The following is a 56,379-nucleotide window of genomic DNA, read 5'->3' as shown; positions in this document are numbered from 1 at the left end:
GCGAGTGCGGGAACCGGGGGTGCGTCGAGGCGCTGTGTCTCGACGCGGTCACGCGCGGGGACGTGGCGGAGGCGGCGCGGGTGCTGGGGGTCGGGGCGGGCAACCTGGTCGCGCTGCTCGACGTCGACCACGTGCTGCTCGGCGGGCGGACCGTCGCGGACGAGCCGGAGCGGTTCCTGCGAGGGGTCGCCGGGGTTCTCGAGGAACGCGCCCGGCGCACGGGGGAGGACGCGGTGCCGGTGCGGATCGCGGGCGGCGGACGACGCGCGGTCGCCGAGGGCGCCGCACAACTGCTGCTGGCACCCCTGTTCGGACGGGCCGTGGCGTGAGGGCGGGGCGGGTCCGCCGGTCGCGGTGGGTCGTCGTCTCCGGAGTGCTGGGCGTGCCGTCCGCGTGTGCGGGCGGGCCGTCGGGTGATGTGGGGCGTGTTTCGCGGGTTCTGTGAGTCCGCGTGTCCGGTGGGCCGGGGCTCGGTCGGGGGCTCGGTGGGGCGGGCTGAGGGGTGGGGGCGGGGCGTGTTTCGCCGGTCCGGCGGGTCGGCTGTGCCTCTGCCGGAGCGGGCGGGCCGTGGGGTGGGGGTGGGCCGCCTTCGCCCGTTCCCGGTGACCGCTGTCTCCGGTGGGCCGGAGCCGAGTCATCTGCCCGATCGGGCGGACCTGTTGGGCCGTACGGAGCGGCGTCCTGGCGCGGTGGGCCTCGCCCGGCGCGGAATGGGTCCATGCGACTGTGCACGCCCGTCACCCTCAGCCTCGCCGCGGCCGCCCTCCTCGGCGGAGCCGCATCTCCGGTGCACGCGGCCCCCGGGTCCGACTGCACCGCCTCCGACAACCGGCAGTTCCCGATCACCACCCGCATCCCCGGCGGCCCCGGCTCCTACGACGCCGGCGGCGGGTACGGGACCTGGACCATCGAGCTCACCAACACCACCCAGAGCCTGTGCACCGACATCCACCCGGTCGTGGTGCTCGTCGACGGCAAGCGGGCGCTGAAGCCGTCACAGCCCCGGATGGAGTTCTACGAGGGGGCACGGCCACGGCCGGTGCGGTTCGAGCGGACCGACCAGGACGAGTTGGTCGGTGCCTTCGGCGACGGGTTCGCGGGCTTCACCGTGCCGCCCGGGCAGACGCTGACCGTGCGGGTGCGGCTGGCGATGACCTCCGACGCCGTACCGAACGACGTCACCGCCAACGCGGCCGTCGTGCAGCGGCGGGACGACGACGGCGACTGGGTCGGGCAGTCGAACGACTACCGCTTCCGGGTGCGCGCCGAGCCCAAGGGCGCCGCCGAGCCGGACGGCGACCCCTCCGCCACCTCCACCGCCGCCGCCCCCGACGGCCACCTCTCCTTCGCCGACGAACTCGCCCGCACCGGCCTCACCACCCCGCGCGGCGCCCTCGCCGCCGCCTCCTTCCTGCTCGTCGTCGCCGGCGGAGTCCTGCTGCTGGCCCGCAGACGCCGTTAGGCCCTGGCCGACCCGCCCCGACCGCCCCGCGACGCCATGTGCGCGTCGCTCGGTTGCCCGCACGTGCGAACTGCACCGCCGACGCCCCGTCGCACACCTGAACCGCCCCCAGGTCCCCGCTGCTGCCACCACGGTCCGTGTCCGTTTCCGTCGCACGGCGGGCGACAACCGGTACTGGGTGATCGACGGGGTCAGGATCAGCCAGTCCTGACTACGCTGGGGGCGTCGGTACGCCGTGGTTCCGGCGCCCCCAGCTCATCTCGCACGTACGCCTGGAGTGATCGACGCACATGGCAGACCGCAGGCCCATCGACTCATGGCTCACCGACATGGACGGAGTGCTGATCCACGAGGGCGTACCGATCCCCGGTGCCGACGCCTTCATCAAGAAGCTGCGCGAGTCCGGCAAGCCCTTCCTCGTCCTCACCAACAACTCCATCTACACCCCGCGCGACCTGCACGCCCGGCTCCGCCGGATGGGCCTGGACGTGCCGATCGACAACATCTGGACGTCCGCGCTGGCCACGGCGAAGTTCCTGGACGACCAGCGGCCGGGCGGCTCGGCCTATGTGATCGGCGAGGCCGGCCTGACCACCGCGCTGCACGACATCGGGTACATCCTCACCGACCACGAGCCGGACTACGTCGTCCTCGGCGAGACGCGGACGTACTCCTTCGAAGCCATGACCAAGGCCGTACGGCTCATCCTCGGCGGCGCCCGCTTCATCTGCACCAACCCGGACGAGACCGGCCCCTCCACCGAGGGCCCGCTGCCCGCGACCGGCGCCGTGGCGGCGCTGATCACCCAGGCGACCGGCCGCAAGCCGTACTTCGCGGGCAAGCCGAACCCGCTGATGATGCGGACCGGTCTGAACGCCATCGGAGCCCACTCCGAGACCAGCGCCATGATCGGCGACCGGATGGACACCGACGTGCTGGCGGGCATGGAGGCCGGCATGCAGACCTTCCTGGTCCTGACCGGGCTGACCCGTCCCGAGCAGGTCGAGGACTTTCCGTACCGCCCGTCGAAGATCGTCGACTCGATCGCGGACCTGGTGGACCGCGTCTAACCGGACCGGGGCCGGCGGACGTAAACCGCTTTGCGGTCGTACTGGGGCGAAACCCACCCGTACGGAGCAGTCCCGCCCGCGCTGCGGATGCGGGGGCGGGACGTGCGGGGGAGTCTCCAGGTGTCTGGAGGTTCACGATGGGTTCACTGCGACTGACTCTTTGTACCGGCGTGCTGGCCACCACCGCCGCCGTCGCGCCGGTGGCACACGCGGCGGACGACGGGGCCTCGGCCGGCCCGGGCGAGGACGCGTCCGAGTCGATCACGGCACCCAGCACCCTCGCCGACGCCTCGCCGTCCCCGGCCGAGCCGGCCTCGGCGGCACCGTCGGCGCTGGTACTCCCGTCCGAGGTCGTAGCGGCGGCACCGTCGCTGCAGGTTCTCCCGTCCCAGGACGTCCCGGCGGCCCCCTCGGTCCAGGTCCTCCCGTCCGAGGACGACGCGGGGGCCGCGACGGCCCAGGTCCTCCCGTCCGAGCTCGCCGCGGGGGCCGCGACGGTCCAGGCTCTCCCGTCCGAGCTTGCCTCGGCGGCCCCCTCGGCCCCCGCGCTCCCGTCCGAGTACGCCTCGGCCACCCTCCATCCGCCCGCCTACGCCTCCCCGGTCGCCCCCGTCAAGGCGGGCGGCGGGGGCACCGCGAACCTCGCCGTGGACGCCCGCGGCACCGGCCCCAACACGGCCCACGCGGTCACCGGCCTGGTCCTCGCCGGCGCCGCCTGCGTCGCGGTCCTGGTCCTCGGCTATCGCCGTAACCGTGGGACGTGTTGACCATGATCCTGTCCGACCCGGAACGCTCCACCGGCACCGGACGGCTCGTCACGGGCGTGGTCTGGGCGCTGCTGCTGCTCGGGCTGTGGCTGTGGGGCCGTGAGGTGACCGACGTACGGCACGGCGTGTCCGCGCCCACCACCGGCGACATGGCGGCGGCGGGCCGCCCGCCCATCGCCGCGCTGCCGCCGGCCGCCGAACCGCTGACCGGCGCGCTGCCCCAGCGCCTCGACGTCCCCGGCCTCGGCATCCAGGCGCCCGTCGTGGCCCGCGGGCTCGATGCGCAGGGCGCGGTCGATCCACCGCCGTACGACCAGCCCGGCGTCGTCGGCTGGTACGCGGCCGGCGCGAAGCCGGGCACCGCCGGCACCGCGCTGATGGTGGGCCATGTCGACACCGCGACCCGCCCCGCCGTCTTCTACAAGCTCAGCACCCTGCGCCCCGGCCAGACCGTCCGCGTCATCCGGGACGACGGCAAGGTGGCCGAGTTCACCGTGGAGGACGTCACGGTCCTCAGCCGTGACCGCTTCGACGCCCAACAGGCCTACGGGGCGCGCAAGCCGGGGCGGGCCGAACTGCGACTGATCACCTGCGGCGGCACCTTCGACCGCGCCGGCCACACCTACACGGCGAACGTGGTCGTCTCCGCGTACCTCACCGGCACCGGTCTGTAACAGGTCCCGGCCAAGCTCGCCGGCGACCTCGTGAACGCAACGCGACGTATGTCAGGATTGGGGCTTGTGGACCGGTGCACCCAAGGGGGAGTTGGATGTACGGCAGCAGGGGGGCGGTCGCGGTCGTGCTGGGGGCGGCACTGCTGATCGCGGGTTGTTCGTCCGGTGACGGCGGCGACGGTAACGGGGACGGGGACGGCGGCGAGAGCGACACCGGCGCCCGCATCACCCAACAGCCCAAGGACGCCGCCCCGTTCTGGGTCAACCCGGACGGTAACGCGGCCCAGCAGGTCGCCGACTACGTGAGGGACGGCAGGAGGAGCGAGGCCGAGCAGATCCGCAAGATCGCCCAGCAGCCGACCGGTGAGTGGATCGGCGCGGAGAACCCGGAGCAGCAGGCGCGCGGCTTCACCGAGGCCGCCGCGAAGGCCGACCGTACGGCCCTGCTCGTCCTCTACAACATTCCGCACCGCGACTGCGGCCAGTACTCGGGAGGCGGCGCCGCCGACGGCAACGCCTACCGCGCCTGGATCGACGGCGTCACCAGAGGCATCGGCGACCGCTCCGCGACGGTGATCCTGGAACCGGACGCGGTGCTGCACCTGGTGGACGGGTGCACGCCGGGCGAGTTCCACGAGGAGCGGTACGACCTGCTGAAGTACGCCGTCGGCAGGCTGAAGTCCCAGCCGGACACCAAGGTGTACCTGGACGCGGGCAACGCGGGCTGGGGCCACCCCGACCAGATCTTCGCGTCCCTGCGGCGGGCGGGCATCGACCAGGCCGACGGCTTCTCGGTCAACGTCTCCAATTTCTACTCCACCGAGGAGTCCATCGCCTACGGCAAGGAGCTGTCCGCGAAGGTCGGCGGCAAGCACTTCGTCGTCGACACCAGCCGCAACGGCAACGGCCCCTACACCGAGGGGAATCCGGACGAACGCTGGTGCAACCCGCCGGGCCGGGCCCTGGGGGAGACCCCGACGACCAGGACGGCCGATCCGCTGGTGGACGCCTACCTCTGGATCAAACGCCCGGGAGAGTCGGACGGCGAATGCAAGGGCGGTCCCAAGGCAGGCGCATGGTGGCCCGACTACGCCTTGGACCTGGCGCGGGCCTCGACGGCCTAGGGGCGCGGGGCGCTGCGCGACAAGGCGCCCGGCGCCCCGCACCCGCGAACGGCACTAGGGAACCCTCACCCACCGCGCGTCACCGGGTACCCCCCGGTCGTCGACGACGAAGAGCATGTACCACCCGGCCTGCACCAGGTTCCGGTTCTGCGGCACTGTCACGGTCACCTTGTCCCCGGAGGTGACGAAGTCCAAGGCGATGGACCGCTGATCCACGTCCGTCACATGCGTCGAGGCACTTGGCCGGATCAGCCGCACCTTCGTGATGGAGGCCGCGTGCCGCGAGGTGAACGTCCCCGACGCGCCGCGCGCGATCGTCCGCGGCCCGCCCGACAGCGACGGCCCGGACCCCCGGTGGAGATACGGCGGCGTGTAGATCTCGATCCGCTGCTCGAACTTCCCCGGCTTCGTGTTGGCCTTGTCGCCGAACAGCGAGTCGGACCCGAAGAACATCACCCGCCCGTCGGGCAGCAGGATCGACCCCGCGTGGTAGTTGCGCCCCACCAATGGGTCGGCGACCCGGTCGAGTTCGCCGGTCTCGGGGTCGTAGAGCCGCGCCTCGAGGATGTCGGAGTCGCCGCGCCCGCGGTAGTCCTCGGAGCCGCCGGAGATCAGCACCCTGTCGTCCGGCAGCACGGAAGCCTGCGGGTAGCGGGTGCCCTTCCCCAGGGACGGCCCGTCGACGAAACGCGGATCGGCGGCCTTGAGGTCGACGATCCTGGTCTTCGCGCTCGACAGCCTGGACTCGCCGACCCCGCCCCCGCCGATCACCATGTACGTCTCGTCCTGGGCCGGCGGCAGCAGCACCGTGTTCGCGGTCTCCAGCATGTTCGCGTCGCTCATCCCGGGCACCTCGGTGAACCTGTTGCTCGTCACGTCCCAGATCCCCGGATCCCGCCCCACGTCGTCCGGCCCGTACCCCGCGTTCGCCCCGGAGTAGAAGATCTTCCCGTTCTGCATCAGGAACAGCGCCGGATACGTCGGGAACTGCCGCTCCTTCTCGGTGTAGGTCCACTGCTTGGTCTCCGGGTCGAACACCTCGTTCTTGCCCGGGACCAACTGCCCGATGTCGTCCAGCCCGGACACACTGAGCACCTTCCCGTCGCTCAACGTGGTGAGCGTCGGATACCAGCGGGCCTCCTTCATCGGGTCGACCTTGACGTACTTCTCGGCGACCGGGTCGAACTCGTAGGCGTCCCGGATTCCCTGGAAGTCCTTCTTGTCCAGCGCCAGCTTCTGCGCGATGCCGTACGTGTTGCGCGCGTCCGCCCCGGTCAGCCCCTGGACGCTGTAGTTGTCCTGGGTGCCGGTCTCGTACTTCGCGCCCTCCTTGGCGGCCTCGACGTAGATCCGTCCGAACCCGGGGTCGTTGCGCAGGAACCGTCCGGTCTTCTTGTCGAAGACCTTCTTCGCGCGCGGCACCAGCACCGGGTCCTTGGAGACGAACGTCCTGCCGTTCTCCTTGCCGGTGAACTTCGTGCCCGCGGGCAGGGTGATCGGCTTGTCCGGGTTCTCGTTGTAGACGATCATCAGGCCGCCGGCCTTCTTCACGTCACCCGCGAGTTTCTCGTACCGCTTGGTGCCGCCCGCGATCAGCAGACGGCCGTTCGCCAATTGCGTGTGGCCCGTGCAGAACAGGTCGTTGGGCGTCGGCACCTTCTCGATGGTGCCCTCGGCCGGGTCCCAGAGCCGGGTGTCGAACCGCTTCGCGTCGAAGTTGTCCTGGTTGTTGCCCGACCCGGCCACCAGCAGGATCTTGCCGGTGTGCAGCAGCGCCGCGTGAATGGTGTTCTGGCGGTACTCCGGCGGGAACTCCACGATCTCCCAGCGGCCGTTCTCCGCCATGTACTCGGGTCTGCTGATGCGGTACTGGTGGTACTTCTCGCTCCCGACCCGGTAGAGCCACGGCCCGTTCATCCCGGCCACCGCCAGCACCACCACCGTGCCGATCGCGAGACGGCGGGCGCGGCGGCGGCCGGCGCGGTCGTTCATCGGGCCACCCCGTGCGCCGGGGTGGGCGTGGGCACACCGTGCGCCGGTGTCGGCGCGGGCACCGCGTCCTGCGGCTCCGGCGCGCTCGGCGCCGTGGGCCGCTTCCTCGCCTGCCGCAGCTCCCAGCGCCAGGCGAGGACCGGCGTGGCGGTAATCAGCGTCGCGAACGACGCCCAGATGATCATCGCGGGGTGGGAGTGACCGAGACAGAAGCCCGCGGCGATCGAGGCGCCGAAGATCAGGACGAAGTACCAGTGGTACCGGAAGGTCCCGAACCACCGGTCCGGGCTCGCCGAGTCGCCCTTGGGCGTGACCACGAACTTGCTCTTGCGCCGCAGCACCGAGTCGATCAGCGCCTTCGCGTACAGCGGCGCCGACAGCGCGGACATCACCATCCCGGCCACACCGCCGGAGCCCTCCGGCTCGTGCGGGGAGACGTTGTGGCGGCGGTTCCAGACGTACAGGCCGATCTGGAGGGCGGAGGCGTTGCCGTAGAGCATCAGCCAGACCGCCGGGTCGATGTTCACGCCCGAGGCGCCCAGCCCCAGGAACAGCGCGCAGCTCAGCGCCGCGAGGATCCAGTTCAGGGCCGACATCGGATAGAAGATGATCATCATCGTGTAGTTGAACAGCTTGGTCGGCGGCAGCGAGTACCAGCCCTTCCAGTACTGCTTGAGGATCGTCTCGTACGTCCCGCGCGACCAGCGCATCTGCTGGGTGAAGAAGTCCGTCCAGGCGCTCGGTCCCTCACCGACCGCGAGCACGTCCGGGGTGTAGACCGAGCGCCACTTCCTGCCGGTGGCCGGGTTGCGGTGGCGGTGGATCTCGAAGCCGGTCGCCATGTCCTCGGTGATCGAGTCGTACAGCCCGCCGATCTGCTTCAGCGCCCTGATCCGTACGGCGTTGGAGGTGCCGACGAACATCGGGGCGCCGTAACGGTTGCTGGCCCGCTGGATCAGCGCGTGGAAGAGGAACTGCTGCGACTCGGCGGCCTTGGTGACGAACGTGTCGTAGTTGCCGTACACCTGCGGGCCGATCACGAAGCCGACGTCGGGGTCGCGGAAGAAGCCGAGCATCCGCTCCAGGTAGTTGGGCAGCGGTACGTGGTCGGTGTCGACGGACGCGAAGAAGTCGTAGTCGTCGCCGTACGCGTCGAGCCAGGCGTTGTAGTTGCCGTGCTTGGTCCTGGCGCGGTGCGGGCCCCTGGCCTGGTTCCACTTCGCGACGCCCTTGCGCGAGAAGTGGTGCACGCCGAGGCGGGCGCAGACCTCCTTGACCTCCGGGTCGTCGCCCTCGTCGAGCAGCCAGACGTGCAGCAGGCCCCGGTGGCGGATCCGCACCGCCGCCTGCAGGGTCCTGGTCACCATCTCCAGCGGCTCCTTGCCGGGCACGAAGGAGGTGAGGAAGGCGACTCGCGTGCCGGTCTCCGGCACCACCGGGACCGGGTCACGGGCGACCAGCGTGGCGTGCGCGTTGGACAGCACGTTCATGCAGCGGAAGAACTCGATCAGACCGATCGAGACCAGCATCACGACGTCGAGCGCGGGCAGGAAGGCGTACGCCGGGTGGTCGCGTTCGGTCCAGTGCGCGGGCTGCAGCAGCCAGACCAGCAGGACCAGCGAGAGCAGCGGCGCGGCCGCCAGCATCAGGGCCACCCGGACGCGGTGCGGCTCCTGGGAGATCAACGAGCGGTACTGCACCCTGTACGGCCTGGTGGGGTCGGGCTCGGTGAGGGGGCCGGCCAGCCGGCTGTAATGCTCGTAGTCGTACCGCGGCAGCGTCCTTCTGATCCGGCGGTACGTCCCCGTGTGGCCGGTCCGGTGCGAGGACACTCCGAGCTGAGTGGTCGGTGACAGGTCGAAGTTCTGCCGGGCGCCCGTCGGCGTCGACGTCATGAGTCATCCCCCCACACGCGGATCGGCTCCGCGTGTCCGTCGGTCCCTTCGCCCGTGCCGGTCCCCCTCGACGTGCACAGGCGTGTGTCCGGTCGCCCGACGCCCCCCTCGGCGCACTCATGAACGGGGCCCCCTTCCCCGCACCACCGGCAACCGGTTCTTTCCCCCCAATTGGCGCGTAACCGCAGCCTCGTGAGACCAGGGTTCTACGCCGTTCCGCATGATCGCAAGATGGGATGCACGGTATTTACCCGTTATACGGGCTCATTCGGACGCAAGGTGGTGTCTGTTGGTGCGCTTGACAGCAGGCGGGTACGAATGTGGCTGAAGTGGTCGCCAATGGCCTGCTCGGCGCGGAGTGAGTCGCCGGACCGCACGGCGTCCAGGATCTCGCGGTGCTGCCGGCAGGTGATCCGGGGATCCTGCGGCACCTCGACAAGGTCCCTGCTCACCCGGTGGAAGGCGTCCCAGAAGGCCTCCAGCACCTCGCTCAGCAGCGCGTTGTCCAGCCCTCGGTAGAGGGTGGCGTGAAAGGTCCGGTCGGTCCCGGCGAGGGAGACCCCCTGCGCGGCCCGCCGGTCCATGGCGTCCACGAGTGCCTCCAGCTCGGCGAGGTGCCCTTCCGTGAGCCGCCCCGCGAGCCGCGACACCAGCCCCGTCTCCATCGCCTCACGCAGCCGCAGCAGCTGCAGCAGGCTGTCCTCGCCCCGGTGGTGCCCGGCGACGGTGCGGAAGGCGAGGCCCTCGATCATCGGGGCGAAGGACATACGGCCGACATAGGTGCCGAAGCCGTGCCGTATCTCGACGATGCCCATCGCCTGGAGGGCCTTCAGTGCCTCCCGGACCGAGTTACGGCTCGCCCCGAGGAACGCCATCAGTTCGGGCTCGGTCGGCAGCGGCGCCCCAAAGGCCAGCCGGCGGTCGACGATGAGCTTCTTGATCCTCTCCTGGAGGTCACGCGCAGCCATGGCCAGAGGGTAACCGGCCATAACCGCGGAGGACCCTGCTCCGACCGCGCGGGAAGAAGCCCCGCGGAGGGCATGCGAAAGGCCCCCCACCGAAGTGAGGGGCCTCGCCGTCTGTGCGCCGCCAGGGACTCGAACCCCGGACCCGCTGATTAAGAGTCAGCTGCTCTAACCAACTGAGCTAGCGGCGCCTGCTGACGTCGTTAACTCTACATGACCTCCGGGGGTGCTCCCGACCACCGGCGAGAGGCCCCCACCGGGGCCGGAACGGGTGCCGTACATCATTCGGACCGTCAACATGCGCGCCGTGACGACAGTTGTGAAACGCGGTCGGTCCTCCTGCCGGACACGGCTCTGCACACGGCCGCCCACATCCCGGCCCTGGAGAAGGAGCTCGGCAAGCCGGTCCTCACCGCCAACCAGGTCACCGTCTGGGAGGCGCTGCGCCTGGCGGACCGTCGGGTGAACGCACCGGAGCTGGGCGCACTGTTCACCAGGGAGCCGATCGTGCAGGTATGACCCTCGGGATCGGCGAGGACCAGGAACGATGGGGGCCTTGTGAGGATGCGGGACCGACGGGGCGTTGGTGAGCGTCCGGGACCCATCAGGGCTGGTGAGGGACGCGGGACCTATGGGGGGCCTGGTGAGCAGCCGGGATTTTCGACGGCCTTCGTGAGGCCGCGGGCCCTATGGGGGGCCTGGTGAGGAGCCGGGACTTTCGGCGGTCTTCGTGAGGACGCGGGACCCATGGGGGCCGAGGCCGCAGGACCTACGAGGGCCTTCGTGAGAACGCGCGACCCCAGGAAGCTCGGCGACGGCGCGGGGGGAATAAGCGGGGACCGTCTCCTGTTAGCGGCTGGAGGACACCGCACGGCCCGATACCAGGAGGCATCCCTTGCCGGACGACGAGATCCGCGGCACCGCACACGGCAGCGCCCCCGTCCCCCTCTCCGTACTGGACCTGGTGACCGTCGGCGCGGGCCGCACCGCCACCGACGCCCTGCGCACCAGCGTCTCGCTGTCCCGGCTCGCGGAGGCCCGCGGTTTCCACCGGTACTGGGTCGCCGAGCACCACTCCATGCCCGGCGTCGCCTCCTCCTCCCCGGCCGTGATCCTCGCCCATCTCGCCGCTCACACCGACCGCCTCCGGCTCGGCTCGGGCGGCGTGATGCTGCCCAACCACGCCCCGCTGGTGATCGCCGAGCAGTTCGGCACGCTGGAGGCGATGGCCCCCGGCCGCATCGACCTGGGCCTCGGCCGCGCCCCCGGAACCGACGGCGCCACCGCGGCCGCCCTGCGCCGCACCGACCGGCTGAACGAGGGCGCCGACGACTTCCCCGAGCAGCTCGTCGAGCTGACCCGGTTCCTGGACGACGACTTCCCCGACGGCCACCCCTACCGCCGTATCCACGCGGTCCCCGGCCCCGTCCAGGCCACCTCGCCCGGCGGCGTCCAGTCCCCGCACCGCCCGCCGATCTGGCTGCTCGGCTCCTCCGGGTTCAGCGCCCGCCTGGCCGGCCTGCTCGGCCTGCCCTTCGCGTTCGCCCACCACTTCTCCGCGCAGAACACCATTCCCGCGCTCGACCTCTACCGGGAGTCCTTCAAGCCGTCCGCCGTTCTCGACGCGCCGTACGCCCTCATCGGCGTCTCCGCGCTCGCGGCCGACGACGAGAAGGAGGCCCGGCGCCAGGTCCGCGCCGCCGCGCTCAGCATGCTCCGGCTGCGCACCGGACGGCCGGGACTCGTGCCCACGCCGGAGGAGGCCGAGGCGTACGAGTTCAGCCCGCTGGAGCGGGAGTTCGTCACCTCCTGGAACGCCAACGTCATCCATGGCACCCCGGACGAGGTCCGCGCGGGCCTGGACGACCTTCACAAGCGCACCGGCGCCGACGAGTTGATGATCACGGCGAACGCGCACACCGGCGAGATCCGCCTGCGTTCCTACGAACTGATCGCGGACGCCTACGGGTTGCCAACCGCCTGACCGAACGGGCAGCGGAGCAACTGGGAGATGCGATCCGGCGGCACCGGCCGGGAGTACAGCCACCCCTGCCCGGTGTCGCACCCGATCCGGCGCAGCCGGCCGGCCTGTGCCGAGGTCTCGACGCACTCCGCGGTCACGGTCAGTCCCAGCCGGTGCGCCAGCTGGATCATCGCCTCCACGATGACCTCGTCGGCCGGGCTGGGATGGGCGCCCGAGTCCTCGTACTGGAAGCCCCGGACGAAGGACCCGTCCAGCTTCAGCACCGACACCGGCAGCCGGCTGAGGTAGGCGAGGTTGGAGTAACCGGTGCCGAAGTCGTCGATGGCGATGCGCACGCCCATCTCGCTGAGCGCCTGCAGGGCCTGCAACGGGCGGCCCGCGGAGCCCATCACCGCGGACTCGGTCAACTCCAGCTGGAGCAGCTGCGGGGCGAGGCCCGTCTCGGCCAGGGTCTCGGCGACGTCCGCGACCAGGTCGGAGTCCCAGACCTGGCGCACGGCCACGTTGACGGAGACGAACAGGGGCGGGTCGTCGGGGCGTTCGAGCTGCCAGCGGCGGGCCTGACGGCAGGCGGTGGCGAGCACCCAGCGCCCCAGGGGAACGATCGCGCCGTCCTCCTCCGCCAGTCCGATGAACCGATTCGGCGTCAGCATGCCGAACTGCGGGTGGTTCCAACGGACCAACGCCTCGACCCCGCTCAGCCGCCCGTCCGCCATCCCGACCAGCGGCTGGTACTCCAGGACGAACTCGCCCCGGTCGATGGCCGGACGGAGCGTGGAGGCGAGCGCCTGCCGGGTCATGCGGTGGGCGTTGCGCTCCGGGTCGAACAGCGTCCAGCGGGACTTGCCGTCCGCCTTCGCCCAGTACAGCGTGGTGTCCGCCGCCTGCATCAGCCCGGTCGCGGTGGTGCCGGCGGCCTGCCGCTCGACGACCCCGATCGACGCCGAAAGGGACAGCCGCTGACCGGCGAGGTCGAAGGGCTCCTGCAGGGCCGTGAGCACGGACTCGGCCAGGTCGGCGAGTTGCTCGGTGCCCGTGGAGTCCTCGACCAGCAGCGCGAACTCGTCGCCGCCCAGCCTGGCCACCAGCGGCGCGCTCGCCCTGCCGTGACCCGCCTGGTCCGCGCAGCGGCCCAGCCGCTCGGCCACGGCCGCGAGCAGCCGGTCCCCGACCCGGTGGCCGAGGGTGTCGTTGACCGCCTTGAAGCCGTCGAGGTCGAGGTAGCACAGGCCGATCCGGCCGGTGCCGCCGCGCTCGTACGACTCCACGTCGAGGGCGGCCGACAGGCGCTCGAAGAACAGGGTCCGGTTGGGCAGCCGGGTCACCGGGTCGTGCATCTGCAAGTGCCGCAGCCTGCCCTGGAGTTCACGGCGGGCGCTGATGTCGGCGGCGGTCAGCAGCACGCCGTTCGCGCGGTCGGGCAGCGGGGCGACGGTGACCTGCACCCAGACGCTGTGCCCGTCGGGGTGCTTCAGCCGCCGGCTGCACCGCAGTCGGGCCTCCCGGCCGCGCAGCACCTCGCGGTACGCGTGCCAGGTGCGCGCGTCGGAGGCCAGGTCGACCAGGTCGGCGGCGACCCGTCCGGCCAGTTCGCCGGGGCTCGTGCCGAGCAGGTCGGCGAGGGCCGCGTTGGCGCTGACGACGAGGCCCTCGCGGTCGACGACCGCCATCGCCAGCGGGGCCGCGGCGAAGGCCGATCGGTAGGAGTCGGAGGCGTCGGTCCTGTCGGCCCCGTCGGTCCCGGTACTTCGCGACGCCTGGCTATTACTGTCTGTGACGGCCGGCCCGATGAGGTCTGCCGCGGGCGTCGGCCCTTCGGACGTTCCGCTCACCGCTCGCTCCCGCAGTGCACTCGATCTGCTCGATCTCTGCTCGACCTCTGTCCGGGCAGGCAAGGTCAGGAAAGTGTGCCGATCATAGAGGGCTGCCGACGACGCTCGCAGCCCACTGTCCAGTGTCGCGGAACTCGCGCGGAACGGCCCGCCCTCCTGACAGATCGTTTCTGCCCGTCTGAGGCCCGGTTCTCCCATGGCTCGACCGATTGTGACGGTCTGTGAGCGGTTCGGGGGTGTCGGCCGGTTCAGTGACCCCGCCGGGACCCCGGACTCCTCACTCGTCCGGTGCAGGCAAACAGGGCATACAACAATAAATTCACACAGGCTGGATGCGGTGTCCCGTGAACGCATCCGGAGGTCCATGTGCCGCGCCAGCAGCCCTTGGGGGAACGCACCCGTGAGGCATTCAGGGGGCTCGGCCGCCAAGCCGCCCGCCCCCGACTGCGCAGCACCGCGGCCGTGTTCACCACCCTGTCGGCGCTCGCGGCCACCTCCCTCATCACCTGCCCCTCGGTCGCGGAGCCCTTCGCCGCGGCGCCCTGTGCCCTCACCCGCACCAAGGCCCACCACTCCGAGGGCCTGGACACCTGGAACACCGCCTATCCCCGGCCGGCCGGCGCGCTGGACGCGGTGATGGTCTTCCTGTCCTTCCCGGACTCCCGCCCGCTGACCACCCCGGCCGAACTGGCCGCCGACCACTTCCCGGCCACCAGCCGCTACTTCGCGAGCGCCTCGTACGGCAAGTTCCGCCTGCGCGAGCACCCGCTGAAGCGCTGGATCCGCATGCCGCGCCCTTCGACGGCGTACGCCATACAGCGCGACTGGACCGCCTCGCACCGGGCCGCCTATTTGCGCGACGCCCTGGCCGCCGCCGACGGCCAGGTCGACTTCTCCCACTACGACGTCGTCTACTTCGTCGCCGACCCGCATGCGCCCGGCGTCGACTCCGATGCCACGAAAGTGGTCAACCTGGACACTCCTCTGCGCGCCGACGGCACCGACATCCGCCGGGTCGTCACGGTGTTCGAAAACCATCCGCCGGACCGGCTCGTCCTCGCGCATGAGACGGGTCACGTCTTCGACCTGCCGGACCTCTACCACCGCCCGGTCGACGGAAAGGGCGACTGGGACACCCATGTGGGTGACTGGGACCTGATGGGCAGCCAGTTCGGACTGGCTCCCGACCTGTTCGGCTGGCACAAGTGGAAGCTGGGCTGGCTGGAGCCCCGGCAGGTGGTCTGCGTGCAGGGCGACCGGCCCGTGCGGCTGACACTGGAGTCGCTCGGCGCCGGGCCCGGACAGCCGGGCGTCGCCGCGGCCGGCGCCCCGGCCTTCGGGCTGGGCCGCGGCACCAAGCTGGCGGTGGTGCGCACCGGGGCCGACAGCGTCCTGGCCATCGAGGCGCGGGGCTCCGTCGGCAACGATCAGGAGAGCTGCCGGCAGGGCGTCCTCGTCTACCGCGTCCACGCCGGCGCCGAGTCCGGCGGGGGCCCGGTCCAGGTGATCGACGCCCACCCGCACACGGAGGCGTGCTGGGAGGGCTCGGTGTACCCACCGCTCGCGGACGCGCCGGTCGAGCTCGGGGAGAGCTTCACCGTGCCGGGAACCGGCGTACGGGTGGAGGTGGAGGGGCGCACGGCTTCGGGGGCGTGGACGGTGAAGATCGCGAACGGGTGATCCCCCGGCCGAAACGACGATGGCGAGGACGTTCGCGCTTCGCGAACAGCCTCGCCATCGACAACGTGCGCCGCCAGGGACTCGAACCCCGGACCCGCTGATTAAGAGTCAGCTGCTCTAACCAACTGAGCTAGCGGCGCCTGCTGACGTCGTAGACATTAGCATCCAGGTCGGGGGGAGGAAAAATCGATATCCGCACCGCCGAACGGGCGGCCCGGAGGGCCGCCCAGAGCAGGATTTCGGGGCCCGGGAGCCAGGGCTGACGGGTGTCGGGGGCGACGAGCCAGCGGGCGTCGGAGGCCGGCGCACCGGTGGGTGCGGGAACGGTGACCGCGTCGCCGGTGCCATGGCACAGCAGGGGCGGGATGGCGGCCGTACGGCTGGGGGATCCCGGCCCGGTGGCACCCCACTCCTCCCACTCCAGCAGCGAGGGCAGCCGTTGGGCCGTGCCCGGCGCGGCGAACAGCAGCATCCGGCCGCGGAACACCGCGACCGGTCCCGACCCCGGGCCCTCGTCCCACAGCCGGTCCAGCATCCGGCGCCCGAAGATCGCGGGCACGCTCACGATGTCGAAGGCGGAACCGCAGGGCAGCACCACGGGGGCGTCCGGGCGCTCCTCCCAGAAGGCGAGGGTGCTGCGCGGATACGTTCCTGCCGAGGCGAGCCAGGCTGCGCCGTCCGAGGTCAGTGTGCTGCTGCTCATGGCGTCCACAGGTACCGGGGGTGAACGTCGCGTCGCCGAGAGTTGCCGGAAACCGGGACAGCGGGGGGTGGATCGGGGTACCTTACGCGGCCGGCATATGCCCACCGGGTGGGCGCGGGGCGCCGTCGTCGGCCCCTGAGGAGCCCGCGTCGGCGCGCCCAGTGGCCGCAGGCCGGCCGTCAGTGCCGGTTGTCCGGGGGCTTCAGCGGTGGCCGCTCAGACGGGGTCCGGGCCCCGCGCGTCGACTCCCCGCAGCAGGTCCCGGCCGAACTCCACCATCTTCTTGGCGTAGTCCTCGGTCCACTCGGCCTGCTCGGCGATGTCCGCGGCCGTCAGCCGGTCGAACCGGCGGGGGTCGGCGAGCTGCGCCGCCGCCATGGCCTGGTACTCCACCGCCCGGTCCGCCGCCGCCCGGAAGGCCTGCGTCAGCTCCGTGGCCCGTGCCAGCAGCGTCCGGGGGTCGTCGATCGACTCGAGATCGAAGAAGTGCTCGGGGTCGGAGGCCGCTTCCGCGGGCTCGAAGAGCAGGGGCGCGGGGCGTAGCCGCGGTTCGTTCCGACGCGGCGTGGGCTCCGCCATGTCCTCATCTCCTCCTCGTACGGTTCGATGGCGCCGCCTGTTCCAGGTGGGCCACCCTCCATTCTCTCGCGTCCGCGCAAGGGGGCCCCGGGACCAGGACACCCGGTGCCCGGCGAGACGGGCCGGCACCGGGTGATTCGCTTCCCAGTCGGGCGGGGCCGTATGCATGGGCCGCCCCGGGCGGCGTGCGCGGCTCCGTCCGGCGGGCGCCGCTCACGGCCGCCACGTCACCCGGTGCTCGGCGAGGTGGGCCAGCACCGCGTGGTTGGCCTCCCAGCCGTCCGGGAACTTCACCACCGTCCCCAGCTGGACCGGCTCCGTCGACGGGTAGTCGTCGAGCAGCTCGCCCACCCCCGCCCGGCAGACCACGATGCACGCGTGCCGGTGGCGCGAGGCCAGCACGCACAGACGGCCGGTCTCCAGGTGGAAGGCGGTGGCGTCGGGGCGACCGGACAGGGGATGCAGGACGACCGTGACGTCGTACTCCCGGCCCTGGAGACGGTTCGCCGTGTCCACCGTGACCTCGCCCGCGCCCAGCTCGGCGAGGGCCGCCCGGACGGCCGCCGCCTGGTCGCGGTGGGCCGTGCCGACGGCGATCCGGTCGGCGGTCAGCGGCGTCGGGTCGGGCGAGCGCTCCGATGTGGCCGCACCACCCCGGTCCAGCAGCCGTCGTACCACCGTCGCCACCGCCCGCACCGCCTCCGGATCGGTACGCGGCGTGTGCCGGGCGGGCAGCTCCAGCAGGCCCCAGCCCGACTCCGCCGCCTCGTCGATCACCCGGTCGGGCGCGGAGCCGTCCGACGGGACGCCGAAGCCGAGCCGCCGGTCGCCGTGCCCGGTGCCGCTGCGGAACGGCGTGTACGGGTAGAACGCGTCCGAGACCAGCGGCGCCGCCGAGGCGGGCAGCCGCCAGGACACCGGCAGCCGGTGCTGCGGCAGCTCGGGGTTGTGGGCCAGCAGGGTGGTGACCGCGGACGCCGACGGGTCGTACGACAGGCCCGCCCACTGCTCGCTGCCCACGATGGCGAACGGGTCCAGCTGGCCGGGATCGCCCACGAACAGCGCCCGCTCGAACAGACCGGCCACGGCGAGCAGCGAGTCCGACCGCATCTGGTACGCCTCGTCGACGATCGCGTGCCGCCACGGCTCGTCGACCTTCACATGGCCCCACTTCGCGGCTGTGGAGATGACCACGGGCAGGCCGGCGAGGTCCGCCGCCTTCGCCGACTTCCGTACGTGCGGCAGGTCGTCCAGAGCCTTGTCGTACGGGTCGCTGTCGCTGCTGTGCAGCCGGCCCACCGGCAGCTCCGGGCTCTTCTCGGCGAGCCGCAGGACGAGGTCGTCGACCTGCGCGTTGGTCTGCGCGACGACCATCAGCGGGCGGCCCGCGTCGGCCAGTTCCCGTGCCGCGCGGACCACCAGCGTGGACTTCCCGGCGCCGGGTGGGGAGTCGACGACGACACCGCGGTGCGCGCCGTGCAGCGTGTCGTGAAGGATCGCGCCGGTGGCGCGGGCCGCCGCGGCACCGGGGTCGAAGGCGGTCTGCGTGGTCACAGGACGTCCTCCTCGGTCACGGGATCGGCGGGCTCGGCATCGGTCCGCTCACCGGGCGGCCCGCCGTGCGTCCACGGGGTCTGCTCCGGGTCGGGCAGCTTCGCGCCGCCCCGCTGCTCGTGCTCGAACAGCGTGAAGCACACCGCGTCGCCCTTCTCCGGCACGGACCCGGCCTCGGGCTCCTTGCCGCGGCCCATCTTGTCGAGGATCCGCAGGACGATCAGCGTGCCGCCGTCGCCCTGGGCACCGGCGTCCTCATGTCCGACGAACTCGGCGGACTGCGGTTTGCCGCCCAGCGACCGGTACACCTTCGCCCGCTCGCCCAGGTGCGGCCGGTCGTCCGTGCGGACGGTGACCAGCGGGCGCGGGCTGGGGCGCTTGCCCTCGCTGTACGCCATGACCACCTCCGTGACCTCGCCCGCGAACGCCTCCCCGGACAGCCGCCGACCCGCCATCACCAGCGGATCGTCGAGGGCCTCCTGTGCCTCCAGCCGGGCCTGCTCGCGTTCGCGCGCGGCCAGCTTGTTCGCCGCCGTGACCGCGTCGTCGCGGCGCGGCTGCGGGGGCTCACCCGCGAGCACCCGGTCACGGTGGCCGGTGAAAGACCAGCGGTCGCGGGTCCACCGCTCCTCGACCCGCGCGCCCTCCGGCAGCTCCCGCAGCAGGTCCAGGCCGTGCCAGACCGCGTCCCAGGTGGGGCGCGTGACCCGCTCGATCAGCGCCCGGATCTGCTGCTCGGCCGCCGTGACGTCACCGAGCCGGTCGTCCGCCTCCAGACCGTCCTCGGCGGCGGCGAGGGCGGTGCGCGCGCGGTCGTAGCGCGCGATGGCCGGGGCGAGCAGCTTGTTGTCGAACGCCGGGTCGGTGGCCGGGCCCGCCGGCGGGCAGACGAGCCGGCCCTGCGCGTCCCGGTGCAGCTCCGCCCGCAGCGCGGCCTCGGCGCCGGTCGTCCCCTCCGGCGGGTCGATCCAGGCGAGCAGTGCGCCCAGGTGCTGGTCCTCCAGGCTGGACTGGCCGGTCGCCCAGTGCCGGGACAGCACCTCCGTCAGGGCCAGCAGCAGCGAGGAGCCGGGAACCCGGGCCCGCTCCCCGTAGTGCGTCAGCCACCGGCCGAGCAGCGGCACCCTCGGCGGCGCGGGATGGGGCGCCTCCGGGTCCTGTTCCGCCGTACGGCGAAAGCGCATCGAGCGCCCCAGCAGCCGTACGAAGTCGATGCCCGCGCGGCTCGGCACGATCACCTGCGCGGCGTCCGCGCACAGCTCGACCTCGACCTTGACCCGCTTGCCGGTCTCCGGGTCGGTCTCGGTGCGCTCGGCCGCCTCGACGCTCTCGGCGTGGGCGTCGATGTGGGGCAGGACGACGTCCGCCAGTTCGGCCAGGAAGGTGAATCGGAGGTCGCGGTCGCGCGGCTGCGGCACGACCAGCAGGCGCGGGGCGTCCCGGTCGGTGCCGACCATGGCGCCGAGCGGGGCGCCGGCCTCGCCGGCGGTGGTCAGCGGCACGAGGACGAGGGGACGCTCGGACAGGTGCCGGTGCCGGACGGTGGCGGTGGGCTGGGCGCGGCCGGTGTCGACGGCCTCCAGACGGGCGAGGGTGGAGATCAGCGACACCGGGCGGCCTCCGGGGACTCGGCGCGCCGGCGGGGTGCGTCGGGGTGCGGGTGGGGTGCGTCGCGGTGCCGGCGGGGTGCCTGGGGGTGCTGTTCGTCGTCCAGTGCGGGGGCGTCGGGCAGTACGGGTGCGTCGGGTGTGCCGCGGTGCTGCGCGCCCAGGGCCTCCGCGCGCAGGCGTGCCGCGCGGCGCAGGGCCGCCACCGCCGGGTCGTCCGGGTCGCCGGCCTCGCCCCGGGCCGCGGCGAGGACGTCCCCGACGGTCGTCAGACCGCCCAGTTCCGCGCGGACCGAGCGGCCGAGGGAGGTCACCGCGCCCCGGGCGCGGGAGCGCTCACGGCAGTGGAAGGCCAGCTCGCACGCGGACAGGCACTCGGGAGCGTACGTCGCCGGAACCGACTCGACCGCGGCGGTGAGCCGGTCGGCGGGCAGCTCGGGGGAGAAGCACGTGCCCTCGGGGAGCGTGTCGGCGATGTCCTCGATGCGGGTGAGGCGGGTCAGCTGGCGCAGGGTGACGGCGCGCTGCTTGCGCACGTCGACGGCCGAGGCGGTGGACAGGTTCGAGAAGTCCTTCGGGCAGACCAGCAGGACCCGGTGCCGCACCGGCGGGGCGGGCTCCATGCGGGCGGCGACCGCCTCCAGCGCCAGCACGTACACCGCCGCCTGCCGGGCCGCCGCGCCCACCTTCGCGGGGTCCGCCGAGCCGTCCAGCATCGGGAACGACTTGATCTCCACGACCGTCCAGCCGCCGTCCGGGTGCACGACCACGGCGTCGGGCTCCAGGAACGCGGGGGAGCCGGCCACGTCGAGCGCGAGCATCGGATGGTCGAGCAGCGTCCAGCCGCCGGCCTCGACGGCCTCGCGCAGCGCCAGCGCCGTCCGCGCGGCACGCCCCTCGGGGCCGATGGCGGACAGCTCCGGCACGCGCGCGTGCGCGGGTGGCTCGGCGCGCGGATCCAGCTTCTCGTGCGCCAGCCGCAGCAGCTCCGCGCCGCCGTCCGCCTTGACCCGCGCCTCGAACGCGTTGCCCCGCATGAAGGCGAACTGCGACTGCCCGAACGCCGAGGGCGAGCCCAGCGCGTCCGCCAGTGCCGCCTTGTTCACCCCGGCGCCGTCCAGGATCGCGCGGCGCCGGCAGCCCGGGTTGGCGGCGAGGGCCGCCAGGGCGCGCGCGTCCAGCGCCTTGGCCGGAAGGTCGGGACCGCGCAGCTCAGCGAGCCGGTGCCGGAGCGCCGTCCCCCGCGTCCGTGGGGGAGGCACCCGGCTCGGCTCCTGGTCCGAACCGCGACTCGCGCTGCCGTGGAATTCGCTCACCCGCCGAAGTCTGACATCCACCACTGACAATCGAGGCACGAGCGGTAAGAGAGTCCGGTGCGGCCGGTGCGGTACGCGCCGTCAGCCACGTCCGCACGCCGTTCGCGCACCGCGTCACGTACGGCGCCAGCAGCAGACCGGCACCCATCACGGCGGCACCCGCGACCGCGTCGAGGAAGTAGTGGTTGGCGGTGCCCATCACCACGACGGTGGTCACCAGCGGGTACACGACCCCCGCGGCCTTGGCGAGGCGGGTGCCGCCGTACCGCCACAAAATCACCCCGCACCACAGCGCCCAGCCCACGTGCAGGCTCGGCATCGCGGCGTACTGGTTGGTCATGTCGCCCAGCCCGCGCGGCGCGCTCGCCTCGCCGGCCCACCAGCCGTACGAGCTGTACTGGGCCATGGTGTCCACGAACCCGTACCCGGCCGACAGCAGGCGCGGCGGGCAGGTCGGCATCAGCGTGAAGCCGACGAGACCGATGAAGGTGGCCGTCATCAGCCAGGTGCGGGCCGCGCGGTACCGCACGGTCCGGGAGCGGAAGAGCCATATGAGCAGCGCGGGCGTGACCAGGTAGTGCAGCGACGCGTACCAGAAGTCGGCCGGTACGCCGATCCACGCTTCCCGTGTGAACAGGCGGTTGAGCGGGTGCTCGGCGTTGAGGTGCAGGGCCTTCTCGACGCGCAGTATCGCCAGGCCGTGGTCGACGGCGGTGGTGACGTCGCCGCGGGCGAGCAGCCGGCCCGCCGAATAGCAGGCGTACACCAGAAGGATCAGCGGCAGTTCGGCCCACCAGCGCAGCCGGGGAGAATGAGGGACCGCCTCGATGCCCGGTGCCTCGGCGTGCGGCATCCGATCGCCCTCCCCCTTCTCGTCGCGCGGCGCCCCTCGGCCCGGCGGCCGGTCGAACCACTTTACGGTGTATGTGTCAGCCCTCTACGGGTGCCCTTCCGGCCCTGATAGACGCCGAGATCGCCCCCCGGGGTTGCCCCCGAACAGGGTGCGCGATGATGGAGGGGTTCCGCCTCAGTTCTCCAGGAAAGGCCCCGTCCCCTCATGGCACCGCGCATCCTGCTGGCCCGGCACGGGCAGACGGAGTGGTCGCTGGCCGGCAAGCACACCGGCAGGACCGACATCCCCCTCCTCGACGAGGGCCGGCGCGGCGCGAAACTCCTCGGCGAGCGCCTTCACCAGGCGCCTTACGCCGGGCTCCCGGACGTCGAGGTCCGCACCAGCCCGCTCTCCCGCGCGCGGGAGACCTGCGAGCTGGCCGGCTTCGGCTCCCGGGCCGCCACCTGGGACGCGCTCCTGGAATGGGACTACGGCGCGTACGAGGGCCTGACCCCGGCCGAGATCCAGTCCCTGCGTCCCGGCTGGCTGATCTGGCGCGACGGCGTCCCCGAGGGCGAGACCCCGGCCGCGGTGACCGCCCGCGCGGACGAGGTCGTCACGTGGGCCCGCTCACAGGACCGCGACGTCCTGGTCTTCGCCCACGGCCACGTCCTCCGCTCGATCGGCGCCCGCTGGCTGGGCCTGCCGATCGACTTCGCGGCCCGCATCCGCCTCCATCCGACGTCCTTGTCGGTGCTGGGCTGGGCGTACGGGGAGCCCGCGATCGAGAGCTGGAACGACGTGGGGCATCTCGCGGGGTAGCCGCCGCGTGGCTGCCGTGGCTGCCCTGGCTGCGGGTCGCCGACCGGGTGAGTTACGCCGTACGAATGGTTCGGGTGGCCGGTGACGCCGAGGACGCCGTACGTGCGTGCTGCGTGGCGCAGGGGTGAAGGACGCGTACGTGCGTGCTGCGTGGCGCAGGGGTGAAGGACGCGTACGTGCGTGCTGCGTGGCGCAGGGGTCAAGGACGCGTACGTGCGTGCTGCGTGGCGCAGGGGTCAAGGACGCGTACGTGCGTGCTGCGTGGCGCAGGGGTCAAGGACGCGTACGTCCCGTGCTGCGAGGGCGCAGGGACGAGGACGTGTACGTACGTAAGTGCGTGCCAAGGGCTCGCAGGGCCGAGAGAGCCGCACGTCAACCCGCGCGGGGCGGCACCGCCGTGCCTGGCCCGCCGCCAGGCACGAGGACGCCGTACCCCCGCCCGCGTCACACGGACCGCGGCAACGAAGCGTGCCGCTCCAGGAACCCCGACACCCCCGAGGCCCGCCGGTGCGGCAGCAGCACCCGCGCCGTCCCCGCCAACATCGCCTGGATCCGCGACGACTGCACCTCGTCCAGCAGATCAAGCACCCGCATGCCCGCCGCGGCGGCCTCGTCGGGTCGCCCCCCGCGCGCGAGATCGTCCGCGAGCTCCGCCGTGTACAGCGCGATGTTGCGGGTGAAGTGCGGATCCTGGAGGTGCGCCGCCCTCCGGGCGTGCCGGGCGGCCCGCGTCCAGTCGCCCAGCGTCGACCAGCACTGCGCCTCCAGCACCTCCAACTCGGCCTCGCCGTAGAAGGTCATCCACTCCGGGTCGGCGTCCGAGGGGCCTCGCTCGAAGAGGGCATGCGCGCGTGTGAGCGCCTGCGCGCACCCGGTGCGGTCGGCGAGCCCCGCCCAGCCCCCCGCCTCGCGCAACGCCAGCAGGGACATCAGCCGAGCCGACCCCAGGGGCCGTGCGATCCGCTGCGCGGCCTGCGCCGCCCGCACCGCCTCGCGCGGCCGTCCGGCGTCCCGCGCGAGGAACGCCGTGTTGCAGAAGGCGTGCGCCTCCAGCCCCGGATCGCCGGTCATCCGCGCGGTCGCCAGCGCCTCCGCGTAGTGCGAACGCGCGTCGTCGAACCGCCCCGAGTCGTGCGCCAGCCAGCCCACGGAGATGGCCAGTTCACCGGCGCCCGAGTGCAGTCGGTCGGCGGTCGCCTGCCGTGTCGCCCCGGCGTCCAGCAGCGCGTAAGCGGCGCGCAGCGGAGCCGCCGCGCGCCGGTACAACCCGTCCGCGCCGTGCCGGTCGTCGAGCAACCGGATTCTGCGAACGGCCTCTTCGAGTGCGCCCGCCTCGCTCGCCCCGGCGCGCCGCACGGGGCGTTCCGCCGCCGACGCGTCGAGTGCGAGCCCGAAGGGGCCCAGCGAGGCGGCGGCCACGGTGGCGCCCCCGCCGGTCATGAATGCGCGACGCAGCACGTCGCTCTCCTCGTAGTTGATGTGCGTGTCGTACGTGTCCTGCGTGTCATACGGGTCCTGCGTGGCATACGGCTCGCCCGCCCCACGGGCCTCACTGGCGTCCTGCGCCGCGCTCATGGAGTGAACGGGGGGCGTGTCCTCGTCCGTGCGCGCCCCACGGCCCCGTCCGCGCACGGACGAACGGGGAGCGAACCCCAGATCGGTGAGCGTGCGCCCGGGGAACATGTGCAGGAACACCCGTTCGTAGGCGTAGTTGGGGCAACGAATCTCACCTGCCTCCACCCGTCCGATGTAGCGCGCGTCACAGCTGACCCGCTCACCGATCTCGCGCGCGGCCCGTCGTACCGCCGCGGCGAACTCGGCGGGCGAGCGCCTGCCGCGCAGGCGCCGGAAGGCGAGGTTCGGCCGCGGCGGCCGGTTGGGCTGGGACGAGGTCACCGTTGACGACGTCATGGCCGGGTCCTCTCGTGCGAACCGTCGAACCATGCTGGAAAAGGGCCAGTTGAACTATTTGTCCAGTGTTCAAAGTGATGCCCTGATTCCGGCGGGCAAGAACGTACCTGCTGTGCCGGGCACGCCACGCAGTGTTTGGCTACAAACCGGATATCTCATCCAGCATCTGCCATGAACTGCCATCCTTTGCGGCGCACTTCCGCGTAGCCGTTGACGTCGTGCGGCGTTGAATCCTGTGGACCGGGAGCCGCCCGACTCCCGACCTGCACGCCCAAGGAGGGTTCCGTGGTGGAGGCCGGGATGGAGACCAGCCAGAACATCGATTCCCGTGCGCCGTTGCCGGCGTGCGACCTCGTGACGGTTCCTGCCCGGCAGGGGCTGGAGGCGGTGGACATCCTCCGGCGCGGTGAGGTCGAGGCCGTGGGACCGGTCCTGCACGACGACGACTGCGACACCCTCTGCTTCGTGGTGCCGCCCGGGACGGCGGCGGCGTGGGACATGCCGGGCAGCACGTGCACGGAGACCGACGGACGCGGACTGTCCCTGGCTCCGCAGCCGCCGGCCGCCGGCCCCGAGGCGCTCCCCGGCTCGGCGTGGCTGCTGCCGCCGGACGAGGCGGAACGGGCGACCGACCCGGCGGTGCTGCGCCGGGCGCTGGGCGAGGCGGCACGGACGATCGAGGCGGCGGACAACTGCCGCTGACGGGCACGGCGGCCCCGGGCCGCCGTCACCCGCCTTCCCGCAGCGCCCCGGCGCCCACCTGCGCCGACGCCGGCTGAGCCGAAGCCGCCCGACCCGCCGATAATGGCTGGATGGGAAAGTCCAGGAAGCCACGGCGGTCGCAGGCCGCCGTCGAAGCCGTCGTCGAGACCGTCGACGGCGGGCTCGCCCAGCTCATCCCCGACCGGGACCGGGCGCGGGCCTGGACGCTGTTGATCGACGGAGCCCCGCAGTCGCACGTCGACCTGGACGACCCCGCGTACCTCTCCTTCGAGTACCAGCGGCGCCTCGGTCATGTCATCGACCTCGCCGCCCCGCCCGGCAAGCCTCTGCAGGCCGTGCACCTCGGCGGCGGCGCCCTCACCCTCGCCCGTTACGTCGCCGCCACCCGTCCCCGCTCCACCCAGCAGGTCGTCGAACGCGACGCGCCCCTGGTGGAACTCGTGCGCCGGGAACTGCCGTTGGCGCCGGGCGCGCGCATCCGGGTGCGGTCGACGGATGCCCGCGAAGGGCTCGGGAAGGTGCCGGACGGCTGGGCCGACCTGGTCGTCGCCGACGTGTTCAGCGGGACCCGGACGCCCGCCCACCTCACCTCGACCGAGTTCCTCGACGAGGTCCGCAGGGCGCTGCGCCCCGGTGGGCTCTACGCCGCCAACCTCGCCGACGGACCGCCACTGGCCCACCTGCGCGGCCAGATTGCCACCGCCGCCGCGCGCTTCACGGAGCTCGCCCTCGTCGCCGACCCGGCGGTGCTCCGCGGGAAGCGCTTCGGCAACGCCGTCCTCGTCGCCTCCGACGACCCGCTCCCGCTCGCCGAACTGACCCGCCGCGCCGCCTCCGACCCCCATCCCGGCCGCGTCGAACACGGCAGGCAGCTCACCGACTTCACCGGAGGCGCCGCCCCGGTCACGGACGCGGCGGCGGTCGCCTCCCCGGCACCCCCACCGTCGGTCTTCCGCTGACACGCGCGCGCGGCCACGGCGGAGCAGCCCGTCCGGCACGCCCGCCACGCACCCGACAACCGGCCCGCGCAGACGCCGGCCCGCCCCAACGCTGCTCAGTACGTGCCGATCTCCACCCGCGGCGGCCCGTCGTGCCACGTGCAGAACACCGACACCCGCTCGGCGCCCGCGGCGAACTCCACCCGGATCCACGACTCCGTCTTCCACACCTGCATCGACCAGCCCGCGTCCGGGGTCGCCGACACCAGCGTCGCGGAGTTCTCCCCGAGGTCGAAGACGGCCCGGCCACCGTCGGTGGCGTAGCTCCTGACCTGTCCGGACGCGGAAGCGGCGGCGGTCGGGACCGCGCTCGGGCCGGTGCTCGCGGTGGCGGAAGGGGTGGGGGGCGCCTTCCGCGTCGGCGAGGCGGCAGGGCTCCGCGACGGTTCCGGTCGTGGCGTGCTCACCGGGGTGGAGCTCGGCCGGGGTTCACGCGTGGCCGGGTCGGCCGCGGTGACCGGGAGGGCGCGCGGTGGGTCGTACGCCGTGCCCGTCATGACCGTGTGGACACCCCACCACGACAGCGTGGTCGCCGCACCGGTGGCGAGCGACCAGGCAAGTACGTGTACGACTCCTCTGAGCATCGCGGGCCATCCTGCCTTACCCACACCACCGCTGTCCCACCGGCCACGGCAGACAACGAGTTGTCCACAACAGCCGGGTTGTCCACAGGCGCCGGACCCGGCTCCCTCGCATGGCGTACGGTGCGGCGCATGGCAAGTGTGCTCGTGGTCGAGGACGACCAGTTCGTGCGCTCGGCGCTCATCCGGCACCTGACCGACGCGTCGCACACCGTGCGCAGCGTCGGTACGGCACTGGAGGCGCTGCGCGAGGTCGCCCATTTCCGTTTCGACGTGGTCATCCTGGACCTCGGTCTGCCCGACCTCGACGGGTCCGAGGCCCTGAAGATGCTGCGCGGCATCACGGACGTGCCGGTGATCATCGCCACCGCACGGGACGACGAGACGGAGATAGTCCGGCTGCTGAACGACGGCGCGGACGACTATCTGACCAAGCCCTTCTCCGTCGAGCACCTGTCCGCCCGGATCGCCGCGGTCCTGCGCCGCTCCCGCGCCGCGGCCGGTGACGTGCCGCCGTCGCCGGTGCTGCGGGTCGGCGGACTGACGGTGGACCCGCTGCGGCGCCAGGCCGAGCTGGACGGCGTACGACTGGACCTCACCCGGCGCGAGTTCGACCTGCTGGCCTTCCTGGCCGGACGCCCCGGTGTCGTCGTGTCCCGCAGGGAACTGCTCGCCGAGGTGTGGCAGCAGTCCTACGGCGACGACCAGACCATCGACGTCCATCTGTCCTGGCTGCGAAGGAAACTGGGCGAGACGGCCGCCCGCCCGCGCTACCTGCACACCCTGCGCGGTGTCGGCGTGAAGCTGGAACCGCCGGGAGCGGAGGCACGGCCATGAGGTGGGCACTGGTCAAGGTCTCGCTGGCGGTCACGGCCATGGTCGTGGTCGCCTTCGCGGTGCCGCTCGGGCTGGTCATCAAGGAGATGGCCCGCGACCGCGCCTTCTCCGACGCCGAGCGCGACGCGGCGGAGATCGCCCCGGCGCTGTCCATCACCACCGATCGGGCCCAACTGGAACGCGCCGTCGCCGCCGCGGGTTCCGGTGACGGGATGGCCCTGCACATACCGGGCGACGAAGGCGCGCAGGCCGTCGCCATCGGGCGGCAGCGCGCCGCCGACGCGGACATCGAGACCACCCGGGAGACGGGCCGCGCCTCCACGGCCCGGGCGCCCGGCGGTTCGGCCCTGCTCCAGCCGGTCGCGCTGAACTCCGGCCGGCTCGCCGTCGTCGAGGTGTTCATCCCCGACTCGGCGGTCGCCAAGGGTGTGGGTACGGCGTGGGCGGTGCTGGCCGGGGTCGGGCTCGCGCTGGTCGTCGGGTCGGTCGCGGTCGCGGACCGGCTGGGCGCACGGATGGTGCGGCCGGCGCAACGGCTGGTCGAGGGCGCGCGGGAGCTGGGCGACGGACGGCTGGGCGCCCGGGTGCCCGAGGAGGGGCCGCGCGAACTGCGCCTGGCGGCCGTGGCGTTCAACTCGATGGCCGACCAGGTCGTCCAGCTCCTCGCCAACGAGCGGGAATTGGCGGCGGACCTGTCCCACCGGCTGCGGACACCGCTGACCGTGCTGCGGCTGAACGCGGCCTCGCTCGGGGACGGGCCGGCCGCAGACCAGACCCGGGCCGCGGTCGCCCAGCTGGAACGGGAGGTCGACACGATCATCCGCACCGCCCGGGAGGCCAAGCCGCAGACCGCCGCGGCCGGTCCCGGCGCCGGATGCGACGCGGCGGAGGTGGTGCGGGAGCGGATGGAGTTCTGGTCGGCGCTGGCGGAGGACGAGGGCCGCAAGGTGCGGATGGCCGGCGTGGACCGGCCCGTGCGCATACCCGTGGCCCGCGCCGACCTGGCCGCCGCGCTCGACGCGCTGCTCGGCAACGTCTTCCGGCACACCCCCGAGGGCACCGCCTTCGCGGTCGACGTGCACAACGGCGAGGACGCGGTGATCGTGCTCGTTTCCGACGCGGGACCCGGCATACCCGACCCCGAGGCGGCGATGGCGCGCGGCCGGGGCTCCGGCAGCGACGGGTCGACCGGGCTCGGCCTGGACATCGTGCGGCGGCTCGCGGAGTCGACGGGCGGCGACGTGCGCATCGGGTCGTCGGTGCTGGGCGGCGCGGAAGTACGCATCTGGATCCAGGTGGACGGGCGGGAGCGGGCGCCCGGACGGCGCAGTCACCGCGGGTCCGTCAGACGCCGCAGACCGGGCAGACCGAGCGCGACCTTCAACCGCCCCGGATCCCTTCCTTAAGCGCACCACAAGATCCCGCCGGTCCGGATCAGGCGCTTTGCCCGATTCCGGCCGCGCCCCCCGTGAACAGCGAAGGCAGGCACCTGATGAGCACGCACCGGCGCAGGATCAGCGGCAGAAACAAGGCGATCGGCGGGGCCTCCCGCCCCCGGGCTACGCATCGCGACCTCGCCGTGCCCCGCCCGCCTGCACGCCGCGACCTCGGCCTCCGCCCGGCCTCAGCCCTCGGCCCGTTCCTCCCGCCCCGGCTACACCCCCTCGACCGACGGCAGCGTCCCCGAGCGTGCCGCCTCGCCGTACCACCGGGCGCTCGACTTCGGCGTCCGCTCCAGCGTCGCGTAGTCGACGTACACCGCGCCGAAGCGCTTGCCGTAGCCGTATGCCCACTCGAAGTTGTCCATCAGGGACCACAGGTAGTAGCCCCGGACGTCGGCGCCGTCCTCGATGGCCCGGCGGACCGCCGACAGGTGACCGTGGAGGTAGGAGATGCGCTCCGGGTCGTGCACCCGGCCGTCGGGGTCGGGCTTGTCGTCGTAGGCGGCGCCGTTCTCGGTGATGTACAGCGGCAGGCCCGGCACCTCACGCGCGTACCGCATGATCAGCTCGTGCAGGCCCGACGGGTCGATGGTCCAGCCCATCTCCGTGCGCTCGCCCGGCGTCTGGTGGAACGCCACGTCCTCCGCGCCCGGCCAGGGGGAGTGGTCGCTGGCGCCGTGACCGTCGGCGCGCGGGCCCTTCAGGTCGTTCGCCGCCGCCGAGACCAGCGTCGGGGTGTAGTAGTTGAGGCCCAGTGCGTCCAGCGGCTGCCGGATCGTGCCCAGGTCGCCGTCCTTGACGTACGACCAGTCGGTCACCGATTCCGTCGCGGCGAACAGCGTCTGCGGGTAGGCGCCGTGCAGCATCGGCCCGTGGAAGACCCCGTTGGCCAGGTCGTCGATCTTGCGCACCGCCGCCAGGTCGGCCGGGTCCTGCGAAACCGGGCGGACCACCGACGAGTTGAGGGACACGGCGACCGAGTTGCGGGCCGGCATGACCGACCGCAGGGCCGACGTGCCCAACCCGTGCGCCAGGTTCAGGTGATGGGCCGCGCGCAGCGAGGCCTCCGGTTCCGTGCGGCCGGGCGCGTGCACCCCCGAGCCGTACCCGAGGAAGGCGCTGCACCACGGCTCGTTGAGCGTGATCCACTGCTCCACCCGGTCGCCCAGCGCCTCCCCGACGATCTGCGCGTACTCGGCGAACCGGAACGCCGTGTCCCGCTCCGGCCAGCCGCCCGCGTCCTCCAGCTCCTGCGGCAGGTCCCAGTGGTAGAGGGTGACCGCCGGCCTGATACCGACGGCCAGCAGCTCGTCGACCAGCCGCCGGTAGAAGTCCAGGCCGACCTGGACGGCGGGGCCGCGCCCGGTGGGCTGCACCCGGGGCCAGGAAATGGAGAAGCGGTACGCCGTCAGGCCCAGCTCGGCCATCAGCGCCACGTCGTCGCGGAAGCGGTGATAGTGGTCGACAGCGATGTCACCGTGCTCGCCGCCGGCCGTCCTGCCCGGCGTGTGGCTGAAGGTGTCCCAGATGGAGGAGGTGCGGCCGCCCTCCCGCACCGCACCCTCGATCTGGTACGCGGAGGTGGCCGCGCCCCAGAGGAAGGCGGGAGGGAAGGACACCGGCGATGCGGGTTCAGGCATGGAAGCGCTCCCATTGGAGGTCGTGGGACCGCCGGGTCGTGGTGTGCGACCGGCAGGTCGTGGAGACCGGCGAATAAGGACGAACAAGTAGGGGAGAGGAGGCAGGAAGGGGCCGAGGCGGCGGTGACCCGGCCCCTGGGCCGAAAGCGGGCGTCAGCCCTTGACGGCCCCCTGCATGATGCCGCCGACGATCTGCTTGCCGAAGATCGCGAAGACCAGCAGCAGCGGCAGGGTGCCCAGCAGCGCCCCGGCCATGATGAGGGACTGGTCGGGGGTGTAGCCGCGGCCCAGACCCGCGACCGCCACCTGGACGGTCGGGTTGCCCGTCTGGGTCAGTACCAGGAACGGCCACAGGAAGTCGTTCCACGTCTGGACGAACATCAGCATGCCGAGCACCGCCATCGCGGGCCGGGCCGCCGGGAACACGATGTGCCACACCACGCGCCAGCTGCTCGCGCCGTCCACCCGGGCGGCCTCGATCAGCTCGTCGGGAAGGGCCTGGAGCAGGTACTGGCGCATGAAGAACACGCCGAACGCGCTCACGATCGACGGCAGGATCACCGCCTGGAGCTGGTCGGTCCAGTCCAGCTCGGCGACCATCATGTACAGCGGGATCACGCTGAGCTGCGGCGGCACCATCATCGTGCCGATGACGATCAGCATCAGCGCGTTACGGCCCCGGAACCGCAGCTTGGCGAAGGCGAACCCGGCGATCGTCGACAGCACCACGATGGTGACCGCCGAGATCCCGGCCACGATGGTGGTGTTGAGGAAGGCCTCGCCCAGGTTGGCGTCCTGCCAGGCGATCTCCAGGTTGTCCATCAGGTTCGAGCCGAACCAGAACGGCGGCGGCGTCTCGGCCAGCCGCTGGTTGTCCCGGGACGCCGCGATCGCCGTCCACACCAGCGGGAACAGCGAGCCGATGGTGAACAGGGCGAGGATCGCGTACGCGACGGGCCCGGCGTGCAGGGTCCCGCCGGCGCGGGCGGCCTTGGGGCCGCGTACGCGCCCCTTGGGGGCCTCGGCCTCCCGGTCAACCGGAGTCAGTGTCGTCGTCACGGCCGGTCTCCTTAACTACTGGCGCGCAGCCGGCGCGAGATGACGTAGTTGACGATCCCGATCACGATGAGGATCAGGAACATCGTCCAGGCGATGGCGGAGGCGCGGCCCAGGTGCTGGTTGACCCAGCCCTGCTCGTACAGGTACAGGCCGAGCGTCTGGAACTGGTGCTGGGACCCGCCCGACGCGCCCTTGTTCGCGTCGAACAGCAGCGGCTCACCGAACACCTGGGAGGCGCCGATGGTCGACACGACGACGGTGAACAGGATCGTCGGCCGCAGCGACGGCAGCGTCACATGGAGGAACTGCTGCCAGCGGTTGGCCCCGTCCAGCGCCGCCGACTCGTACAGGTCCTGCGGGATCGCCTGCATCGCGGCCAGGTAGATCAGCGCGTTGTACCCGGTCCAGCGCCAGATGACGATGGTCGAGACGGCGATCTGCGAGGGCCACTTGTCGTTCTGCCAGTCGATGTTGTCGATGCCGACGGCCCCGAGCGCCCAGTTGATCATGCCGTAGTCGCGGCCGAACAGCAGCACGAAGACCAGCGAGGCGGCGGCGATCGAGGTGGCGTACGGAGCGAGCATCACGACCCGGTAGAAGGTCGAGGCGCGCAGCTTGTAGTTGAGGATGTGGGCCAGGCCCAGCGCCATCAGCAGCTGCGGCACCGTGGAGATGACGCCGATGGTCAGGGTGTTGCGGGCCGCGTTCCAGAAGAAGTCGTCGTCGAAGATCCGGGTGTAGTTGCGCAGGCCCACCCAGTTCATGTCGGTGGGCGCGGTCAGCTCCACCTGGTGCAGCGAGGCCCAGCCGGTGTAGACCAGCGGGAACAGGCCGAACGCCAGGAACAGCAGGAAGAACGGCGAGACGAAGGCGTACGGGCTCCAGCGCATGTCCCGCTGCCAGCGGCGGGACAGCCGGGCCCGGCGCCGCCGCTCCTGGTCGGAGACCGGCGCGCCGGCCGACGGGCGGGCCGGGGCCGCGCCCCCCTCCTTGGCGGGGGGCGCGGCGGCGGTGTCGTGCCCAGTGGTCATACGGGTCACTGGTCCAGGTTGTTGTCGATGGTCTTGACGGCCGTGTCCCAGGCCTCCTTGGCGGACTTGCCCTGGGCGACGAGGATCACGCCGTTGTCGGTCAGACCCTGCTGGATGATCTGGTCCTTCGGGCCGATCACCTGGACCGGGGCGTCCTTCGCGGCCTCGGCGAAGATCTCGCCGATCGGGGCGTCACCGGTCATGTCGTTCTTGGCGGTCTTGACCTCGGGCATCTCGTACGCGGGCGGCGTGCTCGGGAAGTTGCCCTGCACCTTGAACAGCTTGGCCTGCTGCTCGGGCGCGGTCAGCCAGGCGGCCAGCTTCGCGGCCTCCTCGGCGTTCTTGCCGGACTTGGGCACGGCCAGGAACGAGCCGCCCCAGTTGCCGGACTTGGGCGCCGCGGCCACGTCCCACTTGCCGGCCGCGTCCGGCTTCGACTTGCCCTTGATGTAGCCGAGCATCCACGGCGGGCAGGACATCGCCGCGAACTTGCTGTTGGCGATGGTGGTGTCCCAGGCGGGCTGGAACTGCGTCTGGTTGCCGACCAGTCCGTCCTCGGCGGCCGCCGCGGTCAGGTCGAACGCGGCCTTCACGGCCGGGTTGGTCTTGTAGATGACCTCGCCGGAGGAGTCGTAGAACCGCTCGGTCTCACTGCTGAGGATGGCCTGGAGCAGACCGCCGGGGGAGTCCATGAAGGTGGTGCCGGACGGCGCGTTCTTCTGGTAGTCCCGCCCGGCGTCGACGAACTTCTCCCAGTCGCCCGCCCACAGCGCGCCCACTTCCTCGCGGTCGGTGGGCAGGCCGGCCTTCTCGAACAGGTCCTTGCGGTAGCAGATGGCCATGGGGCCGACGTCCGTGCCGAGGCCGATCGTCTGGCCGTCGGGGGTGGCGGCCTGCTTCCACTTCCACTCCAGGTAGTCGCTCTCCTTGCCGTACTTCGACAGGTCGAGGAGCTTCGCCCCCTGGGTCTGCGCCACCTCGGCTATGTTGCCGACCTCGACGGCCTGGATGTCCATCAGGCCGCTGTTCGTGGTGAGGTGGTTGACGAGCGCCGGGTAGTAGTTCTCGTTGCGCTCGGTGACGTTCTCCTTGATCGTGATGTCCGGGTGGAGCTTCATGTACTCGTCGTACAGACCGGCTTCCTTGAAGCCCATCGTCCCGAACAGCCCCAGGGTGATCGTGGTCTTGCCCTCGCCGCCGGACGAGCCGGAGCCGCCCTCGTCGCCGCCGTCGTCGGCACAGCCGGCCAGCAGCCCGGCGCCCAGCGTCGCGATGGCCGCGAGGACCACCGACTTACGTGCTCGCATTGCGTCCTCCTGTTGCCCTGACGTGCCGACCCCCCGGCCAACTGCATGGTTGGGCCCGTAAGTTGTGCTCGCTGCGGCTCGGGCGGGGAACGTGCGGGTTGTGTATGTGTCAGGTACTGTGGGAGCGCTCCCACCAGTGATGTGTTGAAGAGTCGTCGGTTCCCGCGGGGGTGTCAAGGGAGCGGACAGCGGGAGATGTGTTCAGTTATCGGGCTGTTAACTGGAACCCACGGGTCCGCTGTGGTCGGCGCACGGACGCGGTTTCGGCCTCCCTCGGGGTCGCGGCCGGTGAGGGTCACCCCAGCACACGGGACTGTTAGATTCCAGCCCAGCGTGATGAACGGCGGCGGAAGGCGGAGCCCATGGCAAGCCACGGAGCGCGGGGCCGGAGCGGTGGCCGGCCCACCCTGGAGGAGGTCGCCGCGCGCGCCGGCGTGGGCCGGGGCACGGTCTCCCGGGTGATCAACGGCTCGCCCCGGGTCAGCGACGCGACCCGCGCGGCGGTTCAGGCGGCGGTCGCCGAGCTGGGGTACGTCCCGAACACCGCGGCCCGCGCCCTCGCCGCGAACCGCACGGACGCGATCGCCCTCGTCGTCCCGGAGCCGGAGACCCGGTTCTTCGCGGAGCCGTACTTCTCGGACATGCTGCGCGGTGTCGGAGCCGAGCTGTACGACACCGAGATGCAGTTGCTGCTGATCTTCGCGGGCAGCGACCGGGAGCGCCGTCGGCTCGCCCAGTACCTGGCGGCGCACCGGGTGGACGGCGTCCTGCTGGTCTCGGTGCACGCGGACGACCCGCTGCCGGACCTGCTGGCCCAGCTGGAGATCCCGGCGGTGATCAGCGGCCCGCGCTCCGCGGGGGAGACCCTCACCTCGGTGGACTCGGACAACTACGGCGGCGCCCGCTCCGCCGTGGAACACCTGATCGGCCGGGGGCGCCGGCGAATAGCGCACATCACCGGCCGCCTCGACGTCTACGGCGCCCAGCGGCGCATCGACGGCTACCGCGAGGCGCTGCGCGACGCCGGGCACCCGGCGGACGAGCGGCTGATCGAGGCGGGCGACTTCACCGAGGAGGGCGGCCGGCGCGCGATGACCGAGCTGCTCGCCCGCCGTCCCGACCTGGACGCGGTCTTCGCGGCCTCCGACGTGACAGCGGCGGGCGCCCGCCAGGTCCTGCGCGAGGCGGGCCGTCGTATCCCCGACGACGTGGCCCTGGTCGGCTACGACGACTCCGCGATCGCCCGCCACATGGATCCGCCGCTCACCAGCGTGCGCCAGCCGATCGAGGAGATGGGCCGCAGGATGATCGATCTGCTGCTCAACGAGATCGCCGACCGGCGCCCGGCGGTCTCCCGCGGCCTGGAGCGCCGGCAGGTGGTGCTGGCGACGGAGCTGGTGGAGCGGGCGTCGTCGTAGCGGCCGGGTTGCGCCGGGTGAGTCAGGGGGCGCCGCGCGGACGGCCAGGTCGGGACGCGGGCCCCTCGGGTCGTGCTTAAGATCCGCGCGTGGCACACACCTTCGAGGAACTTCTGGCGAAACAGCGGACCGCCGACGAGGCGCACACGAGGGTCCTGGAGCTCCGGGACGCCTACGGTCCGCCGACTCAGGAGGGCGGTTGGAACGAGCCTCAGCGCGAGACGTACGAGACGGCCTGGCGGGCCTGGCGCGACCTCGACCGCGATCTGGGGCAGACGGTGACCGAGTACGCGAAGGAGAAGGGGACGACGCGCGCGGAGGTCGAGGCGGAGCTCCGGAAGGTCCTGCCGGACCCGGAGGTGCGGTGGGGCACGACTGAGGGCTGACCCCTGTCCAGGGATCAGCCCTCAGTCGTCAAGGGTGAGTGACGGGACTCGAACCCGCGGCATCCTGGACCACAACCAGGTGCTCTACCAGCTGAGCTACACCCACCATGACCGGTGGTTCTACTGTCGTTTCCCCGACCGGCCGAGAAAAAGTGTACAGGGTCCGAAGGGGTGCTCGCGCACGGCTTTCGCGGCGCCCCTCCCGTGGGCTCCGTCAGGCGGGCTGAGCAGGCAGGACGTGCTTGGCGGCGATCGCCTTCGCCGTGTCGGAGTCCGGGCCGGGCTGCGGCACGAAGACGGCCTCCCGGTAGTAGCGGAGCTCGGCGATGGACTCGCGGATGTCCGCGAGGGCCCGGTGGTTGCCGTTCTTCTCCGGACTGTTGAAGTAGGCCCGTGGATACCAGCGGCGGGCCAGCTCCTTGATGCTGGAGACGTCGACGATCCGGTAGTGGAGGTAGTCCTCCAGGGTCGGCATGTCGCGCAGCAGGAAGCCGCGGTCGGTGCTGACGGAGTTGCCGCACAGCGGGGCCTTGCCGGGTTCCTTGACGTGCTCGCGTACGTACGCCAGGACCTGCTCCTCGGCGTCCGCGAGGGTCGTGCCGTTCGGCAGCTCCGCGAGCAGACCGGACGCCGTGTGCATCTGACGCACCACCTCCGGCATCGTCTCCAGCGCCCGGTCCGGCGGACGGATGACGATGTCCACACCCTCGCCGAGCACGTTCAGCTCGGAGTCGGTGACGAGGGCGGCCACCTCGATGAGCGCGTCGTCGGACAGCGAGAGGCCGGTCATCTCGCAGTCGATCCACACCATGCGATCGTTCATGCGTCCACCCTACGGCCGACATGCACATGTGAGGTGTGCCGCGTACGTGCGGAGACCGTGCGGGGACGGTCGCGGGGCCCACAGGGGCGGGTCGCCCCCCTGTGGACCCCGTCACACGTCCCGGCCCTCACGCTCCGCTGCGCTGCCCCGGCAGGCTCGCGCGGGCGTACGCCTCCCGGGCGTGGTCGCCCGGCAGCGACGAGGAGCCGACCGCGCTCGCCGTGCGGCGGGCCTGGATCGGCACCGGGCCGTCCGGGTGCAGCGGGGCGGGCGGGGGGCCTGCCTGCGGGGGCGGGCCGGTCATCGGCGCGGGCGTGCTCGCCGGGCCGTCGCCGTCCGTCGCGCGCTCGGACTGCGGGCGGCGCGCCCGGTACGCCGCCCGGTACGCGGCCGGGGACGAGCCCAGCTGGCGGCGGAAGTGGCCGCGCAGCGCGACCGGCGAACGGAAGCCGCAGCGGCCCGCCACCTCGTCCACCGAGTAGTCCGACGTCTCCAGCAGGCGCTGCGCCTGGAGCACCCGCTGGGTGATCAGCCACTGCAGGGGCGCGCTGCCCGTCAGCGAGCGGAAGCGGCGGTCGAACGTGCGACGGCTCATGTACGCCCGTGCCGCGAGCGTCTCCACGTCGAACTGCTCGTGGAGGTGCTCCAGCGCCCAGGCGACGACCTCGGCGAGCGGGTCGGCGCCGATCTCCTCGGGTAAAGACCGATCGAGGTAGCGCTCCTGCCCGCCGGTGCGGCGCGGCGGGACCACCAATCGGCGGGCCAGCGCACCGGCCGCCTCGTTGCCGTGGTCCGTCCGCACGATGTGCAGACAGAGATCGATTCCGGCCGCGGTGCCCGCGGACGTCAGCACGTCCCCGTCGTCGACGAACAGCTCCCGCGGGTCCACGTGGACCGACGGGTAGCGCTTCGCCAGCGTCGGCGCGTACATCCAGTGCGTGGTGGCCGGGCGGCCGTCGAGCAGGCCGGCCGCCGCGAGGACGAACGCCCCCGTGCACAGGCCCACGATGCGGGCGCCCTCCTCGTGCGCCCGGCGCAGCGCGTCGAGCGCGTCCTCCGGCGGCGGCGAGGTGATCGACCGCCAGGCGGGCACGACCACCGTGCCCGCGCGGGCGATCGCCTCCAGGCCGTGCGGCGCGGTCAGTTCCAGGCCCCCTGTGGTCCGCAGGGGGCCTTCCTCACCCGCGCACACCAGCAGTCGGTAGCGCGGTACGCCGGCGTCCTGGCGGTCGATCCCGAACACCGACAGCGGTATGGAACTCTCGAAGATGGGGCCGCCGCTGAACAGCAGCACCGCGACGATCTCCTTACGGCGGCGCCCGGACAGTTTCCGGGCCGCGGCGTCCGGCGCGGCAGTGGAGTCGTGGCTCATACTGCTAAGCCCCCCTTGGTGGTCGCGGCTCCTCGGTTGTGTCGCTCCTGCACGTTTCCCCTCGGTCCTGCACGAGTCCCCCGCCGTAGACAGTCAAGATCGAATCTACTGTGTCGCGTTGTGCCGGCGTGGCCAGTTCGCCACCCGGCACATTGTCGACTTGGCAACTTGGCGTGAAGCATTCGATCACGAAGCGTTGCACCAGCGGGCCGCGCAGGGAAGTGCGCCTCGTGGCAGTGGCCAATCCACGTAGGGTGCGCGAGCCCTCTGAGGCCCTTTCCGTGCAGGTCGAACGGGGGTTGGGGGGTGTCAGGAGGCGCTGATGCACGCACATCAGAAGTTGGCTGAAAAGATACGGGTGCGTGCGCGGAAACCGGTCAGCCGACCGGTGTATGTCCGCCCGGGCGCCGCCCACCCCTGTGTGCCCCCGAACCGCTCCGCTGATGCCGGCCCCGGTGCGGAGCGCCCTCCGCGGCCCGCAGCCGGGCGGCGCCGCGCTCGGACCCGCGCAGCAGCGCCCGGCAGACCGCGGTGACGGCCGCGAGGCCGACGGCGGTGCCCGTGGCGCCCGCCAGGGAGCTGCCGCACCACAGCAGGATCACCGGGACGAGGAGGCAGCAGAAGGCGGCCCAGCGCACCACGTCGGTCACCGCGTCCGGACCGGACGCGGTCCCGGGACGCGTCTCGGGGTTCGGGCGGGGTGCGGGCATCGCGTGGCTCCCTGGGGTGGCGGTTCACGGTGATCAACGCCTGCCGGACCGGTCGGTCACTGCCGGGTCACGGGTGGGCCGGCGGCGCAAGTGAATCCTGTGCGAACCGCCTGTACGTGGCAGCAACCATTGCGTTACGGGCGCCCCCTCGTGCATGCTCCCTGGAACCCGCCGCCGACGTGAGCGGGATCTGGGCTAAGGAGGCGTGCCGCCGTACCCTTGGGGGTATGGGGTTGGGAAGATGATTCCCGGACACAGCTCCGCCGCACACTGTCGTCCCACCCGATCAAGGATCACAACGCCGAGACAGCCATGGCCGGTCACGAATTCTTCGAACCAGCGGACCGCAAGCGGCCGGTCGCCGACCCGACGGCGGCCGATCCCCGGGCGGCGGAAGAGCCACGCCACGCGTGCGACCCCGCCTTCAAGCACGGCGTCGTCGTCGGCTTCGACGGCTCGACCTCCAGTGAGCGTGCCCTGGCGTACGCGATCGGGATGGCCCAGCGTTCCGGCTCGGGCCTGATCATCGTCCATGTGGCCAACCGGCTGCCCACCACCGTGTGGGCCGGGTGCGAGCCGCCCGTTTTCGTCGACGTGCCGGACCACCGCACCGAGGTCCTCGGTCTGGAGCTGGCCTGCGCGGACTACCTGACCGAGGTGCCCTGGATCCTGGTCGAGCGCGGCGGCGACATCTGCCACGAACTCGAAGAGGTCGGGCGGGAGTACGAGGCGGACGCCATCGTCGTCGGCTCCACGCACGGCATCGTGGGGCGCATTTTCGGCTCGGTCGCGGGGCGCCTCGCCAAGCGCGCCAAGCGCCCGGTCGTTGTGATTCCGTAACTCCCCGTTGGCCCAGGTGAGATGCACCGTGGGCAGGGCCGACTCCCTTTGTGCGCAGACCGAATCTCCTCGCGCGTAGATGTGTTTGTGCCCTTGTGAAGGGCATATATCGGTCACCGCACAACTGCACAGGCATGAAGGGAGCCCGCCGTGGACAACGTCGTCTCTGCGGGAAGCACCACCACGATCGTCGGCCGACTCGCACTCGGTGTGACCCTGCTGGCCGTCGGCCTCGGGTACACCGGGCTCATCGACGGAGTGACGGCGGCGGACGCCGTGACACTGGCTCACTACGTAGGCGGCGTAGCGCTGTTCGTCGCCGGACTGCTCGCGTTCCGGGAGGGCGACGCCGGGACGGGGACCGCGTTCGCCGCGCTCGGCGCGCTCTGGTTCACGTGGGCGGTCTCGCCCGACGTCTCCGCCAACGCCGCGGGGCTGTTCCTGCTGCTGTTCGCCCTGGTCGTCCTCTCCCTCACGCTCGCCGGGGGCGACACGCTCGGGCAGGCCATGTACGGGCTGTTCTTCGTCGCCCTGCTGCTGCTCGCCATCGGGCAGTTCGCCGACAGCGGGGCCCTGGGCAAGGCGGGTGGCTGGTTCGCCGTCGCCTCCGGGGCGGTGGCCTGGTACACGGCGACCGCGGCGCTGGCGCACTGGCCGACGGCACTTCCGCGACGCGCCGCGGGCCGGGGGGTGACGGCCGCCGGTTAGCGGCGCGGGCCGGGGAGTTGGGCGGCTTCCCGGCACATGAGACGGACCCCCTGTGTCTGGTGGCGACACGTGGGGGTCCGTCCTCTTGTGGGGGCGGGGCCCTACTCCACCGTCACCGACTTGGCGAGGTTGCGGGGCTTGTCGATGTCCCGGCCGAGGGCCAGCGCCGTGTGGTAGGCGAGGAGTTGGAGCGGGATGCCCATCAGGATCGGGTCCAGCTCGTCCTCGTTCTTCGGCACCACGATCGTCTGGTCCGCCTTCTCCTGCTCCTGGTGCGCCACCGCGAGGATCTTGCCGCTGCGGGCCTTGATCTCCTCCATCGCGGCGCGGTTCTTCTCCAGCAGGTCGTCGTCGGGGACGATGGCGACGGTCGGCAGGGCGGGCTCGATCAGGGCCAGGGGGCCGTGCTTCAGCTCGGAGGCGGGGTAGGCCTCGGCGTGGATGTAGGAGACCTCCTTGAGCTTGAGGGAGGCCTCGCGGGCGACCGGGTAGCCGCGGACGCGTCCGATGAAGAGCATCGAGCGCGCGTCGGCGTACGCCTTGGCCAGCTCCTCGATCTCCTCCTCCTGCTTCATGATCTCCGCGATCTGCGTGGGCAGCTTGCGCAGGCCCTCGATGATCCGCTTGCCGTCGCGGACCGAGAGGTCGCGGGTGCGGCCGAGGTGCAGGGCGAGCAGCGCGAAGGCCACGCAGGTGTTGGTGAAGCACTTCGTGGAGACCACGCAGACCTCGGGGCCGGCGTGCACGTAGATGCCGCCGTCGGCCTCGCGGGCGATCGCCGAGCCGACGACGTTCACGATGCCCAGCACCCGGGCGCCCTTGCGCTTCAGCTCCTGCACGGCCGCGAGGACGTCGTAGGTCTCACCGGACTGGGAGACCGCGATGTACAGGGTGTCGGGGTCGACGACCGCGTTGCGGTAGCGGAACTCGGAGGCGGGCTCGGCGTCGGCGGGGATGCGGGCCAGTTCCTCGATCATCTGGGCGCCGATCTGGCCCGCGTGGTACGAGGTGCCGCAGCCGAGGATCTTCACGCGGCGGATCCGGCGCGCCTCGCGGGCGTCGAGGTTCAGGCCGCCCAGGTGCACGGTGGAGAAGCGGTCGTCGATCCGGCCGCGCAGGACGCGGTCCACGGCCTCGGCCTGCTCGTGGATCTCCTTGTGCATGTAGGTGTCGTGGACGCCCATGTCGTAGGAGGCGGCCTCCCACTCGACGGTGGTCGGCTCGGACGTGGTGCGGGTGCCCTCGGTGGTGTAGGTGCGGAAGTCGTCGGCCTTGAGGGTGGCCATCTCGCCGTCGTCGAGGGTGACGATCTGCCGGGTGTGGGTGACCAGCGCGGCGATGTCCGAGGCGACGAACATCTCCTTCTCGCCTACGCCGAGGACGACCGGGGAGCCGTTGCGGGCGACGACGATCCGGTCGGGGAAGTCGGCGTGCAGCACCGCGATGCCGTAGGTGCCCTCGATCTGGCGCAGCGTCTCGCGGACCTTGTCCTCCAGCTTCTCGGCCTGCGAGCGCGCGATCAGGTGGACGAGGACCTCGGTGTCGGTCTCGGAGAGGAACTCGACGCCGTCCGCCTCCAGTTTGCGGCGCAGGTCGGAGGCGTTGTCGATGATGCCGTTGTGGACTACGGCGACCTTGCCCTCGGCGTCGAGGTGCGGGTGGGCATTGACGTCGGACGGGGCGCCATGGGTGGCCCAGCGGGTGTGGGCGATGCCGGTGGTGCCCTTGAAGCGCGCCGGGACCTTGGCCTCGAGGTCACGCACCCGGCCCTTGGCCTTGACCGTCTTCAGGCCGGCGGCCTTGGGGGAGGTGACCACGATGCCGGCCGAGTCGTAGCCGCGGTACTCCAGGCGCTGCAGGCCTTCCAGGAGCAGCGGGGCGACGTCGCGCTTGCCGATGTATCCGACGATTCCGCACATATATATGTATTCCTCAGCCGTAGACGATGCGGCGCAGCTGCCTGAGCGTGAGCTCGGGTGGTGCCACCGCCCGGTAGGTCAGGTCCGCCGCGATCTGCTCGAAGATCGTCGCGTTCACCAGGCCCTGGGCCTGGAGCTCGCGGTGGCGGCGACGGACGAACTCCTCGGTCGTCTCGTCGAAGTAGGCGAGCACGTCCTGGATCACGCGCAGCGCCTCGCCCCGGTTGAGGGCCGTGGAGCGCGTCAGATGATCTACGAGTTCGTCGTGCACCCGGTAGATCCTGGGGTACCGGCGGCGCTTTCGCAACATCCCTGCCCGATTTCGGGCAGGGTATGCGGGGGTGCTTCGGAGTGGGTGCCGCTGTTCGAGAAGTACACCGTCGACCTGGTGATCAACGGGCACAACCGCGTCCACGAGCGCACCGACGTCATCAAGGCGGGGCAGGTCGCCAGCGGCTGCCGATCGGCGGCACGGCGTACCCGGAGACCGACGGCGTGGTGTACGTCACGGCGTGACCTCGTTCGTGTGCGTCGAGGGCGGGAAGCGGGACGAGACCGTGGAGTGGTCGCGGGTGCGCTGCCTCGACTACTCGTTCCTGCGCGTCGACGTGCACCCCGCGCCCAAGGGACGGCCGGCCACGCTGAAGGTGCGGGGGATCGCCGAGACGGGCGAGGAGGTCGACCACTTCACGGTGACCCGCCGGGCCACGTAGGCCCCGGGGCGCTACATCCGTTTCAGGATCGCCTGCTTGGCCAGGGTGAACTCCTCGTCGGTCAGTACGCCGGCGTGGTGCAGCTCGCCGAGCTCGCGCAGCCGCCGGAGCAGTGCGTCGTGGTCGTCCTCGCGCGCGGACGCGGCGGGCTCCGGCTCCCGCGCGGAGGTGCCCGGGAGGGACGCCTGCGGGGCGGAGGCGCCCAGGGTGGCGGCCTCCGGGGCGGCGGCCGGGCCGGGGGCCGCCGGGTGCGGGAGGCGGGCCTGGACGGCGGCGGCGACCAGGGCCATCAGCGGGTCCTTCCGGAACCCCCACAGCTCGACCGCGTTGGGGTCGTACTTCGGCGGGGCCTTGGTCGGGGCGTTGCGCACGGTGAAACGCAGATAGCCGTTCTCCAGGCCCGCCGCCGGATGCCACTCCACGGCCGCGATGTCGCCGACGGCCAGCGTGCGGGGGCCGGCGGAGGACTTGGCGTCCTCCGTCTTCCAGTTCCACTCCAGGCGGACCTGTTCGCCGTCGAAGCTCGCCGTGCCGTCCCCGGCGGCGGCCGACACCGGGACGGACGGGCCGGGCAGCAGGTACGCGGCGACCGGGCCGGGGGGTACCTGATCCAGCATCAGGGCGCGCCGCACCTCGTCCACGACGTACTCGGCGACGCCGTAGCGGTCGGGCTCGACGACGAGCTGGTAGGGGTCGTGGGGTTCGCCGAGCCGGCCGCCGGTCGCGTGCAGCAACGGGTCGGCGCCGTCGCGCAGCCTGAGCCTCAGCCGCCCCGACCTGCGACCCTGCTCGAACGAGATGCCCGCCAACGCCCGCAGCGGCACGACCAGTTCACCCAGAGCCTTGCGCAGCAGGCCGACGCTCTTGTCCCGTCCGGGAGTCAGCCGCAGGGCGTCGCCGTCGAAGACCCACGTGCCGTCCTTCTGGATGATTTCCGCCATGCGAGGGATTGTTCCACCGGTCTCGCGAGAGAGTGGTCCATACCTGTTGGAGCTCCAGGAAGGGACCGTTTGTGAGACAGCACCGCACACCGCACCACAGAACGCTTCGCCTTCTGGCTTCCCTGCTGCTCGTGACGTCGGTGGGCGCCTCCCTCACCGCGGCGGCGCCGGCAGCCCGGACCGACACCGCGACCCCGACCACGCTCGACGACGTGATACCGGCCCCCGCCTCCGTGCGGGCCGGCGGATCGCCGTACCGGATCACCGAGCGGACCCGCATCCGGGTCGACGACCTGGCCGCGGCCCGCCACGTCGGCGGCTATCTCGCGGACGTGCTGCGCCCGTCGACCGGCTACCGCCTGCCCGTCTCCACCCAGGGCGACGGAGGAATCCGGCTGCGGCTCGCCAAGGGCCCGTACGGCGCGGAGGGCTACCGCCTCGACAGCCACCGCGGCGGCGTCACCATCACCGCCGCCCGCCCCGCCGGCCTCTTCCACGGCGTGCAGACCCTGCGCCAGCTCCTCCCGGCGTCCGTCGAGCGGGACTCCGTACAGCCCGGCCCCTGGCTGGTCGCGGGCGGCACCATCGAGGACATCCCGCGCTACGGATGGCGGGGCGCCATGCTCGACGTCTCCCGGCACTTCTTCACCGTCGGCGAGGTCAAGCGCTACATCGACCAGTTGGCGCTCTACAAGTTCAACAAGCTGCATCTGCACCTCAGCGACGACCAGGGCTGGCGCATCGCCGTCGACTCCTGGCCGCGCCTGGCGACGTACGGCGGCTCGACCGAGGTCGGCGGCGGCCCCGGCGGCCACTACACCAAGGCCGACTACCGGGAGATCGTCCGCTACGCGGCCTCCCGGCACCTGGAGGTCGTCCCCGAGATCGACATGCCCGGACACACCAACGCGGCCCTCGCCTCGTACGCCGAACTGAACTGCGACGGCGTCGCGCCCCCGCTCTACACCGGCACCGCGGTCGGCTTCAGCTCGCTGTGCGTGCCCAAGGAGATCACGTACGACTTCGTCGACGACGTGGTGCGGGAGATCGCGGCGCTCACCCCCGGGCGGTACCTGCACATCGGCGGTGACGAGGCGCACTCCACCAGCCACGCCGACTACGTGACGTTCATGGAGCGGGTGCAGCCGGTCGTCGCGAAGTACGGCAAGACGGTCGTCGGCTGGCACCAGCTGACCGGGGCGGCCCCGGCCGAGGGCGCGCTCGCGCAGTACTGGGGGCTGGACGGCACCAGTGCGGCGGAGAAGGAACAGGTGGCGGCGGCCGCGCGCAACGGCACCGGGCTGATCCTCTCACCGGCCGACCGGATCTATCTCGATATGAAGTACGACGCGAGCACCCCGCTGGGACTGTCCTGGGCCGGATACGTCGACGTCCGGCGGTCCTACGACTGGGACCCGGGCGCCTATCTGCCGGGCGCGCCGGCGTCGGCGGTCCGGGGTGTGGAGGCGCCGCTGTGGAGCGAGACCCTCGAGAACTCGGCCCACATCGAGTACATGGCGTTCCCTCGGCTGCCGGGGGTCGCGGAGTTGGGGTGGTCGCCGGCGTCCACGCACGAATGGGCGGACTATAGCGAGCGGCTTGCTGCGCAGGGGCCGCGGTGGGATGCGCTGGGGATCGGGTATTACCGGTCGCCGCAGGTGCCCTGGCCCGCGGAGTAGGGGTGGTGATTCGGCCGCGGGTCCGGTGGGGGCTGGTCGCGCCCACGCGGCGGAGCCGCATATCGACAACAGCCCCACGCCCCTCGGGTGCGCCGGTCCACCCGGCGTGACATGACGACGGGCACCCCGGAGGACCGTACTCCGGGGTGCCCGTCCGTTCCGTGTCAGAACCCGGCGATCGGGTTCTTCAGGGTGCCGATCAGCTGGAGCGCGCCCGCCGGGTCGGCCAGATCCACCATCTGCTGGTTGTTGCGCAGCTGGAGCCGGTTCAGGCAGGACAGCGCGAACTCGGGCGCGAACATGTCGTACTGCCGGAACTTGTCGGCGAGTTCGGGCATCGACTCCTGGTACTCACGGGTGACGTCCGCGACGGTCCGCCAGAAGTCGTCCTCCTCCAGGACCCCCTCGGTGGCGAGGTGCGCGGCGAGGAAGCGGAAGAAGCAGTCGAAGACGTCGGTGAAGATGGACAGGAGCTTGGTGTCCTCGGGAACGTCGACGCGCACCCGCTCCACCGTCGGCGGCAGCACCGCGTCCGGGTCCATGACCGCGATCTCCTCGGCGATGTCCTTGAAGACCGCGCGTTCGACGGCGCCGTCCTTCAGGACCAGGACGACGTTCTCGCCGTGCGGCATGAACACCAGGTCGTAGGCGTAGAAGCTGTGCAGCAGCGGGGTGTAGTAGGCCCGCAGGTAGCGGCGCAGCCACTCCTTCGGCGCCAGACCCGACCGCTCGATCAGCGCCGCCGCGAAACCCCGGCCCTCGTGGTCGACGTGCAGCAGCGACGCCATCGTGGCGAGCGACTCGCCCTCCCGGAGCGAGGCCACCGGGCTCTCCCGCCACAGCGCGGCCAGCATCTTGCGGTACGGCGAGTAGCGGTCCGTCGCCCGCTCGTACTCCAGGTGCCGGTAACCGACCGCCGCGCGCTCACGGATGATCGTCAGGCCCGTCGCCTTCAGCACCGGGTCGTTCTCGATCAGCTGGGCGAGCCAGTCGTTGATCGCCGGGGTGGCCTCCATGTAGGCGGCCGACAGCCCGCGCATGAAGCCCATGTTGATGACGGACAGGGCCGTCTTCACGTAGTGCTTCTCGGGGTGGCTGGTGTTGAAGAAGGTGCGGATGGACTGCTGCGCCAGGTACTCGTCGTCGCCCTCGCCGAGGCAGACGAGGTGCTGCCGGGCGACCTCGGCGGCGAAGGTGACCGCGAGCTTGTTCCACCACTGCCAGGGGTGGACCGGGATGAAGAGGTAGTCGGCGGGGTCGAGGCCCAGGTCCGTGAGCCGCTCGCGGAACCGCTCGACCGTCTCCGCGCCGAGCTCGTCCCTCAGGAACGACTCGTACTCGATGCCGACCCCCGCCGTGAAGGCGGCGCGCGAGCGGTGCGCGGCCAGCCACACCAGCCGGACCGGGCTCGCGGTCTCCGGCGCGTACGACAGGTACTCGTGGATCCCGAAGCCGAGCCGGCCGTTGTTGGCGACGAAGCAGGGGTGACCCTCGGTCATACCGGTCTCGATGGCCTGGAAACCGCTCGTCAGCAGCTCGGCGACCGGGACCTGCGGCTTGGTCAGCTTGTAGCAGGTGCCGGAGAGCGTGGAGGAGATCTCCTCCAGGTACACCGGGAGGATCTCGTCGCTCAGGTCGAGCGCCTGCCTGAGCTCGATGAAGAAGTCCAGCGCCGCCAGCGGCAGTTCGCCGCCGTCGCGGTGCCGGGTGATGGAGTCGGCGTCGATCTGCCAGTGGTCGAGGGCCCGGGTCACGGCCGTGAAGGTGTACCGGGTCAGGCCGTCGTCGCTGCGGACGACGTACTGATCGCCGTCCTTCTCGGGCGTGACCAGCCGTTCGTGGGCGAACTCGGCCAGTGCCTTGCGGATCAGGAGGCGGTTGGCCCGCGCCCATCGGTGGGGGGAGAGATGCGCCACGGCGTCGGACAGGCTCATGCGGTTGCTCCTCGGGCGGCCAGGAACTGTGCGCGCGTGCAGAAGCTCAGCAGCGCGCGCTTCTCCGGCTTGTCGATCTCACGTACGGGGACGAAGCCGACGGCCTCGTTGAGCGCGTGCACCGCCTTGTTGCCCACGTCGGGCTCCACCACGACCCGCCGGGTCTGCGGGTCGGCGAACAGCTCGTCCATCACGGCGGTGATCACGGCTTTGGTGAAGCCGTGGATCGGCCGGTCGGTCGGCGCGACCAGGAAGTGCATGCCGACGTCACCGGGCTCGGGGTCGTACAGGCCCACCAGTTCCACGTACCGGGGGTCGTACTTCTCCATGAGGAAGGCCGGTTCGCCGCCGTGCAGGCCGAGGTAGGCGTGGTGGTGCTCGTCGGCCGCGATCCGCATGTACTCGCGCTCGACGTCCTGGAGCCTGGCGTCCTGCATCATCCAGAAGGCCGCCTTGGGGTGGGTCACCCAGCCGTGCAGCAGCTCGGCGTCCTGCAGGGGCTCGAGGGGGCGGATCGTGAACGTACCGATGCTCATACGGCGAACTCCTGGAAGGCGATGGACTTCTCGACCGGGTAGTACTCGCCGCCGAGCAGCTCACGGATGATGTACGAGTTCCGGTACGCGCCCATGCCCAGGTCGGGCGAGGTGATGCTGTGGGTGTGGACGCCGGCGTTCTGGAGGAAGACGCCTCTGCCGGTGACGTCGACGGAGTAGTTGCGGGCGACGTCGAAGTTGCCCTGGGAGTCGTAGCGCAGGCGGTCGCGGACCGGCTTCAGGAACTCGGGCTCGACGTACTTGTAGCCGGTGGCGAGCACCAGCCCCTGGGAGCTGAGCTCGAAGTCCTTCTCCTGCTCCTCCTGGCGGAAGCCCAGCGTGTACGTGCCGTTCTCGTACCGCGCGCTGGTGAGCGCCGAGTTGGTGAGCAGCCGGGTGGGGACCGGCCCGCCGAGGTTCTTCTGGTAGAGCAGGTCGAATATCTCGTTGATGAGGTCCCCGTCGATGCCCTTGAACAGGCCTTTCTGCTCCGCGGTGAGGCGGTAGCGGGTGGCCTCCGGCAGCTCCCGGTAGTAGTCGACGTACTCCGGGGAGGTCATCTCCAGCGTGAGCTTGGTGTACTCCAGCGGGAAGAACCGCGGCGAGCGCGTCACCCAGTTCAGCTGGTAGCCGTGCACGTCGATCTCGCCGAGCAGGTCGTAGTAGATCTCGGCGGCCGACTGGCCGCTGCCGACCAGCGTGATCGACTCCTTGCGCTGCAGCTCCGCCTTGTGGTGGACGTAGCGCGAGTTGTGCAGGAAGTCGCCGCCGAGGCCGCGGCAGGCGTCCGGCACGTAGGGCGGGGTGCCGGTGCCGAGGACCAGGTGCCGGCCGCGGAAGACGTCTCCGGCCTCGGTGCGCACGACGTACAGCTCGTCCTCGTACGTCACCTCGGTGACGGTCGTGCCGAAGCGGACGCTGCTCAGGTTGCTCGCGGCCCAGCGGCAGTAGTCGTCGTACTCGACCCGCAGCGGGTAGAAGTTCTCGCGGATGTAGAACGAGTACAGCCGGCCCTTCTCCTTCAGATAGTTGAGGAAGGAGTACGGCGAGGTCGGGTCGGCGAGCGTGACCAGGTCCGACATGAACGGCGTCTGGAGGTGGGCGCCGTCCAGGAACATGCCCGCGTGCCACTCGAAGTCCGGCTTGGACTCCAGGAAGACGCCGTCGAGTTCGGCGATGGGCTCGGTCAGGCAGGCCAGGCCGAGGTTGAAGGGGCCGAGCCCGATCCCCACGAAGTCGTAGGTCGTGTTCGTGGTGTCAGGAAGCGCGGTCAAGGGATTCTCCCAGGTACTGCTCGGCATGGCCGGCGATCAGGTCGAGGACGGCGGCGATGTCGGACGCCTTGGTCTCGGGGTTGAGCAGGGTGAACTTCAGGTAGTGGCGGCCGCCCACCTTGGTGCCCGCGACGACGGCCTCGCCGGAGGCGAACAGGGCCTTGCGGGCATGGAGGTTGGCGCCGTCGATCTCCGCCGGGTCGGTGACGGCCGCCGGGATGTAGCGGAAGACCAGGGTGGACAGGGCGGGCTCGACCACGACGTCGTAGCGCGGGTCGGCGGCGAGCAGTTCCCAGCCCTCCTGGGCCAGGTCGCACACCTCGTCGAAGAGCTGTCCGATGCCGTCGGCGCCCATGACGCGCAGGGTCATCCAGAGCTTCAGGGCGTCGAAGCGGCGGGTGGTCTGGAGGGACTTGTCCACCTGGTTGGGAATACGTTCCTGCACCATACGGCGGGGGTTGAGGTACTCCGCGTGGTAGGTGGCGTGGCGCAGGGTGGAGGCGTCGCGCACCAGCACGGCCGACGAACTGACCGGCTGGAAGAAGGACTTGTGGTAGTCGACGGTGACCGAGTCGGCACGCTCGATGCCGTTCAGCAGGGCCCGGCGCCTCGGCGAGGCGAGCAGTCCGCAGCCGTAGGCGGCGTCGACGTGCATCCAGGTGTCGTGCCGGCCGCACAGCTCGGCGATCTCGGGCAGCGGGTCGATGGAGCCGAAGTCGGTGCTGCCGGCCGTGGCGACCACGGCCATGGGAATCAGGCCGTCCTGCGCGCAGCGCTCCAGCTCGCGGGCGAGCGCGACCGTCTGCATGCGCTTGTCGTGGTCGACGGGGACGGACACGACGGCGTCCTGTCCGAGGCCGAGCAGTTTCGCCGACTTCTTCACACTGAAGTGGCTGACCTCGGAGGCGAAGATGCGCAGTGTGGCGAGGTCCTCGCTCTTGGCCTCCTCGCGGGCGAGCAGCAGCGCCTGGAGGTTGGACTGGGTGCCGCCGGAGGTGAACACGCCGTCGGCCGCGGGGCCGAGGCCGATGCGCCGGGCGGTCCAGTCGATGAGCTTGCGTTCGATCAGGGTGCCGCCGGCCGACTGGTCCCAGGTGTCGAGGGAGGAGTTGACGGCGGAGAGGATCGCCTCGCCGAGCACGGCGGGGATGACGACCGGGCAGTTGAGGTGGGCGAGGTAGCGGGGGTGGTGGAAGTAGATCGCGTCCCGGAGGTAGACGTCCTCCAGCTCGTCCAGGACGGCGGCGGTGTCGTGCAACGGCTGGTCGAGGTCGATCCGCTCGATACGGGGGGCCAGGGCATCGACGGTGACGCCCGTGAACGGACGGTCGGTGGTGGCGAGTTTCGCCGCCACCCGCTCTACTCCATCGGTCACGGAGCGGCGGTAGTGCTCCGCTGTCGTGTCATTGAGCAGGTGCGAGCGCATGTGGGGGTCCTCCGGTGGGGACGGTCCGTTGCGGGACGGTGAAGGCCGCGTCTTTATTAGGTTAGCCTAACCTAAGTAACTGGGTGAAGTGCGACTCGATCCGTGACAGCCGTCACTGTGAACGGCCCTCGTGCAAGCGGCAGTTACTCGCCCTGCTCGCGCAACTGCTCCTCGGTGAGCCCCTGTCGCCAATAGCCGACGAAGGTGACCCGGCGGCGGTCGATGCCGCGCTCGCCGACGAAGTGCCGGCGCAGCTCCTTCACGCAGGACGACTCGCCCGCGATCCAGACGTACGGGTGCTCGGCGGGCGGCAGTTGGGCGGCGCGGAGGGCGCCGAGGCCCATGGGGGAGGCCTCGGCGCGGCTCGGGTCCTGGACCAGCCAGGTGACGTCGGCGTCGGCCTCGGTCGCCAGGTCCTGGATGGTCCCGGCGTCGTGCACCTCCAGCCAGACGCGGGCGGGCAGGCCGGCGGGCAGCGACTCCAGGATGGCCGAGACGGCCGGCAGGGCGGTCTCGTCGCCCCAGACGACCACCAGGTCGGTGTCCTGCGGCGGCCGGAACCGGATCGCCCGGTTGTCGGCGATCGCCGGGCCGAGCAGCAGCACCCGGTCCCCGGCGGCGGCACGGGAGGCCCAGCGGGAGGCGGGCCCCGCCGGGACGGCGGCGCCGGGCTCGACGCCGTGCAGGACGAAGTCGATGTCGATCTCGTCCGGCTCGCGGCGCAGCGCCCGGAGCGTGTACGAGCGCATCACGGCCCGTACGTCGTCCGGGAGGTCACGCCAGCCCTGCCACCACCTGTCGCCGAGTTCGACGGGAACCCGCGGCTCGCTCTGACCGGGGTGCGGCAGGAACAGCGACAGGGACTGGTCACGTCCGAGGGAGTGGAAGGCGGCGAGGTCGGGCCCGGCGAAGGTGACCCGGACCAGAGACGGCCCCAGCCGCCTCGTCCGTACGACCTGGAGGGAGAAGAAACGGAACGGGGCGGCTACGGCCGTCGTCATGATGGCTCCTGATGTGACGTCAGGGAGGCGTTTGTCTCCGGCGGGCGCGAGCGCGCCGGTCAGCTGACCTTCTTGGCCTTCTCGATGGCCTCGGCCAGCGACGTGAGCAGCGGCGTGCACTTGGCGTAGGACAGGATCGGCTCGGGCGAACGCGGGATGACCTGACCGGCCTTCACGGCGGGCAGCTTCTTCCACGTGCCCTCGGTGATGTCGGCCGGCTGGATCGTCGAGGAACGGTCGTCCATCATGATGATGTCGGCCGGGTACTTGTCGACGTTCTCCCAGCTCAGGCTCTCGAACCAGCCGCCGCCCTCGGCCTTGGCCTTCTCCGGCGGCTCGACGAAGTTCACGCCGAGGGACTTGAAGTACTCCAGGTCGATGGAGAGGTTGGTGCCGGAGACGTAGAAGATCTCCTGGCTCGCCGAACCGGCCATCACCTTGATCTCCGGGCGGGCCTTGGCGGCCTTGCGCAGCCGCTCGGCGGCGGTCTCGAACTCCTGCTTGGCCTTGAGGACCTTGTCGGCCTTCATGTCCGCGCCCAGCGACTCGGCCAGCGCCCACATGCGCTGCAGCGGCGCGGTCAGCTGCCGGTCGTAGACGGAGAGGGCCACGCTCGGGGCGAGCTTTGCGATCTTGTCCTTGGACGCCTCGGGGACGTACCAGAGGGTGCCCGCGCTGTCGAAGGTGGTGGAGATGAGGACGTCCGGCTGGAAGGCGGCGTACTTCTCGACGTTGAACTGGTCCCAGACGTTGCCGAAGACGGTCAGCTTGCTGACGTCCATGTCGCCCGCCTGGACGTCGGCCTTGCCGTCCTGCGTCGTGGTCGGGCCGAAGACACCCTTGACCTCGATGCCGTAGTCGTGGAGGGCGGCGGCGACGCCGACGAAGGCCGCGATGTTGGTGGGGACCTGGTCCAGCTTCACCGTCTCGCCGCGGTCGTCCTTGAACGTCCAGGGGCCGGAGGCCTTGGCGGAGGCCTTCGCGTCCGAGCCGCCGCTTTTCGTGTCTTCGTCGCCGCAGGCTACGAGCACGGCACCGAGGCCGAGGGCACCACCGGCGGCGAGGACGCCGCGGCGGGTGAGGTGGGTGGCACGGGCGTTGGACATGAGTGTGGCTGCTTTCGAACAGGGCGGGAGGCCCGCCGGACAATTCGAAGGTAGGTTAGCCTAACCTCAGCGTTTGTCCAGGGCCTGGGAGCTGTCCGACCGGGGCGGCGGGGGCGGGTTGCGCAGCGCGAGGGCGGTCGGTCTCGCTTGTATGACCCTTGCATCCGCTGCCCAATTCGTTGAGCCCTTGTTTACCTCCGATTTCCCATCAGTGCAGTCGATTGACTGCGACTGACGTGTTTAAAAATTAAATCTTGACCGTGTTCGATCAACATGGATAGAACTGGCGTCCTACTCTGAGAACTCGGGGGATGTGGGGGCGGTTTTGTCTGGGGTGACAGGTAATCAATTCAACGTTCTAAAAGCGTGCTTGAGACGTTCCACCGTTTTCCTGATGTCCATGACTGTGCTGGCCGGAGTCCCGGCGCTGGGGGTGACGGCCGCTGCGCCGGCGGCGCGCGCTGATTCGGTCCCCGGCGACGGAACGGAAAATCTGTCCGCCGCGGAAAAGGCCGCACAGAAGGCTGTCGAGACCGGTGAGCGCGTCGAAATCACCGAGGAGCGCACCGAGTACACGACGACCTACGCCAACCCGGACGGCACCACCTTTTCGCTCAGCATGTCCACCGTGCCGGTGCGCGTCCGTCAGGCGGACGGCACCTGGACCGCCCCGGATTCGGCACTGGAGCGTCGCACGGACGGGACGGTCGGTCCCAAGGCGGCGGTGACGGACCTGTCCTTTTCCGGCGGCGGCGACGGCGCCGACCTGGTGACGGTGGCGGAAAAGGACAAGTCGCTGACGGTCGGCTGGCCGGGCGAGCTGCCCGAGCCTACCCTCGACGGCGCCTCCGCGGTGTACTCGGAGGTGCTGCACGGTGTGGACCTGCGGCTGACCGCGACCACGGAGGGCTACCGGGAAGTGCTCGTGGTCAAGACGCCCGAGGCCGCAGCGAGTGAAGAGCTGAAGCAGCTGGACTTCCCCGTGAGAACCCAAGGGCTGACGCTGCGCGACGGAGTCGGGGGAGGACTGCACGCCGTCGACGAGAACGGCAACGCCGTGTTCCGCGGCCCCGCCGCCCGCCAGTGGGACTCCGCGGGCGACGCGCCGTCCGGGGTGTCCACCATGTCGCTCCGCTCGGCGGACGATCCGATCGCCGCTGATGGCGACCACATGCCCGACCCCGCGTCCGGTCCCAGCGACGGCGACGCCTCCACCGTCCTGCCCGTCAAGGCGGACGCCGACTCGATCACCGTCGTGCCGGACGCCGAACTGTTGACCGGTGACGACACTGTTTACCCGGTGTACGTCGATCCGGACGTTTCCTGGGGCGAGTCGGAGCGCACCCTGCTGTCCTCGGACGGCGACACCTTCTACAACTTCTCCGGCGGCGACGACGGCGAGGGTGTGGGCTACTGCGGAACGTACGTGACCGGCGGCTACGCCTACTACTGCGGCTCCGGCTACAAGCAGCGCATGTACTTCGAGTTCGCGCCGACCGCGCTGCGCGGCAAGCGGGTGCTGGACGCGACCTTCCGGGTGACGGAGCGTTGGTCGATGTCGTGCGAGAAGACGACCGTGCAGCTGGTACGGACCCCGAACATCTCGTCGGCGACGCGGTGGCCCGGTCCGACCAGCAACTGGGACATCATGGGCGACCGTACGGTGTCGGCCGGCCGCGGCACGATGTGCGACCCTGATCAGCCGGACGCACCGATCGAGTTCAACGACGACCCGGCCCAAAGCTACGAGAACCTCACCAACACCGTGAAGGCCTTCGCGGCAGGTGACTTCTCGCGGCTGACGCTGATGCTGAAGGCGTACAACGAGTCGGACCCCAATGGCTGGAAGCGGTTCGACGACGACGCCGTACTGGACGTCGACTACGTGGGCGTCCCGGCGCCGCCGACCAGCCCGGGTGTCCTGTCCGGGGAGATCGCCTCGTGCGAGACGGACGCGAGCGACCCGGACGTGCTCTCGGACCCCACCCCCACGCTCACCGCGGTCGCGCAGACACTCCCCGGCGGAGAGTCCGAGGCGAACCTTCGCGCCCACTTTTACGTGCAGAAGAAGGCCAGTGACGGAACCTGGTCCGTGGTCACGGAGCCGGTGCGGCCGGTCAGCCCCGGCTATGTCGCCGACAACCAGAAAGTCTCGGTGAGTTCGCCGGTGACGCTGACGGACGGCGGCACCTACCGGATGGCCGTGTTCACCCGCTCCTACTACAACGGCGGGGCCAACTACCTCCAGTCGAACAGCACCGTGACGACCAAGGGCTGGTGTTACTTCAAGGTTGACACCACCGCTCCCAAGGCGCCGGTGATCACCTTCGGTACGACCTACACCCCGTGCACGGCCAACGCCTGCGTCGCGGCCGGCGGCTCGGGCGTCAAGGACGAGTTCACCTTCTCCCCGGCGTCCGGCGACGCTGCCACGGTGGCCGGATACCGCTACAAGCTGTCCTCCACCACCTCTTGGTCTTCCACGATCTCCGGTACGACAGTGAAGAAGGCGATCGCCCCGGACCTGGCCGGTACCACGGTGCTCCAGGTGCGTGCGCTGGACAACGTGGGCAGCGGGCGCTGGGGCGCCATCGCGAGCGTGAAGTTCAACGTGCAGGAGAGCCAGGGGGCCACTGGCCGCTGGCACTTCAACGACAGCGCGGTCGGCTCCGGCGAGACGCTCGCCTCCGATTCCGCAACGACGCAGGGCACCCGCCACCCGGCCACCCTCTACACCACCGGTTCCGGCTGGTCCGGGCTGGGCCGCCGGGGCTCCAGCGACCGCTCGCTGTGGCTGAATGACACCTCCGACACCACCCGGCAGTCGGGATACGCGGCGACCGCCTCCGCCGCCGTCAACACCCAGTCCTCGTACACTGTCTCGGCCTGGGCGCTACTGACGGAGAACACCGCCTACCGGGCCGTCCTCTCGCAGACCGGCACCGACCACTCCGGCTTCGTCCTCTACTGGTCGGCCGGCGTCAAGCGCTGGGTATTCCGCTTCAACTGGTCCGACAGCTCCGGCACGCGGCACTTCGTGACCAAGAACGCCTCTTCCGAGGGCCCGCCGCTGAAGGTGTGGACCCATGTGGCCGCTGTCTACGACGCCGACGAGAAGACCATCCAGCTGTACGTCAACGGACGCGCGCAGGGCGACCCGGTGGCCGTGCCAGCAGGTGGGGAGAAGCAGACCCCTGACGGGACGC

At 71.4% G+C, this 56,379-nt stretch carries 48 protein-coding genes, 3 tRNA genes and 2 pseudogenes (2 of these 53 running past the window's edge); 22 read left to right on the top strand and 31 right to left on the bottom strand.

What is annotated here, in order from left to right; translation table 11 throughout:
- The 6 genes from IPT68_RS13850 to IPT68_RS13825 form a co-directional block, all read left to right on the top strand.
- On the top strand, positions 1-329 hold the final stretch of the coding sequence (locus tag IPT68_RS13850; protein ID WP_229818428.1) for an ROK family transcriptional regulator. It extends 802 nt beyond the left edge of the window; 329 of the gene's 1,131 nt are visible here — the last part of the coding sequence; its start codon lies beyond the left edge, outside the window; its stop codon occupies positions 327-329.
- Between the two features lie 389 nt (positions 330-718).
- Positions 719-1,462: a hypothetical protein gene (locus IPT68_RS13845; protein ID WP_189699068.1), complete on the top strand. Its 744-nt coding sequence runs from the start codon at positions 719-721 to the stop codon at positions 1,460-1,462.
- A 290-nt stretch (positions 1,463-1,752) separates the two neighbouring features.
- Positions 1,753-2,532 (top strand): HAD-IIA family hydrolase, encoded by a 780-nt coding sequence (locus tag IPT68_RS13840; RefSeq protein WP_189699067.1) that lies wholly within the window; start codon positions 1,753-1,755, stop codon positions 2,530-2,532.
- Between the two features lie 137 nt (positions 2,533-2,669).
- The gene (locus tag IPT68_RS13835) at positions 2,670-3,299 is read left to right on the top strand and encodes a hypothetical protein (RefSeq protein WP_189699066.1); all 630 of its coding nucleotides are present in this window, start codon (positions 2,670-2,672) and stop codon (positions 3,297-3,299) included.
- Between the two features lie 2 nt (positions 3,300-3,301).
- Positions 3,302-3,973, top strand: a complete 672-nt coding sequence (locus IPT68_RS13830; RefSeq protein WP_189699200.1) for a class F sortase — start codon at positions 3,302-3,304, stop codon at positions 3,971-3,973.
- A gap of 95 nt (positions 3,974-4,068) precedes the next feature.
- Positions 4,069-5,097 (top strand): glycoside hydrolase family 6 protein, encoded by a 1,029-nt coding sequence (locus tag IPT68_RS13825; RefSeq protein ID WP_189699065.1) that lies wholly within the window; start codon positions 4,069-4,071, stop codon positions 5,095-5,097.
- A 54-nt stretch (positions 5,098-5,151) separates the two neighbouring features.
- On the opposite strand, the gene glxA is transcribed toward IPT68_RS13825, so the two are convergent.
- The 4 genes from glxA to IPT68_RS13805 all read right to left on the bottom strand — a co-directional run bounded on the left by glxA (position 5,152) and on the right by IPT68_RS13805 (position 10,140).
- Positions 5,152-7,089 carry a radical copper oxidase GlxA gene (glxA, locus tag IPT68_RS13820; protein WP_189699064.1) on the bottom strand — a complete coding sequence of 646 codons (1,938 nt, stop codon included), beginning with the start codon at positions 7,087-7,089 and terminating at the stop codon, positions 5,152-5,154.
- On the bottom strand, positions 7,086-8,984 hold the full coding sequence (locus IPT68_RS13815) for a glycosyltransferase family 2 protein (protein ID WP_228040432.1): 1,899 nt from the start codon (positions 8,982-8,984) through the stop codon (positions 7,086-7,088). Before IPT68_RS13815 ends, glxA begins: the two co-directional genes overlap by 4 nt.
- A 254-nt stretch (positions 8,985-9,238) precedes the next feature.
- Positions 9,239-9,952: a FadR/GntR family transcriptional regulator gene (locus IPT68_RS13810; protein WP_189699063.1), complete on the bottom strand. Its 714-nt coding sequence runs from the start codon at positions 9,950-9,952 to the stop codon at positions 9,239-9,241.
- A gap of 114 nt (positions 9,953-10,066) precedes the next feature.
- Positions 10,067-10,140: transfer RNA gene (locus IPT68_RS13805), tRNA-Lys, on the bottom strand.
- A gap of 139 nt (positions 10,141-10,279) precedes the next feature.
- On the opposite strand from IPT68_RS13805, the pseudogene IPT68_RS13800 reads away from it, so the two are divergent.
- Together IPT68_RS13800 and IPT68_RS13795 are read left to right on the top strand one after the other, a co-directional pair.
- Positions 10,280-10,468, top strand: a pseudogene (locus tag IPT68_RS13800) (decarboxylase); the annotation flags it as partial.
- A 376-nt stretch (positions 10,469-10,844) separates the two neighbouring features.
- Positions 10,845-11,933 carry an LLM class flavin-dependent oxidoreductase gene (locus tag IPT68_RS13795; protein WP_189699062.1) on the top strand — a complete coding sequence of 363 codons (1,089 nt, stop codon included), beginning with the start codon at positions 10,845-10,847 and terminating at the stop codon, positions 11,931-11,933.
- Here IPT68_RS13795 and IPT68_RS13790 read toward each other — a convergent pair.
- The gene (locus tag IPT68_RS13790; RefSeq protein WP_189699061.1) at positions 11,912-13,765 is read right to left on the bottom strand and encodes a putative bifunctional diguanylate cyclase/phosphodiesterase; all 1,854 of its coding nucleotides are present in this window, start codon (positions 13,763-13,765) and stop codon (positions 11,912-11,914) included. The genes IPT68_RS13795 and IPT68_RS13790 overlap by 22 nt on opposite strands.
- A gap of 366 nt (positions 13,766-14,131) precedes the next feature.
- Here IPT68_RS13790 and IPT68_RS13785 point away from each other — a divergent pair, with 366 nt between their 5' ends.
- On the top strand, positions 14,132-15,445 hold the full coding sequence (locus IPT68_RS13785; protein WP_189699060.1) for a M6 family metalloprotease domain-containing protein: 1,314 nt from the start codon (positions 14,132-14,134) through the stop codon (positions 15,443-15,445).
- 66 nt (positions 15,446-15,511) lie between these two features.
- Here IPT68_RS13785 and IPT68_RS13780 read toward each other — a convergent pair.
- From IPT68_RS13780 to IPT68_RS13750, 7 genes are all read right to left on the bottom strand, one after another.
- A tRNA-Lys gene (locus IPT68_RS13780) sits at positions 15,512-15,585 on the bottom strand.
- Positions 15,576-16,148 carry a bifunctional DNA primase/polymerase gene (locus tag IPT68_RS13775; RefSeq protein ID WP_407699462.1) on the bottom strand — a complete coding sequence of 191 codons (573 nt, stop codon included), beginning with the start codon at positions 16,146-16,148 and terminating at the stop codon, positions 15,576-15,578. Before IPT68_RS13775 ends, IPT68_RS13780 begins: the two co-directional genes overlap by 10 nt.
- Before the next feature lie 216 nt (positions 16,149-16,364).
- Positions 16,365-16,727, bottom strand: a complete 363-nt coding sequence (locus tag IPT68_RS13770; RefSeq protein WP_189699059.1) for a hypothetical protein — start codon at positions 16,725-16,727, stop codon at positions 16,365-16,367.
- Between the two features lie 213 nt (positions 16,728-16,940).
- Positions 16,941-18,281 carry an AAA domain-containing protein gene (locus tag IPT68_RS13765; protein WP_189699058.1) on the bottom strand — a complete coding sequence of 447 codons (1,341 nt, stop codon included), beginning with the start codon at positions 18,279-18,281 and terminating at the stop codon, positions 16,941-16,943.
- Positions 18,278-19,891 (bottom strand): hypothetical protein, encoded by a 1,614-nt coding sequence (locus tag IPT68_RS13760; protein WP_189699057.1) that lies wholly within the window; start codon positions 19,889-19,891, stop codon positions 18,278-18,280. Before IPT68_RS13760 ends, IPT68_RS13765 begins: the two co-directional genes overlap by 4 nt.
- Positions 19,882-21,150, bottom strand: a complete 1,269-nt coding sequence (locus IPT68_RS13755) for a hypothetical protein (protein WP_228040428.1) — start codon at positions 21,148-21,150, stop codon at positions 19,882-19,884. Before IPT68_RS13755 ends, IPT68_RS13760 begins: the two co-directional genes overlap by 10 nt.
- Positions 21,101-22,057, bottom strand: coding sequence for a phosphatase PAP2 family protein (locus IPT68_RS13750; RefSeq protein WP_189699056.1), 957 nt, complete (start codon positions 22,055-22,057; stop codon positions 21,101-21,103). The genes IPT68_RS13755 and IPT68_RS13750 overlap by 50 nt, the downstream gene beginning before the upstream one ends.
- 204 nt (positions 22,058-22,261) lie before the next feature.
- Between IPT68_RS13750 and IPT68_RS13745 the strand changes: the two genes are divergently transcribed.
- Positions 22,262-22,858 (top strand): histidine phosphatase family protein, encoded by a 597-nt coding sequence (locus IPT68_RS13745; protein ID WP_189699055.1) that lies wholly within the window; start codon positions 22,262-22,264, stop codon positions 22,856-22,858.
- A gap of 444 nt (positions 22,859-23,302) precedes the next feature.
- Here IPT68_RS13745 and IPT68_RS13740 read toward each other — a convergent pair whose 3' ends face one another.
- Entirely contained in the window at positions 23,303-24,769 is a 1,467-nt protein-coding gene (locus IPT68_RS13740) for a hypothetical protein (RefSeq protein ID WP_189699054.1), read from the bottom strand.
- A 31-nt stretch (positions 24,770-24,800) separates the two neighbouring features.
- On the opposite strand from IPT68_RS13740, the gene IPT68_RS13735 reads away from it, so the two are divergent.
- From IPT68_RS13735 to IPT68_RS13725, 3 genes are all read left to right on the top strand, one after another.
- Positions 24,801-24,944: a hypothetical protein gene (locus IPT68_RS13735; protein WP_189699053.1), complete on the top strand. Its 144-nt coding sequence runs from the start codon at positions 24,801-24,803 to the stop codon at positions 24,942-24,944.
- Positions 24,945-25,054: 110 nt separating this feature from the next.
- Complete coding sequence (locus tag IPT68_RS13730; RefSeq protein ID WP_189699052.1) at positions 25,055-25,471, top strand: hypothetical protein; 417 nt, start codon at positions 25,055-25,057, stop codon at positions 25,469-25,471.
- 110 nt (positions 25,472-25,581) lie between these two features.
- Positions 25,582-26,451: a spermidine synthase gene (locus IPT68_RS13725; protein WP_189699051.1), complete on the top strand. Its 870-nt coding sequence runs from the start codon at positions 25,582-25,584 to the stop codon at positions 26,449-26,451.
- A gap of 95 nt (positions 26,452-26,546) precedes the next feature.
- Here the strand turns inward: IPT68_RS13725 and IPT68_RS13720 are convergent, their stop codons facing one another.
- Complete coding sequence (locus IPT68_RS13720; protein ID WP_189699050.1) at positions 26,547-27,074, bottom strand: RAD23 family protein; 528 nt, start codon at positions 27,072-27,074, stop codon at positions 26,547-26,549.
- 129 nt (positions 27,075-27,203) lie between these two features.
- On the opposite strand from IPT68_RS13720, the gene IPT68_RS13715 reads away from it, so the two are divergent.
- Both IPT68_RS13715 and IPT68_RS13710 read left to right on the top strand, forming a co-directional pair.
- On the top strand, positions 27,204-27,908 hold the full coding sequence (locus IPT68_RS13715; protein WP_189699049.1) for a response regulator transcription factor: 705 nt from the start codon (positions 27,204-27,206) through the stop codon (positions 27,906-27,908).
- Positions 27,905-29,314 (top strand): sensor histidine kinase, encoded by a 1,410-nt coding sequence (locus tag IPT68_RS13710; protein ID WP_189699048.1) that lies wholly within the window; start codon positions 27,905-27,907, stop codon positions 29,312-29,314. Before IPT68_RS13715 ends, IPT68_RS13710 begins: the two co-directional genes overlap by 4 nt.
- Before the next feature lie 248 nt (positions 29,315-29,562).
- On the opposite strand, the gene IPT68_RS13705 is transcribed toward IPT68_RS13710, so the two are convergent.
- From IPT68_RS13705 to IPT68_RS13690, 4 genes are all read right to left on the bottom strand, one after another.
- Entirely contained in the window at positions 29,563-30,990 is a 1,428-nt protein-coding gene (locus IPT68_RS13705) for a GH1 family beta-glucosidase (RefSeq protein ID WP_189699047.1), read from the bottom strand.
- A 153-nt stretch (positions 30,991-31,143) separates the two neighbouring features.
- Positions 31,144-32,049, bottom strand: coding sequence for a carbohydrate ABC transporter permease (locus IPT68_RS13700; RefSeq protein WP_189699046.1), 906 nt, complete (start codon positions 32,047-32,049; stop codon positions 31,144-31,146).
- A gap of 11 nt (positions 32,050-32,060) precedes the next feature.
- Positions 32,061-33,080 carry a carbohydrate ABC transporter permease gene (locus tag IPT68_RS13695; protein ID WP_189699045.1) on the bottom strand — a complete coding sequence of 340 codons (1,020 nt, stop codon included), beginning with the start codon at positions 33,078-33,080 and terminating at the stop codon, positions 32,061-32,063.
- Positions 33,081-33,085: 5 nt separating this feature from the next.
- Positions 33,086-34,387, bottom strand: coding sequence for an ABC transporter substrate-binding protein (locus tag IPT68_RS13690; protein WP_189699044.1), 1,302 nt, complete (start codon positions 34,385-34,387; stop codon positions 33,086-33,088).
- A 362-nt stretch (positions 34,388-34,749) separates the two neighbouring features.
- Between IPT68_RS13690 and IPT68_RS13685 the strand changes: the two genes are divergently transcribed.
- Complete coding sequence (locus IPT68_RS13685) at positions 34,750-35,805, top strand: LacI family DNA-binding transcriptional regulator (protein ID WP_189699043.1); 1,056 nt, start codon at positions 34,750-34,752, stop codon at positions 35,803-35,805.
- An 89-nt stretch (positions 35,806-35,894) separates the two neighbouring features.
- Positions 35,895-36,191 carry a hypothetical protein gene (locus tag IPT68_RS13680; protein ID WP_189699042.1) on the top strand — a complete coding sequence of 99 codons (297 nt, stop codon included), beginning with the start codon at positions 35,895-35,897 and terminating at the stop codon, positions 36,189-36,191.
- Between the two features lie 33 nt (positions 36,192-36,224).
- On the opposite strand, the gene IPT68_RS13675 is transcribed toward IPT68_RS13680, so the two are convergent.
- The 4 genes from IPT68_RS13675 to IPT68_RS13660 form a co-directional block, all read right to left on the bottom strand.
- Positions 36,225-36,297, bottom strand: a tRNA-His gene (locus IPT68_RS13675).
- Between the two features lie 108 nt (positions 36,298-36,405).
- On the bottom strand, positions 36,406-37,014 hold the full coding sequence (gene orn / locus IPT68_RS13670) for an oligoribonuclease (protein ID WP_189699041.1): 609 nt from the start codon (positions 37,012-37,014) through the stop codon (positions 36,406-36,408).
- Positions 37,015-37,141: 127 nt separating this feature from the next.
- Positions 37,142-38,386 carry a helix-turn-helix domain-containing protein gene (locus IPT68_RS13665; protein WP_189699040.1) on the bottom strand — a complete coding sequence of 415 codons (1,245 nt, stop codon included), beginning with the start codon at positions 38,384-38,386 and terminating at the stop codon, positions 37,142-37,144.
- Positions 38,387-38,763: 377 nt separating this feature from the next.
- Positions 38,764-39,096 (bottom strand): hypothetical protein, encoded by a 333-nt coding sequence (locus tag IPT68_RS13660; RefSeq protein WP_189699039.1) that lies wholly within the window; start codon positions 39,094-39,096, stop codon positions 38,764-38,766.
- A gap of 312 nt (positions 39,097-39,408) precedes the next feature.
- On the opposite strand from IPT68_RS13660, the gene IPT68_RS13655 reads away from it, so the two are divergent.
- Both IPT68_RS13655 and IPT68_RS13650 read left to right on the top strand, forming a co-directional pair.
- Positions 39,409-39,936 (top strand): universal stress protein, encoded by a 528-nt coding sequence (locus IPT68_RS13655; RefSeq protein WP_189699038.1) that lies wholly within the window; start codon positions 39,409-39,411, stop codon positions 39,934-39,936.
- A gap of 150 nt (positions 39,937-40,086) precedes the next feature.
- Positions 40,087-40,644 (top strand): GPR1/FUN34/YaaH family transporter, encoded by a 558-nt coding sequence (locus tag IPT68_RS13650; RefSeq protein WP_189699037.1) that lies wholly within the window; start codon positions 40,087-40,089, stop codon positions 40,642-40,644.
- A 101-nt stretch (positions 40,645-40,745) separates the two neighbouring features.
- Here IPT68_RS13650 and glmS read toward each other — a convergent pair whose 3' ends face one another.
- On the bottom strand, positions 40,746-42,563 hold the full coding sequence (gene glmS, locus IPT68_RS13645; protein WP_189699036.1) for a glutamine--fructose-6-phosphate transaminase (isomerizing): 1,818 nt from the start codon (positions 42,561-42,563) through the stop codon (positions 40,746-40,748).
- Positions 42,564-42,576: 13 nt separating this feature from the next.
- Positions 42,577-42,834, bottom strand: coding sequence for a hypothetical protein (locus IPT68_RS13640; protein ID WP_189699035.1), 258 nt, complete (start codon positions 42,832-42,834; stop codon positions 42,577-42,579).
- 66 nt (positions 42,835-42,900) lie between these two features.
- Between IPT68_RS13640 and IPT68_RS13635 the strand changes: the two are divergent.
- A pseudogene (locus tag IPT68_RS13635) lies at positions 42,901-43,276 on the top strand (phosphoesterase); the annotation flags it as partial.
- Between the two features lie 11 nt (positions 43,277-43,287).
- Here the strand turns inward: IPT68_RS13635 and IPT68_RS13630 are convergent.
- A complete protein-coding gene (locus IPT68_RS13630) occupies positions 43,288-44,217 on the bottom strand; it encodes a DUF4429 domain-containing protein (protein ID WP_189699034.1) in 930 nt (309 codons plus the stop codon).
- Between the two features lie 71 nt (positions 44,218-44,288).
- Here IPT68_RS13630 and IPT68_RS13625 point away from each other — a divergent pair, with 71 nt between their 5' ends.
- A complete protein-coding gene (locus tag IPT68_RS13625; protein ID WP_189699033.1) occupies positions 44,289-45,896 on the top strand; it encodes a beta-N-acetylhexosaminidase in 1,608 nt (535 codons plus the stop codon).
- A 164-nt stretch (positions 45,897-46,060) separates the two neighbouring features.
- Here the strand turns inward: IPT68_RS13625 and IPT68_RS13620 are convergent, their stop codons facing one another.
- The 6 genes from IPT68_RS13620 to IPT68_RS13595 all read right to left on the bottom strand — a co-directional run bounded on the left by IPT68_RS13620 (position 46,061) and on the right by IPT68_RS13595 (position 53,173).
- On the bottom strand, positions 46,061-47,830 hold the full coding sequence (locus IPT68_RS13620; RefSeq protein WP_189699032.1) for an IucA/IucC family protein: 1,770 nt from the start codon (positions 47,828-47,830) through the stop codon (positions 46,061-46,063).
- A complete protein-coding gene (locus IPT68_RS13615) occupies positions 47,827-48,366 on the bottom strand; it encodes a GNAT family N-acetyltransferase (RefSeq protein ID WP_189699031.1) in 540 nt (179 codons plus the stop codon). Before IPT68_RS13615 ends, IPT68_RS13620 begins: the two co-directional genes overlap by 4 nt.
- Positions 48,363-49,667: a lysine N(6)-hydroxylase/L-ornithine N(5)-oxygenase family protein gene (locus IPT68_RS13610; protein ID WP_373300619.1), complete on the bottom strand. Its 1,305-nt coding sequence runs from the start codon at positions 49,665-49,667 to the stop codon at positions 48,363-48,365. Before IPT68_RS13610 ends, IPT68_RS13615 begins: the two co-directional genes overlap by 4 nt.
- A complete protein-coding gene (gene desA, locus IPT68_RS13605) occupies positions 49,624-51,066 on the bottom strand; it encodes a lysine decarboxylase DesA (RefSeq protein WP_189699029.1) in 1,443 nt (480 codons plus the stop codon). The genes IPT68_RS13610 and desA overlap by 44 nt, the downstream gene beginning before the upstream one ends.
- Positions 51,067-51,209: 143 nt before the next feature.
- Positions 51,210-52,067 carry a siderophore-interacting protein gene (locus IPT68_RS13600; protein WP_189699028.1) on the bottom strand — a complete coding sequence of 286 codons (858 nt, stop codon included), beginning with the start codon at positions 52,065-52,067 and terminating at the stop codon, positions 51,210-51,212.
- A gap of 59 nt (positions 52,068-52,126) precedes the next feature.
- Positions 52,127-53,173 carry an ABC transporter substrate-binding protein gene (locus tag IPT68_RS13595; protein ID WP_189699027.1) on the bottom strand — a complete coding sequence of 349 codons (1,047 nt, stop codon included), beginning with the start codon at positions 53,171-53,173 and terminating at the stop codon, positions 52,127-52,129.
- Between the two features lie 394 nt (positions 53,174-53,567).
- Here IPT68_RS13595 and IPT68_RS13590 point away from each other — a divergent pair, with 394 nt between their 5' ends.
- Positions 53,568-56,379, top strand: the 5' portion of a protein-coding gene (locus IPT68_RS13590) for a LamG domain-containing protein (protein ID WP_308438785.1). Its footprint extends 842 nt past the window's final position; 2,812 of the gene's 3,654 nt are visible here — the first part of the coding sequence; its start codon is at positions 53,568-53,570; its stop codon lies off the right edge, out of view.

Origin of the sequence: Streptomyces chromofuscus (genome assembly GCF_015160875.1) — a bacterium.
In the GTDB taxonomy this organism is placed as follows: Bacteria; Actinomycetota; Actinomycetes; order Streptomycetales; family Streptomycetaceae; genus Streptomyces; species Streptomyces chromofuscus.
Note: the sequence above shows the minus strand (reverse complement) of the source record. Positions and strands in the feature narration are given on the sequence as shown.

Coding starts and splice junctions, on each gene's coding strand:
- IPT68_RS13845 (WP_189699068.1), top strand. CDS start 719: ATGCGACTGTGCACGCCCGTCACCCTCAGCCTCGCCGCGGCCGCCCTC.
- IPT68_RS13840 (WP_189699067.1), top strand. CDS start 1,753: ATGGCAGACCGCAGGCCCATCGACTCATGGCTCACCGACATGGACGGA.
- IPT68_RS13835 (WP_189699066.1), top strand. CDS start 2,670: ATGGGTTCACTGCGACTGACTCTTTGTACCGGCGTGCTGGCCACCACC.
- IPT68_RS13830 (WP_189699200.1), top strand. CDS start 3,302: ATGATCCTGTCCGACCCGGAACGCTCCACCGGCACCGGACGGCTCGTC.
- IPT68_RS13825 (WP_189699065.1), top strand. CDS start 4,069: ATGTACGGCAGCAGGGGGGCGGTCGCGGTCGTGCTGGGGGCGGCACTG.
- glxA (WP_189699064.1), bottom strand. CDS start 7,089: ATGAACGACCGCGCCGGCCGCCGCCGCGCCCGCCGTCTCGCGATCGGC.
- IPT68_RS13815 (WP_228040432.1), bottom strand. CDS start 8,984: ATGACGTCGACGCCGACGGGCGCCCGGCAGAACTTCGACCTGTCACCG.
- IPT68_RS13810 (WP_189699063.1), bottom strand. CDS start 9,952: ATGGCTGCGCGTGACCTCCAGGAGAGGATCAAGAAGCTCATCGTCGAC.
- IPT68_RS13775 (WP_407699462.1), bottom strand. CDS start 16,148: ATGAGCAGCAGCACACTGACCTCGGACGGCGCAGCCTGGCTCGCCTCG.
- IPT68_RS13770 (WP_189699059.1), bottom strand. CDS start 16,727: ATGGCGGAGCCCACGCCGCGTCGGAACGAACCGCGGCTACGCCCCGCG.
- IPT68_RS13750 (WP_189699056.1), bottom strand. CDS start 22,057: ATGCCGCACGCCGAGGCACCGGGCATCGAGGCGGTCCCTCATTCTCCC.
- IPT68_RS13745 (WP_189699055.1), top strand. CDS start 22,262: ATGGCACCGCGCATCCTGCTGGCCCGGCACGGGCAGACGGAGTGGTCG.
- IPT68_RS13740 (WP_189699054.1), bottom strand. CDS start 24,769: ATGACGTCGTCAACGGTGACCTCGTCCCAGCCCAACCGGCCGCCGCGG.
- IPT68_RS13735 (WP_189699053.1), top strand. CDS start 24,801: ATGCTGGAAAAGGGCCAGTTGAACTATTTGTCCAGTGTTCAAAGTGAT.
- IPT68_RS13725 (WP_189699051.1), top strand. CDS start 25,582: ATGGGAAAGTCCAGGAAGCCACGGCGGTCGCAGGCCGCCGTCGAAGCC.
- IPT68_RS13720 (WP_189699050.1), bottom strand. CDS start 27,074: ATGCTCAGAGGAGTCGTACACGTACTTGCCTGGTCGCTCGCCACCGGT.
- IPT68_RS13715 (WP_189699049.1), top strand. CDS start 27,204: ATGGCAAGTGTGCTCGTGGTCGAGGACGACCAGTTCGTGCGCTCGGCG.
- IPT68_RS13710 (WP_189699048.1), top strand. CDS start 27,905: ATGAGGTGGGCACTGGTCAAGGTCTCGCTGGCGGTCACGGCCATGGTC.
- IPT68_RS13705 (WP_189699047.1), bottom strand. CDS start 30,990: ATGCCTGAACCCGCATCGCCGGTGTCCTTCCCTCCCGCCTTCCTCTGG.
- IPT68_RS13695 (WP_189699045.1), bottom strand. CDS start 33,080: ATGACCACTGGGCACGACACCGCCGCCGCGCCCCCCGCCAAGGAGGGG.
- IPT68_RS13690 (WP_189699044.1), bottom strand. CDS start 34,387: ATGCGAGCACGTAAGTCGGTGGTCCTCGCGGCCATCGCGACGCTGGGC.
- IPT68_RS13685 (WP_189699043.1), top strand. CDS start 34,750: ATGGCAAGCCACGGAGCGCGGGGCCGGAGCGGTGGCCGGCCCACCCTG.
- orn (WP_189699041.1), bottom strand. CDS start 37,014: ATGAACGATCGCATGGTGTGGATCGACTGCGAGATGACCGGCCTCTCG.
- IPT68_RS13665 (WP_189699040.1), bottom strand. CDS start 38,386: ATGAGCCACGACTCCACTGCCGCGCCGGACGCCGCGGCCCGGAAACTG.
- IPT68_RS13660 (WP_189699039.1), bottom strand. CDS start 39,096: ATGCCCGCACCCCGCCCGAACCCCGAGACGCGTCCCGGGACCGCGTCC.
- IPT68_RS13655 (WP_189699038.1), top strand. CDS start 39,409: ATGGCCGGTCACGAATTCTTCGAACCAGCGGACCGCAAGCGGCCGGTC.
- glmS (WP_189699036.1), bottom strand. CDS start 42,563: ATGTGCGGAATCGTCGGATACATCGGCAAGCGCGACGTCGCCCCGCTG.
- IPT68_RS13630 (WP_189699034.1), bottom strand. CDS start 44,217: ATGGCGGAAATCATCCAGAAGGACGGCACGTGGGTCTTCGACGGCGAC.
- IPT68_RS13620 (WP_189699032.1), bottom strand. CDS start 47,830: ATGAGCCTGTCCGACGCCGTGGCGCATCTCTCCCCCCACCGATGGGCG.
- IPT68_RS13615 (WP_189699031.1), bottom strand. CDS start 48,366: ATGAGCATCGGTACGTTCACGATCCGCCCCCTCGAGCCCCTGCAGGAC.
- IPT68_RS13610 (WP_373300619.1), bottom strand. CDS start 49,667: ATGCCGAGCAGTACCTGGGAGAATCCCTTGACCGCGCTTCCTGACACC.
- desA (WP_189699029.1), bottom strand. CDS start 51,066: ATGCGCTCGCACCTGCTCAATGACACGACAGCGGAGCACTACCGCCGC.
- IPT68_RS13600 (WP_189699028.1), bottom strand. CDS start 52,067: ATGACGACGGCCGTAGCCGCCCCGTTCCGTTTCTTCTCCCTCCAGGTC.
- IPT68_RS13595 (WP_189699027.1), bottom strand. CDS start 53,173: ATGTCCAACGCCCGTGCCACCCACCTCACCCGCCGCGGCGTCCTCGCC.